This is a genomic window from Anaerovibrio slackiae (assembly GCF_009695585.1).
Taxonomy (GTDB): domain Bacteria; phylum Bacillota; class Negativicutes; order Selenomonadales; family Selenomonadaceae; genus Anaerovibrio; species Anaerovibrio slackiae.
On sequence record NZ_VUNR01000008.1, the window covers coordinates 1 to 57,671 of the forward strand.

Annotated in this window: 52 protein-coding genes and 1 tRNA gene; 43 read left to right on the top strand and 10 right to left on the bottom strand. The window is 50.9% G+C overall.

Translation table 11 applies throughout. The annotated features are described in order from the left end of the window. Window positions 1-135: 135 nt before the first annotated feature. On the bottom strand, window positions 136-1,074 hold the full coding sequence (locus FYJ84_RS05535; RefSeq protein WP_154406604.1) for a sugar-binding transcriptional regulator: 939 nt from the start codon (window positions 1,072-1,074) through the stop codon (window positions 136-138). Between the two features lie 300 nt (window positions 1,075-1,374). Next, window positions 1,375-2,277, bottom strand: coding sequence for a YitT family protein (locus tag FYJ84_RS05540; protein ID WP_154406605.1), 903 nt, complete (start codon window positions 2,275-2,277; stop codon window positions 1,375-1,377). Window positions 2,278-2,490: 213 nt separating this feature from the next. Between FYJ84_RS05540 and FYJ84_RS05545 the strand changes: the two genes are divergently transcribed. The 5 genes from FYJ84_RS05545 to FYJ84_RS05565 all read left to right on the top strand — a co-directional run bounded on the left by FYJ84_RS05545 (window position 2,491) and on the right by FYJ84_RS05565 (window position 9,446). After that, entirely contained in the window at window positions 2,491-3,723 is a 1,233-nt protein-coding gene (locus FYJ84_RS05545) for a dicarboxylate/amino acid:cation symporter (RefSeq protein WP_154406606.1), read from the top strand. Between the two features lie 194 nt (window positions 3,724-3,917). Then, window positions 3,918-5,069, top strand: coding sequence for a DNA polymerase IV (gene dinB, locus FYJ84_RS05550; RefSeq protein WP_154406607.1), 1,152 nt, complete (start codon window positions 3,918-3,920; stop codon window positions 5,067-5,069). Window positions 5,070-5,173: 104 nt separating this feature from the next. Then, entirely contained in the window at window positions 5,174-6,520 is a 1,347-nt protein-coding gene (trkA, locus tag FYJ84_RS05555; RefSeq protein ID WP_277009148.1) for a Trk system potassium transporter TrkA, read from the top strand. Between the two features lie 9 nt (window positions 6,521-6,529). Next, window positions 6,530-7,990 (top strand): TrkH family potassium uptake protein, encoded by a 1,461-nt coding sequence (locus FYJ84_RS05560; RefSeq protein WP_154406608.1) that lies wholly within the window; start codon window positions 6,530-6,532, stop codon window positions 7,988-7,990. A 10-nt stretch (window positions 7,991-8,000) separates the two neighbouring features. Beyond that, the gene (locus tag FYJ84_RS05565) at window positions 8,001-9,446 is read left to right on the top strand and encodes a TrkH family potassium uptake protein (protein WP_154406609.1); all 1,446 of its coding nucleotides are present in this window, start codon (window positions 8,001-8,003) and stop codon (window positions 9,444-9,446) included. Window positions 9,447-9,552: 106 nt separating this feature from the next. Here FYJ84_RS05565 and FYJ84_RS05570 read toward each other — a convergent pair whose 3' ends face one another. Beyond that, complete coding sequence (locus FYJ84_RS05570) at window positions 9,553-10,200, bottom strand: D-sedoheptulose-7-phosphate isomerase (protein ID WP_154406610.1); 648 nt, start codon at window positions 10,198-10,200, stop codon at window positions 9,553-9,555. Window positions 10,201-10,368: 168 nt separating this feature from the next. Here FYJ84_RS05570 and FYJ84_RS05575 point away from each other — a divergent pair, with 168 nt between their 5' ends. Beyond that, window positions 10,369-10,647, top strand: a complete 279-nt coding sequence (locus tag FYJ84_RS05575) for a hypothetical protein (RefSeq protein ID WP_154406611.1) — start codon at window positions 10,369-10,371, stop codon at window positions 10,645-10,647. A gap of 6 nt (window positions 10,648-10,653) precedes the next feature. Further along, window positions 10,654-11,346 (top strand): hypothetical protein, encoded by a 693-nt coding sequence (locus tag FYJ84_RS05580; RefSeq protein ID WP_154406612.1) that lies wholly within the window; start codon window positions 10,654-10,656, stop codon window positions 11,344-11,346. Window positions 11,347-11,408: 62 nt separating this feature from the next. Here the strand turns inward: FYJ84_RS05580 and FYJ84_RS05585 are convergent, their stop codons facing one another. Then, window positions 11,409-11,561, bottom strand: a complete 153-nt coding sequence (locus FYJ84_RS05585; RefSeq protein ID WP_154406613.1) for an aminoglycoside phosphotransferase — start codon at window positions 11,559-11,561, stop codon at window positions 11,409-11,411. Between the two features lie 261 nt (window positions 11,562-11,822). Here FYJ84_RS05585 and FYJ84_RS05590 point away from each other — a divergent pair, with 261 nt between their 5' ends. The 13 genes from FYJ84_RS05590 (at window position 11,823) to FYJ84_RS05650 (ending at window position 24,736) form a co-directional block, all read left to right on the top strand. Continuing rightward, complete coding sequence (locus tag FYJ84_RS05590) at window positions 11,823-12,104, top strand: nucleotidyltransferase family protein (protein WP_154406684.1); 282 nt, start codon at window positions 11,823-11,825, stop codon at window positions 12,102-12,104. Beyond that, window positions 12,076-12,498, top strand: a complete 423-nt coding sequence (locus FYJ84_RS05595; protein WP_154406614.1) for an HI0074 family nucleotidyltransferase substrate-binding subunit — start codon at window positions 12,076-12,078, stop codon at window positions 12,496-12,498. Before FYJ84_RS05590 ends, FYJ84_RS05595 begins: the two co-directional genes overlap by 29 nt. 12 nt (window positions 12,499-12,510) lie before the next feature. Continuing rightward, window positions 12,511-12,771 carry a hypothetical protein gene (locus FYJ84_RS05600; RefSeq protein ID WP_154406615.1) on the top strand — a complete coding sequence of 87 codons (261 nt, stop codon included), beginning with the start codon at window positions 12,511-12,513 and terminating at the stop codon, window positions 12,769-12,771. Between the two features lie 346 nt (window positions 12,772-13,117). Beyond that, window positions 13,118-13,768 carry a DUF3793 family protein gene (locus FYJ84_RS05605; RefSeq protein WP_154406616.1) on the top strand — a complete coding sequence of 217 codons (651 nt, stop codon included), beginning with the start codon at window positions 13,118-13,120 and terminating at the stop codon, window positions 13,766-13,768. Between the two features lie 80 nt (window positions 13,769-13,848). After that, window positions 13,849-14,301, top strand: coding sequence for a flavodoxin (locus tag FYJ84_RS05610; protein ID WP_154406617.1), 453 nt, complete (start codon window positions 13,849-13,851; stop codon window positions 14,299-14,301). A 248-nt stretch (window positions 14,302-14,549) separates the two neighbouring features. Continuing rightward, the gene (locus FYJ84_RS05615; protein ID WP_154406618.1) at window positions 14,550-17,408 is read left to right on the top strand and encodes an ATP-binding protein; all 2,859 of its coding nucleotides are present in this window, start codon (window positions 14,550-14,552) and stop codon (window positions 17,406-17,408) included. Window positions 17,409-17,762: 354 nt separating this feature from the next. Continuing rightward, window positions 17,763-18,518, top strand: coding sequence for a Fe-S cluster assembly ATPase SufC (sufC, locus tag FYJ84_RS05620; RefSeq protein ID WP_154406619.1), 756 nt, complete (start codon window positions 17,763-17,765; stop codon window positions 18,516-18,518). 11 nt (window positions 18,519-18,529) lie between these two features. Beyond that, window positions 18,530-19,939: a Fe-S cluster assembly protein SufB gene (gene sufB / locus FYJ84_RS05625; protein WP_154406620.1), complete on the top strand. Its 1,410-nt coding sequence runs from the start codon at window positions 18,530-18,532 to the stop codon at window positions 19,937-19,939. Between the two features lie 20 nt (window positions 19,940-19,959). Then, on the top strand, window positions 19,960-20,799 hold the full coding sequence (locus tag FYJ84_RS05630) for a SufB/SufD family protein (protein WP_154406621.1): 840 nt from the start codon (window positions 19,960-19,962) through the stop codon (window positions 20,797-20,799). Continuing rightward, window positions 20,792-22,045, top strand: a complete 1,254-nt coding sequence (locus tag FYJ84_RS05635) for a cysteine desulfurase (RefSeq protein WP_154406622.1) — start codon at window positions 20,792-20,794, stop codon at window positions 22,043-22,045. Before FYJ84_RS05630 ends, FYJ84_RS05635 begins: the two co-directional genes overlap by 8 nt. After that, window positions 22,035-22,529, top strand: coding sequence for a Fe-S cluster assembly sulfur transfer protein SufU (gene sufU, locus FYJ84_RS05640; protein ID WP_154406623.1), 495 nt, complete (start codon window positions 22,035-22,037; stop codon window positions 22,527-22,529). Before FYJ84_RS05635 ends, sufU begins: the two co-directional genes overlap by 11 nt. 979 nt (window positions 22,530-23,508) lie before the next feature. After that, window positions 23,509-23,808, top strand: a complete 300-nt coding sequence (locus tag FYJ84_RS05645) for a hypothetical protein (protein ID WP_154406624.1) — start codon at window positions 23,509-23,511, stop codon at window positions 23,806-23,808. A 484-nt stretch (window positions 23,809-24,292) separates the two neighbouring features. Next, window positions 24,293-24,736, top strand: a complete 444-nt coding sequence (locus FYJ84_RS05650; protein WP_205764113.1) for a PaaI family thioesterase — start codon at window positions 24,293-24,295, stop codon at window positions 24,734-24,736. 131 nt (window positions 24,737-24,867) lie between these two features. On the opposite strand, the gene FYJ84_RS05655 is transcribed toward FYJ84_RS05650, so the two are convergent. Then, a complete protein-coding gene (locus tag FYJ84_RS05655) occupies window positions 24,868-25,773 on the bottom strand; it encodes a PRC-barrel domain-containing protein (RefSeq protein ID WP_154406626.1) in 906 nt (301 codons plus the stop codon). Between the two features lie 25 nt (window positions 25,774-25,798). After that, window positions 25,799-26,833, bottom strand: a complete 1,035-nt coding sequence (locus FYJ84_RS05660) for a tetratricopeptide repeat protein (RefSeq protein ID WP_154406627.1) — start codon at window positions 26,831-26,833, stop codon at window positions 25,799-25,801. Between the two features lie 308 nt (window positions 26,834-27,141). Here FYJ84_RS05660 and FYJ84_RS05665 point away from each other — a divergent pair, with 308 nt between their 5' ends. From FYJ84_RS05665 to ilvA, 15 genes are all read left to right on the top strand, one after another. Then, a complete protein-coding gene (locus FYJ84_RS05665) occupies window positions 27,142-27,414 on the top strand; it encodes an HPr family phosphocarrier protein (RefSeq protein ID WP_154406628.1) in 273 nt (90 codons plus the stop codon). Between the two features lie 38 nt (window positions 27,415-27,452). After that, entirely contained in the window at window positions 27,453-29,165 is a 1,713-nt protein-coding gene (gene ptsP / locus FYJ84_RS05670; protein WP_154406629.1) for a phosphoenolpyruvate--protein phosphotransferase, read from the top strand. A gap of 235 nt (window positions 29,166-29,400) precedes the next feature. Further along, complete coding sequence (locus tag FYJ84_RS05675; RefSeq protein ID WP_154406630.1) at window positions 29,401-30,066, top strand: uracil-DNA glycosylase; 666 nt, start codon at window positions 29,401-29,403, stop codon at window positions 30,064-30,066. Window positions 30,067-30,419: 353 nt separating this feature from the next. Further along, window positions 30,420-30,495, top strand: a tRNA-Gln gene (locus FYJ84_RS05680). A gap of 339 nt (window positions 30,496-30,834) precedes the next feature. Next, on the top strand, window positions 30,835-31,119 hold the full coding sequence (rpsF, locus tag FYJ84_RS05685; protein ID WP_235320480.1) for a 30S ribosomal protein S6: 285 nt from the start codon (window positions 30,835-30,837) through the stop codon (window positions 31,117-31,119). Window positions 31,120-31,195: 76 nt separating this feature from the next. Next, complete coding sequence (gene rpsR / locus FYJ84_RS05690; RefSeq protein WP_154406631.1) at window positions 31,196-31,429, top strand: 30S ribosomal protein S18; 234 nt, start codon at window positions 31,196-31,198, stop codon at window positions 31,427-31,429. Between the two features lie 72 nt (window positions 31,430-31,501). Beyond that, window positions 31,502-32,860, top strand: a complete 1,359-nt coding sequence (locus FYJ84_RS05695; RefSeq protein WP_154406632.1) for a ClC family H(+)/Cl(-) exchange transporter — start codon at window positions 31,502-31,504, stop codon at window positions 32,858-32,860. Window positions 32,861-33,046: 186 nt separating this feature from the next. Next, window positions 33,047-33,814: a DeoR/GlpR family DNA-binding transcription regulator gene (locus FYJ84_RS05700; protein ID WP_154406633.1), complete on the top strand. Its 768-nt coding sequence runs from the start codon at window positions 33,047-33,049 to the stop codon at window positions 33,812-33,814. Continuing rightward, window positions 33,811-35,856 carry an LTA synthase family protein gene (locus tag FYJ84_RS05705; RefSeq protein WP_154406634.1) on the top strand — a complete coding sequence of 682 codons (2,046 nt, stop codon included), beginning with the start codon at window positions 33,811-33,813 and terminating at the stop codon, window positions 35,854-35,856. The genes FYJ84_RS05700 and FYJ84_RS05705 overlap by 4 nt, the downstream gene beginning before the upstream one ends. A gap of 5 nt (window positions 35,857-35,861) precedes the next feature. Next, window positions 35,862-36,782 carry a radical SAM protein gene (locus FYJ84_RS05710; protein WP_154406635.1) on the top strand — a complete coding sequence of 307 codons (921 nt, stop codon included), beginning with the start codon at window positions 35,862-35,864 and terminating at the stop codon, window positions 36,780-36,782. A gap of 116 nt (window positions 36,783-36,898) precedes the next feature. Continuing rightward, window positions 36,899-37,915 carry a PocR ligand-binding domain-containing protein gene (locus FYJ84_RS05715; protein ID WP_405739361.1) on the top strand — a complete coding sequence of 339 codons (1,017 nt, stop codon included), beginning with the start codon at window positions 36,899-36,901 and terminating at the stop codon, window positions 37,913-37,915. Between the two features lie 80 nt (window positions 37,916-37,995). Further along, window positions 37,996-38,976 (top strand): asparaginase, encoded by a 981-nt coding sequence (locus FYJ84_RS05720; RefSeq protein ID WP_235901366.1) that lies wholly within the window; start codon window positions 37,996-37,998, stop codon window positions 38,974-38,976. A 32-nt stretch (window positions 38,977-39,008) separates the two neighbouring features. Further along, window positions 39,009-40,700 carry a DUF262 domain-containing protein gene (locus FYJ84_RS05725; RefSeq protein ID WP_154406637.1) on the top strand — a complete coding sequence of 564 codons (1,692 nt, stop codon included), beginning with the start codon at window positions 39,009-39,011 and terminating at the stop codon, window positions 40,698-40,700. A gap of 15 nt (window positions 40,701-40,715) precedes the next feature. Continuing rightward, window positions 40,716-42,917: a DUF262 domain-containing protein gene (locus FYJ84_RS05730; protein WP_154406638.1), complete on the top strand. Its 2,202-nt coding sequence runs from the start codon at window positions 40,716-40,718 to the stop codon at window positions 42,915-42,917. Window positions 42,918-43,034: 117 nt separating this feature from the next. Next, a complete protein-coding gene (gene ilvA / locus FYJ84_RS05735; protein WP_154406639.1) occupies window positions 43,035-44,306 on the top strand; it encodes a threonine ammonia-lyase in 1,272 nt (423 codons plus the stop codon). Window positions 44,307-45,445: 1,139 nt separating this feature from the next. Here the strand turns inward: ilvA and FYJ84_RS05740 are convergent. Next, the gene (locus FYJ84_RS05740; protein ID WP_154406640.1) at window positions 45,446-45,628 is read right to left on the bottom strand and encodes a hypothetical protein; all 183 of its coding nucleotides are present in this window, start codon (window positions 45,626-45,628) and stop codon (window positions 45,446-45,448) included. 192 nt (window positions 45,629-45,820) lie between these two features. Between FYJ84_RS05740 and FYJ84_RS05745 the strand changes: the two genes are divergently transcribed. From FYJ84_RS05745 to FYJ84_RS05775, 7 genes are all read left to right on the top strand, one after another. Continuing rightward, the gene (locus tag FYJ84_RS05745; protein ID WP_154406641.1) at window positions 45,821-46,807 is read left to right on the top strand and encodes an AraC family transcriptional regulator; all 987 of its coding nucleotides are present in this window, start codon (window positions 45,821-45,823) and stop codon (window positions 46,805-46,807) included. A 311-nt stretch (window positions 46,808-47,118) separates the two neighbouring features. Then, entirely contained in the window at window positions 47,119-47,919 is an 801-nt protein-coding gene (locus tag FYJ84_RS05750; protein WP_154406642.1) for a C40 family peptidase, read from the top strand. Between the two features lie 294 nt (window positions 47,920-48,213). Then, window positions 48,214-50,499, top strand: a complete 2,286-nt coding sequence (locus FYJ84_RS05755) for an anaerobic ribonucleoside triphosphate reductase (protein WP_154406643.1) — start codon at window positions 48,214-48,216, stop codon at window positions 50,497-50,499. 49 nt (window positions 50,500-50,548) lie between these two features. Next, window positions 50,549-50,833: an anaerobic ribonucleoside-triphosphate reductase gene (gene nrdD, locus FYJ84_RS05760; RefSeq protein WP_154406687.1), complete on the top strand. Its 285-nt coding sequence runs from the start codon at window positions 50,549-50,551 to the stop codon at window positions 50,831-50,833. Beyond that, window positions 50,820-51,401 (top strand): anaerobic ribonucleoside-triphosphate reductase activating protein, encoded by a 582-nt coding sequence (nrdG, locus tag FYJ84_RS05765; RefSeq protein ID WP_154406644.1) that lies wholly within the window; start codon window positions 50,820-50,822, stop codon window positions 51,399-51,401. The genes nrdD and nrdG overlap by 14 nt, the downstream gene beginning before the upstream one ends. A gap of 239 nt (window positions 51,402-51,640) precedes the next feature. Beyond that, a complete protein-coding gene (locus tag FYJ84_RS05770) occupies window positions 51,641-51,877 on the top strand; it encodes a hypothetical protein (protein WP_154406645.1) in 237 nt (78 codons plus the stop codon). A gap of 61 nt (window positions 51,878-51,938) precedes the next feature. Next, window positions 51,939-53,168 (top strand): MFS transporter, encoded by a 1,230-nt coding sequence (locus FYJ84_RS05775; protein ID WP_154406646.1) that lies wholly within the window; start codon window positions 51,939-51,941, stop codon window positions 53,166-53,168. Between the two features lie 398 nt (window positions 53,169-53,566). On the opposite strand, the gene panD is transcribed toward FYJ84_RS05775, so the two are convergent. Together panD and panC are read right to left on the bottom strand one after the other, a co-directional pair. Continuing rightward, window positions 53,567-53,950 carry an aspartate 1-decarboxylase gene (gene panD / locus FYJ84_RS05780; protein WP_154406647.1) on the bottom strand — a complete coding sequence of 128 codons (384 nt, stop codon included), beginning with the start codon at window positions 53,948-53,950 and terminating at the stop codon, window positions 53,567-53,569. 105 nt (window positions 53,951-54,055) lie between these two features. After that, window positions 54,056-54,901: a pantoate--beta-alanine ligase gene (panC, locus tag FYJ84_RS05785; RefSeq protein ID WP_154406648.1), complete on the bottom strand. Its 846-nt coding sequence runs from the start codon at window positions 54,899-54,901 to the stop codon at window positions 54,056-54,058. Window positions 54,902-55,171: 270 nt separating this feature from the next. On the opposite strand from panC, the gene FYJ84_RS05790 reads away from it, so the two are divergent. After that, a complete protein-coding gene (locus FYJ84_RS05790) occupies window positions 55,172-56,260 on the top strand; it encodes a mechanosensitive ion channel family protein (RefSeq protein WP_235901367.1) in 1,089 nt (362 codons plus the stop codon). A gap of 123 nt (window positions 56,261-56,383) precedes the next feature. Here the strand turns inward: FYJ84_RS05790 and FYJ84_RS05795 are convergent, their stop codons facing one another. Then, entirely contained in the window at window positions 56,384-57,610 is a 1,227-nt protein-coding gene (locus FYJ84_RS05795) for a dicarboxylate/amino acid:cation symporter (protein ID WP_154406649.1), read from the bottom strand. Between the last annotated feature and the right edge of the window lie 61 nt (window positions 57,611-57,671).

The window sequence follows — 57,671 nt, forward strand, 5'->3', positions numbered from 1 at the left end:
CCGTAGGAACTACGGAAATTAACGCCCACGGAGAGTGTGTAAGACCTTTTGCTAAGGCAGAAGGCTGTTCTCGTAGAAGTGGGAATCTCCCTCCTCAAACGCTAAGCGTTAGGAGGGAGTAGTTCAAATGCTTTTTTAGTCCTCCAAAAGTGCCTTGCCGGTGAACTGGTCGGTAATCAGCACATTGGCATAGCGTCCCTTGAGGGCTGCCCTGATGGCGTTGATTTTGGCCTCGCCGCCTGAAATCATGATGCTGAATTCCTTGTCCCGCAGCTCGCTGAGGGTAATGCCCACGGTGCGGTCATCCAGGTCACGGTTGCAAATGCGCCCCTCCACGTCAAAGAACCTTGAGCAGATATCACCTACGGAGCTTTTCTGGATTTTCTCCTGCTCCTCGATGCCCGTATAGCCCAGGCGGAAGAACAGGGCATTTGGCCTGACCGTCCCTACGCTGAAGATGGCGATATTGGCATGGCGCCCCAGCTCCAGCACCCTCTTGATATAGCGGTCCTTGTCTACCAGCTCCTTGGTTTCCTTGGTATCAAAGATAACCGGCAGCGGCATGTACTGTGCCACCGTATCAAAGTTGGCAGCAAAGCTCTCCAGGATTTCCCGGGCATAGTTGTTCCACTCGGAATGGCTGACGCCGCCCTCCAGCTGGACCACCTGTGAGCCCTTTATCGCCTTTGGCACCAGTGCCTGCGACATGTTGTACAGGGTGGTTCCCCAGCCGACACCGATGATGTCCCCGTCCTTGATGATGGAGTCCAGGTACCGGGCGGCGGTGATGCCAATGTATTTCTTGATTTCTTCCTCGTCATTGATGGTGGAGGACGCGATTTTTACGTCTTTCAGGTGCAGCTTGTCCTTCAGACGCTGCTCCATATGGCTCATATCCTCTACCGGATCCACAATCTGGATATTCACATAGCCCTTGTCCTTGGCATACTGCAAAAGCCTTGAGATGGAAGGCCTGGATACGCCTAGCTCCTGAGCAATTTTCTGCTGGCTATAATCAGAACGGTAATACAGCTTGGCTACGTTGATGGCCAGCTTGTCCTTATCGCGATACATGTCTTTTCCCCCTAGGTGATGGTTTACTATTCCAAATTCCACTAGTTATTATGAACATTATTCGAGCAAAAATCAAGGATTTTGCACAAAAAGTTGATGTTTTTGCGAAAAAATTTTCATTTCGGTGTGATGAATTTGAAAAATCGTCAAAAAATAATGTAAATACATTTTATCATAGTCTTGAATTTGTGTAAATATCGTGTTAAATAAATGTCCAACTCATGCACAATAAATATAAAAAAGAGATGCCGTACCAAACAAGGCACAATGGCATCTCTTTTGGATTTTTGCGTCAGGCTGTCAATGGATGGATTTCTTCTTGAAGCGTCCGCCTACAATGTCATGCACCGGATTGATGGTAACGAAGGCGGTTTCGTCCTTTTCCAGGGCGATATCCTTCAGCTTGCCCACCTCAAGACGGGTAACAACGCAGTAGAGCACCTTTTTGGCATCGCCGGTGTAGGCACCCTGGCCGTGGAGGAAGGTAACGCCGCGCCCCAGCCTGTGCATGAGGGCATCGGCAATCTCCTCGTTTTCATCGGAGACAATCATGACGGCATAGGACTCGTCCAGGCCCTTTATTACGACGTCAATCATCTTGGAGATGACGAAGTATGCTACCAGGGAGTACATGGCCTTGTCCCAGCCGAAGACGAAGCCTGCCGCCCCCAGGATAAAGAGGTTGAAGAACATGACAACCTCGCCGACGGAGAAGGTGGTTTTCTTGTCAATGATGATGGCGACGATTTCCGTGCCGTCCAGGGAACCGCCGTGGCGGATGATCAGCCCCACGCCGGCGCCGGTGATGATGCCGCCGAAGATAGCCGCCAGAAAGTAATCGCCGGTGATGCTGGGGATGGGCTCAAAGTAAACCGAGAGCACGGAGATGGCTACGATAGATACCACGGTAGAAATGGCAAAGGACTTGCCTATCTGCTTGTAGCCCATGTAGAGGAAGGGCAGGTTCAGCAGGATCATGAACACGCCGAAGGGAGCTCCGGTGAGATGGCTTGCCATGATGGAGATACCTACCACGCCGCCATCGATGATGTTGTTGGGCACCAGGAAAATTTCCAGTCCCGTGGTGTAAATCAGGGAGCCCAAAAGGAGCAGAAAGTATTTTTTTATCCAGTCCTTGGCTTTTTTCCGCTTTCTGAGGATGGGCCTGAAGGTTTTTGCTGTTTCCTGTTTAAGATCTGTCATAGAATACCACCTTTGTCGTTTTCTTTCCTATTTATTATATAAGAAATGAGCTTTTTTTGTCCAGCTTATGGGAAAAGTATACAATAACCCTGCATAAATGGTATAATATATATGCAGTTAATATTTTTGCGGGGCAGCTAGGGGAGCCCTGCCGGCAGGCGGCGTATTTTGGAGCGTGCAGCCTGCTGCAGTGTTTTAGAAGGGGGACTTATTATGTCAAAGAAATCCGAGGGCTCAGGGCTTGGCAGCCTCGGCAAGTGGATTATTATCGCCACTGTGCTGGGTGCCGTTGTAGGCCTGGTAATGGGCAAGGAGGCTCATGCGCTGGCACCGATAGGTGACCTGTTCATGACGCTCATCAAGATGGTTGTCGTGCCGATGGTGTTCTTTTCACTGGTGGGGGGCGCGGCTTCCCTGGGCAACTCCAAGAGTGCCGGTAAAATCGGTGCGGTAACGTTTATTTACTACGGTGTGACTACTGCCGTGGCTGTAGGGCTGGGGCTGATTGCCAGCGAGCTGGCAAAGCCTGGCGTGGGCATCAACATGTCGGCTATTTCCGGGGCGGCAATTGATGTGGACATGTCCCAGAGCGGTTCCATCCCTGGCTTCTGGGAGACGGTTATCGGCTTCGTGCCGGTTAATCCTTTTGCGGCACTGGTGGAGGGCAATATTTTGCAGACCATTGTATTTGGCCTGTTTGTGGGTTTTGCCCTGTCCATGCTGGAGGATGAGAAAAAGAATTTTATGATGAAGATTTTCAACTACTTTACGGAAATCTTCATCAAGATTATGACCGGCATCATGTATGTGGCTCCTGTGGGTGTATTTGCCTTGATGGCTGACGCTACAGGTACCTTCGGCTATGATGTGCTGGTAAAAATCATGCAGCTGGTAGGCCTGTATGTGGTGGTGCTTGCCATCGTCACCTATGGCATGATTGGCGGCTCCGTGGCTCTTTTCTCCAAGAAAATCGGCTATGTTCAGTTCTTTAAGAGCATGTGGAAATGCCAGGTGTTTGCTTTCTCAACGGCTTCTTCCATGGCAACCCTGCCACTGAACATGAATACTTGTGAGAAGGAATTCGGGCTGAACAAGGGTACGGTTTCCTTTGCCCTGCCGCTGGGCGCCACCATCAACATGAACGGCAATGCGGCGTATTATGCTATGGCGGCATGCTTTATTGCCCAGATGTATGGCATTGAGCTGAGCTTTGGCCAGTATATTGCCATTATAATTACCTCCACTCTGGGTGCTGTAGGTCAGGCTGGTGTGCCGGGGCCTACCCTGCTGGTAGTTGCCGTGCTGGTATCTGCCGGTATTCCGATTGATGCCTTGCCAATCCTCTTTGGTGTTGACCGTATCTTTGATATGCTGCGTACCGCAGTAAATATCACCGGCGATGCGGCGTGCGCCACCATTGTGGACAGGTTCCGCGAAGAAACCTGAGTGGCACAGGGCGTTGTAAAAAATATCAAACAAGTCGTATAGAGATGCAATCCCCCGGGCGGCAGGCTGAAAGGCTAAATTCCGTCCGGGGGATTTTTTGCTTGCTTTTTCGTATGTATGTTGTATAATGTATAGAAAGGGCGATTGTAGGTTTGTTTTTGTATGCTTTGGCAATGAGAAAGGGGGCTGCCAGGATGGCAAAGCGGCTGGTGATGCATGTGGATATGGATGCCTTTTATGCTTCGGTGGAGCAGCTGGATCACGAGGAATACCGGGGCAAGCCAGTGATTGTGGCAGGGCTGGGCAAGCGCAGCGTGGTGTCCACCTGCTCCTACGAGGCCAGGAAGTTCGGCGTCCGCTCTGCCATGACTACGGCAAGGGCGATGCAGCTCTGTCCCCAGGGGATTTTTGTGGAAGGGAATTTCCGGCGGTACAGCGAGGTGTCCAGGGAGATTTTCAAGATATTTGACAGGTATTCCCCGGTGGTGGAGCCCCTGTCCATCGATGAGGCGTTCCTTGACCTGACCGGCATGGAGCGGCTGATGGAGAGCCCACGCCAGTATGCCATGAAGCTGAAGGAGGAAATCCGGGCAAGGACGGGGATTGTGGCATCTGCCGGTATTGCGCCCAACAAGTTTCTGGCCAAGCTGGCATCGGATTTGGAGAAGCCGGACGGGCTGACGATTATTGAGGAGGACAGGGTGCAGGAGGTGCTTGCTCCCCTGCCGGTCAGCAGAATCTGGGGCGTTGGCAAGAAATCAAATCAGGTGCTGGCGGATATGGGGATTATGCGCATCGGGCAGCTTTTGCAGGCTGATTACAGGCAGCTGGAGAGGCGGCTGGGGCCCAGCATGGCAAAGCATCTCTACGCCTTGTCCCGGGGGCAGGATGACAGGCCGGTGGCTCCCAGAGAGCCTGCCAAGTCCATTGGCAATGAGATTACATTTCCCGAGGATATTCAAGGGCAGGAGGCGGCGGAGCAGGTGCTGCTGGAGCTTTCGGTCAAGGTTGGGTGGCGGCTGAGGCAGGCGGGGGTCCGGGCCAAGACCGTGCATATCAAGGTGCGAAAGCATGACTTTACGACCTTTACCAGGCAGAAGCAGCTGGCGGAGATGTCCGGCTTTGACAATGATATCTATCGGGCGGCACGGGAGCTCTTTCGGGAGCTGGGGATTTTTTATGGCATCCGCCTCATGGGGGTGTCCGCCTCCGGCTTTGATGCCCACGAGGAAATGTCCCTTTTTGCCGCGGACAATGCAAAGCAGGAAAGGCTCTATGATGCCATTGACAGCATCAACAAGCGTTTTGGCAGCCTTGGAATTACAAGAGCAAACTTGCTGAGGTAAATATCATAAAGCTGGAAATATTATTTGAAAAATTGTAATATATATGGAGAAGCGTAGAAGCATACAGGTGTGGTGACAGGGCACTGATTTTGAGGTGAAATGTTGTGCGTGTAGTAATAGTAGGAGCAGGCAAGCTGGGATACAGCATTGCAGAGCTTTTATCCCAGGAAGAATATGATATTGTCGTCATAGACAAGGAGGAGAAGCAGCTTTCAAATATCAAGGAGAACCTTGATGTGCTGACCATAGCTGCCAACGGCTCCAGCCCCATCACTATGGATGACCCTGATGTGCAGGGGGCAGATATGCTGATTGCTGTGACAGGCAGCGACGAGGTGAACATGGTCTGCTGCATACTGGCCAAGAAGCACGGTATCGTCCATACTGTTGCCCGTATCCGGGATATGCAGTTCATGTCCGAGGCGAAGGAATATCTCAAGGCGAACTTTGACATCGACCTGATGCTGAACCCTGAGTACATCACTGCCATGGAGATAAACCGCATCCTCATGGTGCCGGCAGCCCTCAACGTGGAGGATTTTGCCGAGGGCAGGGTGCGCCTTTTTGAGACCAAGGTGCGCCGCAAATCCCCTCTGGCGAATATTCCCCTGAAGGATCTGGACATACCCAAGTCCATCCTGGCTGCCATGATTTTCCGTGATCACCGCATGATTGTGCCTCACGGCGATGACTGCCTGATGGCTCATGACAACGTGTACTTCGTAGGTGAAAAGGGGGCTATAGAGAGCTTCAGCAAGAACCTGGTCCGGAGCGATGCCAGGAAGGTGAGCCGGGCGGTGATTATCGGTGCCGGCCGTGCCGGGCGGTTTACAGCACTGGAGCTGGATAAGCAGGATGTGCAGGTGAAGATTTTTGACACCAATCGTGAGAGATGCCGCCTGATAGCGGCGAAGCTTTCCGGCCACAGCATGGCCATCAATGCTGATGGCACCAACCTGGAGCTGCTGCAGGCCGAGGGGGTGGCGGATGCGGATGTGATGATCTGCCTGACCGGTGATGACAAGCTGAACCTGCTGCTGGCACTTATGGGCAGGCACATGGGGGTGCAGAAGACCATTGTCAAGGTAGACCGCTATGATTATATCGAGCTGATGGAAAAGGTAGGTGTAGATATCGTTCTTTCATCCCGCTTTTTGGCTGCCAGCGAAGTGCTTGCCTTCGTGCGCCGGGGTGGTATAGTGTCCGTCTCCCTGCTGGAGGGTGCCAAGGCGGAGGCTATAGAGGTAGTTGTGCAGGCAGGTGCCAGGGTGGCAGGCAAGAAGCTGATGGATGCGGCACTGCCCCGGGAGTGCCTGGTCTGCGGCTATGTGCGGGGCAGCGAGGCTTTTGTGCCTAATGGCCATACAGTGCTGGAGCCTGGTGACAGGGCGATTATTATCGTAAAGGTCAAGCACTCCAAGAATGTGCTGAAATATTTTCAAAAGGATTGACGGCTGACAATGAATAGATTAGTTCTTTTGCTGATGGGCAGGGTAATCCTCATGTGCAGCGGCTTGCAGCTCATTCCCTTCGGCTACAGCCTCTATCATGGCTATGAGCAGTCGGCAGGCGCCTTTGCCGCCTCGGTGCTGATTGCCCTGCTGGCAGGGATATGGCTCATCGGCATGGCAGAGAGAGGGTACAAGGAAAGCCTCAGCGTGCTGGACGGGGCGGCATTCCTGGCTGTCTGCTGGTGGGTCATGTCCATATTCGGGGGACTGCCCTATTATATTGACGGGGACCTGGGCATTGCCAATGCCTTTTTTGACAGCATTTCCTGCTTTACCACTACAGGCGTCATGGATTTGCCCTACGAGGCGGATGATGCCATTATCCTCTGGCGCAGCCTGTCCCAGTGGCTGGGAGGCTATATGGTGCTTCTGCTTCTCAGTACGGTGCTGCCGGGCACCAGCGGCTGCTTTGGTACGGCGTTTATCCTGTCCGGCAACATGCGCACCGGGGCTATTACCCTGAGGCGTATCAACAGGACGTCTGTCAAGCTGCTGAAAATTTATTCTGCTGTGACTTTGGGGGGCATCCTGCTCTACTGGTTCTGCGGGCTGTCCATGTACGATGCGGTAAATATGTCCCTGGTGACGATTTCTACCGGCGGCTGCTATACCCCGGATGCAAAGATTACGGTCAGCGGCTGGGTAGCGGTTACTGCTATTCTCGGTGTCATAGCGGCAGGCTGCAATATCCTGCTCTATTGGCAGGCGGTGGATCACAAGGAAATCCGCGCCTTTCATCAGACCTGGAAAAACAGCGAGACCAGGATTTTTGCCGGGCTGGTGCTGTGCTTTACGGCGATTATTGCCACGCATCTCTACCTGAAGGGGTATTATGATGCGGGGGATGCCATCAGCAACGCCCTGTTTCATGTGGTGTCTTTCGGCTGTACCAACGGCATCATGGCAGAGGGCATGTATCACTGGGATGATGTGGACAAGTTCTTCCTTATGTGCATGGCGCTGATTGGCGGCTGCATTGGTTCCATTTCCGGCGGCTTCAAGATTTTCCGCTTGCAGGTGCTTTTGAAAAGCTCCCTGGCGGAGCTGAAAAGAACCCTGCACCCTCACATGGTGGTGCATATCCAGGTGGACGGCAAGGCAGTGCCTCAGAAGATTATTGAGCGCATACTGGGCTATTTCTTCATGTTCTTCGTCACCATCCTGGTGTCCCTGCTGGTGATTTCCCTGTCAGGGCTGAATATGCAGCAGACCATGGATGTGGCTATTGCCTGCATTACCAGCTCCGGTCCCATGATGATGTTCCATCTGGATGCCGGTGAGGTCAGGAACCTGCCTGACTGGGTGAAGCTGTATTGCAGTATGTTGATGGTCATAGGCAAGGTAAACGTGTTTACCTTCCTGCTGATTGTGCATGGAGCCTGGAACGGGCTTCAGGAAAGGCAGTGGTAGGTGAAATGCGATGAATTTGAAGGTTATTGCGTATGTACTGAGCCGCCTGCAGTTCTTTGTTACCTTTTCCATGGGGGTTCCCTTCGTGATGGCGCTTTTATGGGGTGAGGACTGCGCTATGGACTTTGCCGGGACAATTTTGGTGAGTCTTGGTGTGAGTGTTTATTTTTACAACAATGGCAGGCTGGAGCATGAAAATCTTACCCTGCGGGAGGGAATTGCCATTACCGGCATCGCCTGGTTTTTGATACCAGTGGTGTCGGCATTGCCTTTTCTGGCATCTCATCAGCTCAATCTGGTGGACAGCCTATTTGAGAGCTTTTCGGGGCTGACCTGTACCGGTGGTTCCGTGATAAGTGACCTGGATGTGGTGCCCAGGAGCCTTATTCTGTGGCGGGGAGTGACCCACTGGGTTGGGGGCTTGGGCATTGTGGTGCTTTTTATTGCATTGTTTCCCCAGCCGGGCAGCGGTGCGGCGCGGATGTTCAACGCGGAGGGAGCAGGTCCCTCTGAGAGCCGGGTGGTGCCCCGGATAAAGGAAACTGCCAACGCCCTGCTCATTATGTATGTGGCGTTTTCATTGGTGCTGCTGACCTTGCTGCTGCTGTGCGGCCTGAGCCTCTTTGATGCGGTAAATCTTGCCATGTCTGCTGTGGCTACAGGTGGTTTTGCTACCACCAACGGCAGTGCCGGGGACTTCAACAGCCTGCCGGTGGAAATTGTGCTGATTATTTTTATGCTGATTGGCGGTGGCAATTTCGGGCTGTATTTTATGGGCTGGAAAAAGGGTTACCGCCACATCCTGAAGGACACGGAGTTCCGTGTATATATCTTGATGTTCCTGATTGTTACCCCTTTGGTGATGCTTAACCTGACCAATATCATGGGGCTGGATGGTGGTACAGCCCTGCGCCATGCGGCTTTTCAGATGGCGTCTATCATGACCTCTACGGGGCTGGCAACCTGCAACTTTGACCAGTGGCCGGCATTTTCCCAGTTCTGCATCATCATCGCCATGCTGACAGGAGGCTGTGCAGGCTCCACGGCAGGGGGCATGAAGCTGTCCCGGGTGATTATCCTCTGGAAGATGGTGGGGACGATTATCCAGGAAAAGCTGCACCCCAACAGCATTGCCAGGGTGCGGCTGGAGGACCAGAGCCAGTCCTCTACGGTGGTGTTCCGGGTGGCACGGTTTTTCTTTCTGTATGTGATGATTGCCTTGATTGCGGCATGCTTTTTCAACTTTGACGGGCTGCCGGTGGTGGACTCCGTCATGCTGGGGCTGTCCTGCATGGGCAACATGGGGGTAGCCTTTGGCGCGGCTTATACCTTTTATGATCTGCCGGATATGACAAAGGTTGTCTGCTGCCTGTGCATGGTCATCGGCAGGCTGGAGATTTTTACTTTCCTTGCCATGCTGCAGCCAGGGTTCTGGAAGCGTGACAGCAACTGGTAAATAACTGGCACAATCGTCAGCAAAAGAGCAGGAAATATCAACAAAAGCATCAAAAAACTCCCTTGCAGGTGGCTAGTCTGCAAGGGAGTTTTTCGATGCTTTTGTTTTATTTCTCAAAAAATTCGTTTTCCACCGCGATGCACAGCAGGTGGTAGATTGGCAGGTGGTATTCCTGAATCTTGTAGGTTTCCAGCTCAGGGGCGGCAATCACGATATCGCAGAGGTTCTGCATGCGGCACTGGCGGTTGCCAATAAGACCGATGGTTTTGATGCCCAGGGTTTTTGCCAGCTGCACGGCATAAATGACGTTGGCGGAGTTGCCGGAGGTGCTGATGCCGATGAGGATATCCTCCGGGCGGCCAAGGCCCAGTACCTGCTGCGCCATAGCCAGGTCAGGCGCCTGGTCGTTGGCAAAGGCGCTGTTCAATGCCACGGCATTCATCAGGGAGATGGCCGGCAGGGCTTCCTGCAGGTTGTCACGCAGGTAGTCAGCCTCGTTGGGGCAGACTGCCTTCATCTTCTCATAGAGCTCATCTGTTATAGGGCGCTTCTTGACAAAGCCCTTCATCAGCTCCCCTACGATATGCTCGGAGTCGGAGGCACTGCCGCCATTGCCGCAGACAATGACCTTGCCGCCGTTTTTGTAGGTGGTGCAGAGAGCCTCCACGGCTTCGGTAATAGACTGGCGGCACACGCTTAGGGCAGGGTAACGCTCAATCAGGTTATCAATTTTTGCAAGGGTGGTGTCCTTCATATATCATCAGTCCTTTCTATTGTCAACGCTAACAATAGTATAATAATGCAAAACGAGAAAAATTGCAATTTATATATGTCTATGATATAATTAAAAAGTCAAAAAGTTAAAGTTTGTAAAAACCAGACTTTGCGAATGTTCAATTTGAGTGGAAATGAGGTTGAGAATATGTCACAGAGAATGACTCTGAATGAGGTAATCAGGGAGTATGGCGTGCCGCAGATAAAGCTGGACATCCATGCCAAAGCAAGCGAGTGCCAGAAGCTGCGTGAGAAGCTGATGGATATTGTGAAGCTCAGCGGAGCCAATGAGCAGGGGTATCTGGATATTGACTGCAAGCTGTACATTGATGTGGATGATATTGACCGCTACCTGTCAGGGGAGCTGGACACCCTGGGTGAGCTGTATGCTTTCCCGGAGGATATCAAGTCTTACAAGGAGGACTAAGAGATTATGAGGATGAAAAAGATAGGTGCTGTGCTGGCAGTGGCAGCCTTCCTGTTTTCGGCGTCTGCCGGTGTGGCTGATGCGGCAAAGGGCGGTGCCAGGATTTCTGCACCGAAGGTTTCCGCGCCAAAGGCGGCTGCCCCGAAGGCTTCCGCGCCTGCCACCAAGAAGGCTGACAAGCCAAATCAGGAATATGCGCCTTCCAAGAAGGCAAGCGATTTGAAGGACAAGGCTCCTGCCGCCAAGGCAAATAACAACGCTGCGGCCAACGCCAATGCAGCTGCTGCCAACACCGGCACCAAATGGGGCAATGCCCTGCGCACTATGGGCCTGCTGGCTGGCGGCATGATGCTGGGCAGCATGCTGGGGCATCTCTTTGGCTTTGGCGGCGGCTTTTTGGCAGATGCCATGGGGCTGTTGTTTAATATTATTTTTGCCGTTATTGCCTTTAAGCTGATTATGATGCTGGTGCGCCGTTTTATGGGAAAAAAGAACGAAACTGCCGGCAATGGCGGCTATGAGCGCTACAACGAGCCTCAGGGCAATCAGTACAATCAGTATGGTGCTATGAACGATGCACCGGTTGTGACTGATATCCGCCGTGATGGTGACGGTCTGGTGAATGTGTCTCCGGTTGGCAGCAGCATGGGGACTGACTATGACCCGAAGGCTACGGCAGACAAGTACCGCCGTATGTGATTTGTCAGGTAGGCAGGGCGTGGTTTTGCTGTGCCTGTCACAGCTGGTGATATTTTAGCGGGTTATTTGCTGGCTGCGGTGATGATTTTTTGCAGCTCCCGCACCTGGTTCAGGTGGGTTTCGTAGTCCAGGTCATTGGCATCGTACTGCATGCGCTTTTTCAGCTCATCAATCCGTGCCTGCAGCCTGCTGCGTACTTCCGGGCTTAGTGCCATGTTTTATCGTCTCCTTTTCAGAAAAATATTTTTCATTGTATAACAAACGCCCCTTGTTTTCAAGGGGCATTTTATCTGCCTTCACTTTTGAAAAATTTTTGTAAACGAATTTCGTCCGTGCAGTATTGAGGCAAGGAGATAATGCTAGCTTGCAAATTTGTGCTGGTAGTGCTGTTGACGATATGAAGGTTTTGTCTCATAATATTTATCATGGAGTAGTATTGTAAGTGACAGGGCTGATATGAAGGATTGCTGGATGTGATGGATGCAGATAAGGTACTGAGAGAGGCGGTGGCACTGTGCCGGGAGCATGGTGCAGGGCGCGTGGTTTTGTTTGGTTCAAGGGCGAAGGGTATGGCACTGCCGGAGAGCGATATAGATATCGCAGTCAGCGGGGTGCAGGATGTAGAGGCACTCCGGGAGGCACTGGAGAAATTGCCTACGCTGTACAAGATTGATTTGGTTTCGCTGGATGATTGTGCCAATGAGCTTTTGCTGGAGGATATTGCAAAATATGGACGAGAAATGCAGGAAAAGATTTGATTCATACAAAAAATCCCTTGCCAGCCTGGCGGAAGCAAGGGCAAGGGATATGAGTGATTCCTTTGTGCTTAGTGGCACTGGTGCCAAGTTTTCTATTACCTTTGATTTGGCTTGGAAGGTCATGAAGGATATTCTGGTGCAGCATTATGCCATCATTGATTTTGTGGCAGGTTCTCCCAGGGATGTTTTGCGTGCTGCTTTCCGGGCGAAGCTGATAGATGACGAGATATGGATGGAGATGCTCAAGGTGTGCAATCAGCTGGCTCATGACTATGACGGGCAGATAGTTGAGAAATACTGTGAGGATATTGTGAAGGTGTATATAGGCAGGCTGGAGGACTTCAGGGATGTGGCGGAAGCCGTACTGGCAGATGCTGCTCAGGATGATTTTTAGGGAGGTGAGGCTATGGTAGTACATGGTGCGGTGATTATTGAGCAGGGGGTGACTTTTGCCATTGTGGTGGTCAAGCAGACAGTTACCCAGTATACGGTGCGGGCAATCAGGTTCCGGCAGTCCATTGCGCCGTTTTTTCCCAATATGCCCATTATTCTCATGTCCCAGGACAGGGAGGGCAATCCCCATTACTATGGCAGGAAAGATATTGTGGATTTTTTGAAGACTGTGCCGCTGGATAAAATTCCCTGGAAGACATACCATATATACTGAATGAGAGGAAATCATGTAAAAAAGACTCCCCGTTATCGAGGGAGTCTTTTAGCGTTAAATAAGCAGGGGATTAGCTATTGCTTCATGGGCGGGAAAAGGGCGGTGACTGATGCAAGGCTGGCAGAACGTTTTTTGTCATGGCTTCAGGGAGGTTACAGGTACTACATAAACATTATCCTCTCGCTGTTTGAATAGTTTTGTTATTTGCTGACAGCTGTATTATAATATTGGTACAGCAGTCCTTTTGTAGTTATGGAAATTATCAGAAAAATATCTTGAAAATCATTCTCAATTGTGTTATATTAATCATGTAAATGATAATTATACTCAATTGAGAGGTGATAAGATGGACAGGAAACAGTTTGACCAGCTACTGGCATTGCACTGTGCGCCCACGTTGGCGGGGCTGAAGGCTGCCAGCATGGTGGCGCTGCCGGGGAGGAGCCTGGCGGAGCTGCAGGGATTTTTTGACCTGTATGAAAAATGCTTTGAGTGCAAGGGGCTGAAGGTGCTGGAGCTTCGCCGCCAGAGGGCTCATGTGCTGCTTTTGATATACCGGCCTGTGGTGCTGCAGCGTCTTCTGAGGCGCAGCAAGGCTCAGGTGTTACTGGCAGAGTGCGGCTATCCTTCCGGGGGCTCTTTGGATGAGCTGCTGCAGCACCTGAAAGAGAGGATGCAGACGTCAGGGGCTGGCGGCAGGTGTACCATAACAGAGGATTGTGCAGGTGCAGATGCTGGTTCTGGCGGCAGGGGCACAGGTGCAGGGGAGCGCTTTCCCCATGAGATAGGGCTGTTCCTTGGCTATCCCCCTCATGATGTGGAAGGGTTTATCCGGTATGGAGGACAGAATTTCCGCCAGTGCGGCTTTTGGAAGGTTTATGATAATGAAAAGGCGGTTATGCACTTGTTTCACTGCTATGCGGCATGTATCAGAAAGATATATGACAGCTTGCAGGAAGGCGCGAGCCTGCAATCCATGATTTGCAGTGCGGCATGACAGAGAGCTTTTGTGATGCTGCGGCATGACAGGCAGATTCTTGTGCTGTAGAGGTATTATAAGCAGATTTTTGTGATTTTATGAGAAGGAGTGGATTTTTTGTGAAGTTGGCAGTTGTATATTGGAGCGGTACCGGCAATACGGAGCTGATGGCGAAGGCCATGGCTGAGGGGGCGAAGGCTGCCGGTGCGGAGGTGGAGCTCCTGACGCCGGATTTTTTCCCTGCCTCAAAGCTGGCGGATTTTGACAGCCTGCTGCTGGGCTGTCCTGCCATGGGCAACGAGGTGCTGGAGGAAGCGGAGTTTGAGCCTATGTTCACTGCATTGGAGAAGAATCTGGCAGGTGTGCCTGTGGGGCTGTTCGGCTCCTATGGCTGGGGCAGCGGCGAATGGATGGAGGACTGGCAGAACAGGTGCAAGGAGCACGGTGCCAAGGTCTTCGGGGACGGGGTAATCGTCAACAATACCCCGGATGATGAGGCACTGGCAGGGTGCAGGAGCTTTGCAGAGGATTTTGTCAGGGCAAATAGCTAGGAGAAGCCTGCCAGGGCAAAAGAGCTAAGAGATGAAACTACCTGACGGATAATATAAAAAAGCAGATATTATTTTCTATCGTTAAGAGGATTTTTCAACCCCTGTGTCGAATATCACAGTATGTGGTGCAAGTATTTTTGGTACTTTGCCATGTGCTGTGATATTTTTTTGAGAAATATTTTTCGGGATACTTTGCGAGATGCTTTGGAAATAAAAACCATAGAAGTTATAGAAGGCGATGAGCGGCTATGAAGAAGAAATGCCGGTGGACATGGGCTGGCAGGCTGGGGTGGATTTTTGGTTTCTGCGGGGCAATCTGGCTGTGGGCGGCGTGGCTGCTGCCCACGGCTGTTTCGCCTGCAACGGTGGCTGTTAGTGGCAGCAGGGTGACAGAGGGCAATTATCAGCAGAAGATCGTCCGGGTGGCGTATTATCAGGAGCCTGACTGGCAGGAGGGGGCCGGCGAGGGGAATGTGAAGCGGGGCTACTGCTATGAGTATTATCAGCGGCTGGCTCCTTATGCCAATTGGCGATATGAGTATGTGTACGGCTCCTTCCCGGAGCTGTATAAGATGTTCCTGCAGGGGGAGATTGATGTTTTTGCAGGGCTGTCCTGGACGGAGGAGCGTACCGGGCAGTTTCTGTATCCGGAGCTGCCCATGGGACAGGCACAGTACATCTTCCTGAAGCGCAGCGGGGACAGCTCCATAACGGAAGATCCTGCGTCCTTTAACGGCAAGCGGCTGGGCACGGTGGCAGGCATCGTGGAGAGCAGCCTGAGGGAGTTTGTGAAGCAGCAGCACCTTCGGACGGAGGTGCTGGCCTATGGCAATACGGGGGCCGCCATTGCCGCCCTGCAGGAGGGGACGGTGGATGCGGTGCTGGGAGAGCCCAGCATCGGGGTTATTGCCAATACCGGCCTGGAGTCCTTTGTCAGTGTCGGCACCAAGGATTTTTATCTCTGCGTGACAGCCGGCAGGGAGGATTTGCTGCAGGACCTGAATTATGCCCAGGAAAGCCTGCATCAGGTAATGCCTGCGCTGACCAAGCAGCTGGGGGACAAGTATTTTCGCCGCTCCAATGTTTCAGCAACCCTGACGGCAGGAGAAAAGAAGTGGGTGGCGGAGCACGATATGCTGCGGGTGGGCATACTGAGCAATTATATGCCTTTTTCCGGCACGGATGAGCACGGCATGGCAACGGGCATCGTCAAGGAAATCCTGCCGGAAATGATGAAGCTGCTGGGGCTGGGGGAGAAAATCCAGGTTACCTACAGGAGCTATAGCAGCATTTCCAACATGGCGGAGGACTTGCATAAAGGGGAGCTGGATGTGATTTTCCCGGTGTTCAGCGACATGTGGGTGGCAGAGCAGTACGGCCTGGCAGGTACGGCGGATGTGGTCAGCATGGGCTCTGATTTTGTCTACGCCGGTGAGTACGCCAAGGCGAAGGAACGGAAAATCGCCGTGGTGCGGGGCAACTACATGCAGCTGGCAGCCAGCCGCTCCATCTATCCCGAGGCGGAGATTTTGTTCTACGATACGATAGAGGGCTGCCTGGATGCGGTGAAATACGGCGGTGCAGGCGGCACGCTGCTGAACGGCATGCGTACCTATCCCCTGCTGCGGCAGGGCAGGTACAAGATGCTGAATGTGTCCCCTACTTCGGAAATAGCTATGCTGGGCTTTGGCGTGGCAGGGGGCTCGGCGGAGCTCCTGAACCTTTTGAACCGGGGCGTGAGCCTGCTGCCGGATGATTATGTCATGGTGAATATCAGGACATATGAGCAGGATATGTATGAGTACACCCTGGCGGATTTCTTTGCGGAGTATCAGTTTCTGGTGATTTTTATCCTGAGCCTGATTGCGGTGCTGGCTGTAGCAGTAGCGGTCATGTATGTCCGGGCAGCCAGGACGGAGAAGAAGACCCACTATGTGCTGCAGAGGGCGCTGGAGCAGGCCGAGGAAGGCAGCCGTGCCAAGACAAATTTCCTCTTTAATATGTCCCATGATATCAGGACGCCTATGAATGCCATCCTGGGCTTTACGGAGCTTTTGAAGAAGAACAAGGACAAGCCGGAGCTGGTTAATGACTATGTGGCGAAAATTCAGTCCTCGGGGGATTTTCTGCTGAGCCTCATCAATAACGTGCTGGAGATGGCTCGGATTGAGAGCGGCCAGGAAACCCTGTCCGAGGAAGTCATCAACGTGCATGAGCTGGTGAAGAATGTCCGGGCGGTCTTTGAGGCAAGCCTCAGGGCAAAGAACCTGATTTTGCAGACTAAAGTGCTGGTGGAGCATCCCGATGCCTATGTTGATACCACCAAGGTACGGCAGATTTTCCTGAACCTTCTCAGCAATGCGGTGAAGTATACGCCGTCCGGGGGCAAGATATGGCTGGAAATCAGGGAGCAGCACTCGGATTGGCAGGGCTACGGCAGGTTCCAGATTGAGGTCAGGGACACGGGCATCGGCATGTCGGAGGAATTTCTGCCCCATATCTTTGACGAGTTTTCCCGTGCCAGGAATACTACGGAGTCCAAGATTATCGGCACCGGCCTGGGCATGCCTATCGTCAAGAAGCTGGTGGACCTGATGGGCGGCTCCATTCAGGTGGAAAGCCAGGCGGGCAGGGGCACGACCTTTAGAATAGTTGTGTATTTCCGGCTGGCAGAGCAGCAGAATAGCGAGCAGGAGGAAAATGCGGCCGGGCAGCTGGCTGACCTTCGGGACAGGCACATCCTGCTGGCGGAGGACAACGACCTGAATGCGGAGATTGCCATAGCCATCCTGACGGAGATGGGCTGCCAGGTGGACAGGGCATGTGACGGGCTGGAGTGCGTGGACATGCTGGCGAAGGCGGCATCGGATTATTATGACCTGGTGCTCATGGATGTGCAGATGCCTAACATGAACGGCTTGCAGGCAACAGGTGCCATACGCAGCATGACTGATGAGGCCAAGGCAAAGATACCGATTGTTGCCATGACTGCCAACGCTTTTGAGGAAGACAGGAAAAAGTGCCTGGAGGCAGGTATGAACGACCATCTGGGCAAGCCCATTGATGTGGCGATTATGCTGCAGGTGATTGCCAGATATGTAAAATAAGCTGCAAATAAAATAAGCTTCATAGGTTTCATAAGCTTTACAAGGACGGCTATTGTTCTTGTGGCGGATTATCCCCTTTGTCAGACAGAAGGCGGCAGAGGGGATTTTTTATTGGGGAGAATGGGTGAGAGGATTTTATTGAGAGAGGCATCAGAGGGGGCTTTAGGTCGGCAACGGGAATAATTCCGATAAATTTCCTCGGGATTATTGACAAGGGTTATTCATACTCTTATAATAGGTAATAGTAATTCTGAGTAATTTAGTAAGAAATAACATTGCGTGATTTATCTTTATTTTTTGTCGTTGGTATTGTGTATTGACTATTGTTAGTTTTGTGTATTAGGAGAGTTTGTTATGAGCAAGAAGTTATTGGAAATCAGGGATTTGCGTGCAGGGGTGGCTGACAGGCAGGACAAGGGTGAAATCCTGCAGGGGTTAGACCTGGAGATTAATGCAGGCGAAATCCATGTTATTCTGGGGCCTAACGGCTCCGGCAAGTCAACGCTGATGAACGTGATTATGGGGCACCCGAAGTATGAGGTGACCGGCGGCAGTATCGGCTTCGAGGGGGAGGATTTGCAGGTGCTGAAGACTTTTGAGCGTGCCCGCAGGGGGATTTTCCTGTCCTTCCAGAACCCGGAGGAAATCCCGGGCATCACGGTGGAGAACATGCTCCGCGCCTCCCGGCAGGCCGTTACCGGCAAGCCGGTGAAAATCATGAAGTTCCGCAAGGAGCTGAAGGCTGCCATGGAGGAGTTGCAGATTGAGCCGGAGTACGCCGGGCGGTATATGAACGTGGGCTTTTCCGGCGGCGAGAAGAAGCGCAACGAGATTTTGCAGCTGCTGCTTCTGAATCCGAAGCTGGCGCTTTTGGATGAAACTGATTCAGGGCTGGACGTGGATGCGGTGCAGATTGTGTCCAGCGGCGTCAGGAAGTTCCACAATGAGGAGAATGCCTGCCTGATTATCACCCACAACACCCGTATTCTGGAACAGCTTTCCGTGGACAGGGTGCATGTGCTTTTGAACGGACGGATTGTGGAGGAAGGCGGTTCTGAGCTGATTGAGAAGATTGACAGGGAAGGCTTCGGCTTTTTGAAGCAGGATTGAGAGGCAGGACTATGGAAAACAGGAAAAAGACCTTTGTGGAGGATATTGAGCGTACCCTCTACGATATCAGGAATGAGGACCGTTCTGCCTACAAGTCCCAGGCAGGGCTGACGGAGGCGGTAGTGCGGGATATTTCCGCCAGGAAGCATGACCCGGAGTGGATGCTGGAACGCCGTTTGGAATCACTGAAGGTGTACAACAGCCTGAGGCTTCCTACCTGGGGGCCGGATTTGTCTGAGCTGAATATTGAGGAGATTGTGACCTATGTGCAGCCGGATGCTAAAATGGCTGGTAGATGGGAGGATGTGCCGGAGGATATCAAGTCCACCTTTGATCGGCTGGGCATTCCAGAGGCGGAGAAGGTGTCCCTGGCAGGCGTAGGTGCCCAGTATGACTCCGAGGTGGTGTATCACAGCATTCAGGACAGCCTTATCCAGCAGGGTGTGGTATATACTGACATGGAAACGGCATTACGGGAGTACGAGCCCATTGTCAAGGAGCATTTTATGCGGCTGGTGCCGCCCAAGGACCACAAGTTTGCGGCGCTCCATGGGGCGGTGTGGTCAGGTGGCTCCTTTGTCTATGTGCCGGAAGGGGTGCATGTGGATATTCCTTTGCAGTCCTATTTCCGCCTGAATGCGGCAGGGGCAGGGCAGTTCGAGCATACGCTGATTATTTTGGAAAAAAATTCCAGCCTGCACTTTATTGAGGGGTGCAGTGCGCCAAAATACAACGTGACCAACCTCCATGCAGGCTGCGTGGAGCTGTTTGTGGGGGAGGGGGCAAGGCTCCGCTACTCCACCATCGAGAACTGGTCCCGGAATATGATGAATTTGAATACCAAGAGGGCCCTGGTGGAGAAGGACGGTATTATTGAGTGGGTGTCCGGTTCCTTTGGCTCCCATGTGTCCATGCTGTATCCATGCAGCATTCTCCACGGGGAGCATGCCCGTTGCGAGTTTACCGGCGTGACCTTTGCTTCCAAGGGGCAGAACCTGGATACCGGTGCCAGCGTGATTCATGCGGCACCGTACACTTCGGCCAATATCAGCACCAGGACCATCTCCAAGGCAGGGGGCAAGGCAACCTACAGAAGTGCTGTGAAGGTGACGCCAAATGCCCACCATGCCAAGTGCTCCGTCAACTGCGAGTCACTGATGCTGGATGATATTTCCCGCTCCGATACCCTGCCGGTAATGGATATTCAGGGGGACGAGGCGGATATCGGCCATGAGGCCACCATCGGCCGCATCAGCGAGGAGGCGGTGTTCTACCTTATGAGCCGCGGCATCAGTGAGGAGGAGGCGCGGGCCATGATTGTCCGGGGCTTTGTGGAGCCTATTGCCAAGGAGCTGCCCCTGGAGTATGCGGTGGAGATGAACAACCTGATTAATATTGAGCTGGAAGGCACAATGGGCTGAGAAAGGCGTGAGGTATGAAGATGGCAGAAAAGATTTATAGTGAAATCCCGATGCGTACCTGGCGCTGGCTGGGTGTCAATGAGGCGAGGGTGGCAGATGCTGTTCTTGCCCAGGATATAGATGATGTGCAGTCCCTGTCCGTGGCTGCTGGTGAGAGCCGGGAGCTGACGGTGGTGTACCGTCAGGAGGGACAGGGCAGGATAGATGTCAAGGTGGCAGAAGGTGGCTCTTTGAAGCTGACAGTGGTGCAGCTGCTGCCTACGGACAAGCGGCATGCGAGCCAGGTGGCGGTGGAGCTGGCCAGGGGTGCCCGGCTGGAAGCTGTGGCGGTGGAAGTCGGGGCAGCCAGGTCTGTCAGCAAGATGGAGGTATTGTTGCAGGGGGATGAGTCCCGTGCCGATGTGCATGTGCTTTACTTTGGTAACGAGGCAAGGCAGCTGGACATGAACTATGTGCTGGTGCAGGAGGGCAGGCAGACGGAGGCTAACCTCAATGTCTACGGTGCCCTTCTTGGGCAGGCGGACAAGATTTTCCGTGGGACTTTGGACTTCCGGCATGGCTCCAAGGGCTCCAAGGGCTACGAGAAGGAGCAGGTGATGGTTCTGTCCGGCAAGGTGCGGAACCGCAGCGTGCCCTTGATGCTGTCCGGCGAGGATGCGGTAGAGGGGCATCATGCTGTTTCCATCGGCAAGATGGATGAGAACAAGCTGTTTTACCTCATGAGCCGGGGGCTGGATATGGCAGAGGCCAGGCGGCTGGTGGTTGAGGCGGCATTTAACCCGGTGCTGGACAGGATTGGTGACGAGGAGCTTTATGGTGAGCTTGATGATTATATAAAGGAGCGGCTGGCTGATGAGTGAGATTAGTGCAGATAATGCAATTAAGAATTATAAAAAGGACTTTCCCCTGCTGCAGCAGAAGATGCATGACAGGCAGATTGTCTACCTGGATAATGGTGCCACCACTCAGAAGCCTGAGTCGGTCATCCATGCCATGTGCAGCTATTATGGCGGCTGCAATGCCAATCCCCACCGGGGAGCTTATGAACTGAGCGTTCGGGCCACGGATATTTATGAGAATGCCAGGGAGCGGGTAAAGAAGTTTATCAATGCAAGGCACAGCCATGAGATTATCTTTACCAAGAATGCTACGGAGTCATTGAACCTGATTGCCTACAGCTACGGCATGAGCAATATCGGTGCCGGTGACGAGGTGGTGATTGCCATTTCCGAGCATCATAGCAACCTGGTGCCCTGGCAGCAGATTTGCCGCCAGAAGGGTGCTGTGCTGAAGTATATCTACCTGGAGGAGGATGGCAATCTTTCCCGGGGGGATATTGAGACGAAAATTACGGACAGGACGAAGCTGGTGGCTGTGGCGCAGGTTTCCAACGTGCTGGGACTGGTGAATCCCGTGAAGGAGATTGCTGCCAGGGCCCATAGTGTTGGCGCGGTGATGGTGGTGGACGGCTCCCAGTCCGTGCCGCACATCAAGGTGGATGTGCAGGATATGGATGCGGATTTCTTCGTCTTTTCCGGTCACAAGATGTTGTCACCGATGGGAATCGGTGTCCTCTACGGCAAGGAAGCTCTTTTGGATGCAATGCCGCCGTTTTTGATGGGTGGTGACATGATTGACTACGTGGAGGAGCAGGAGACGGAGTTTGCGCCGCTGCCGGCCAAGTTTGAGGCAGGAACCCAGAATGTGGGCGGTGCGGCAGGGCTGACTGCGGCCATTGATTATCTGGAAAAGGTGGGCTTTGAGTACGTGGAGTCGGTGGAGCGGGAGCTTATTGACTACGCCCTGCCGAAGCTGAAGGCCATGCCTTATATTGAGCTGTACGGCTGTGATTCCCGGCAGGATAACAAGACCGGCATCATCACTTTCAACGTGAAGGATGTGCATCCTCATGATGTGGCTACTATACTGGATGCCCAGGGAGTGGCAATCAGGGCGGGGCATCACTGCGCCCAGCCTCTGATGAAGTATCTGGGGCAGAATGCCACCTGCCGCGCCAGCTTTTATTTTTACAATACCAAGGAAGATGTGGACCGCTGGCTGGAAGCACTGTCCACGGTAAGGGGGGTGCTGGGCTATGCTGAGTAATAACCATGCGGACAATCACGCAGGGCTGGGTGGCCTGGGCGGTGTCGGAGGTGCTGGCGGCATCGGCGGACTGGACAGCATTTACACGGAGCTGATTGCGGAGCATAGCCGCTCTGTGGAGAACAGGCACAGGCTGCAATTTGCTACTGTTTCCCAGAAGGGCAGGAATCCAAGCTGCGGTGATGAGATCACCCTGGAGCTGCAGGTGGAGGATGGCGTTATCAAGGATGCTGCCTTTACCGGCATCGGCTGTGCCATTTCCCAGGCATCTACCTCTATCATGATTGACCTTATAAAAGGCGAGCCTGTGGAGCAGGCGCGTCATCTGGCGGATTTGTTCCTGAAGATGATTAAGGGGGAAATTACTGATGATGACGAGCTGGAGGAACTGGATGAGGCATTGGCACTGAAGAATATCTCCCGGATGCCGGCACGGGTGAAGTGTGCCGTGCTGTCATGGCGCACTCTCCAAGAAATGATATAAATTTCAGTTTATCGTCGTGAAGGTACGAGACTTCTAGAACATTAACGGATGAATTTTGTGGGTTTGTGCACTCTGTTCAGATTAAAAATGGGCTGAGCGGGACAGCTACCCATAGAAAACACGCTCGCGCTCCTAGTTGTACCTAGCGGATGCTAAGCTCTTGCTGCGCCTGACGGCTTGCAAGTCGCTAAGCACCGAGGTACAACAAAGGTTTTCTATGGGTACTGTCCTCACTCATCCCTTTCTTTGTCTGAACAGATATAAACAAAATGACAGAACCACATACATTATTTGCTACCATAGTGCCCCATACAGCTTTACGAATAAGCCTGAAATAGGGGGGCTGGGAGCTGACGAGACCTGCTACTGCCAACAACTATGCAAGGCAACCTGCTCTTATAAACAGGCTTGTTTACATGTCACTATATTCTTATGCTAAGGTTAGCAGTTTATCCCATGCAACGTATACTGTTGGGCTGAAGAATTGTTTACTTGCACTATATGTTATGCAACGGTTGGCAATTGCAAGTTTCGTCAGTCTCCCGGCTCCCCTTTTTCAGGCTTGCTCGTAAAGTCAGAATTAGTTGCTACAGTTGCATACTAAATTGAATGCAGTTGGATTATTATGTGCATATCTGTTCAGACACAAAGAGGGACAGGTGCGGCATGTACCCAAAGAAAACCTTGAGTGCAGCCTCGCTTCTTAGCGAGTGCGAGCGTAAGCGATGCAGGAGCTTAGAAGCGCGAGGCTGTGCTAAGAGCGAGAGCGAGTTTTCTATGGGTACTGCCGCTACCTGTCCCTTTTAAATGTCTGAACAGAGTCCACGAACTGTCAAACTATTTCATTCAATATATGCTCGTAGTTACAATCCAGCACTACGACAAACTGAAATCTCATGTACAAGGCTATCGTCAAGGCGTATAATACCAGGTAGAAGATTAATGCTATAAAAAGTTGTAAAAAGCGGGGGATATAATCATGTTTGACAAGAATCATTTGACGGGCAACGGGCATTTGTCAGCGGAGGCGGCGGATGCCTTTGAAGTGCGCATGGTGCGTGAAAAGCCGGAGCTGGCAGAGGGCATCAGGAAGCTGCAGGAGCTTCTGGAGCCTGAGGTATATAAAAGGGCGTTCAGCAATATCCAGACCTTCAACAAGCGGGGGGATGCCCTCTTGATTGTCAGCGGCGGTATCATGCAGCGAACCTTTTTGGAGAGGGACTGCATTCCTGCCCTGAAGGAAGCCTTTGGCGTAAAGAGGATACAGATTATCGGCTGAGCTGCACAGGAAATCCATGGCAGGGGACAGACTGCATGAGCTTGCAGGATTTGCATGGGCTGATGGCAGAGCATGTGGGGCATCAAAAAAGGCGTACCGGGCGGCATTTTTAGCACGGTACGCCTGATTTTTTGCACGAGAAAAGGGTGGAAAATCTTCCACCCTGCCCAACGGTTATATGACGTACGCCGCAATCAATAATAAGTGCGGGAAAACGGCGAGGCCATCTCTTTAACCTGAGAATAGTATAGTCTTTTCTTCCTGTATTGTCAAGAAAAATGTATAACAATAATTATTATTTTTTTGGACTTTTTTATTAAAGGAGTCGGATTTTAGTATCATTGTATACATGAGATGCACATAATAGGTCTAAAGTAGCGATTTTGCAAATTTAATTGTCTAATGAATTTTTGTGTAGCCATTTCTGGACAACTGTTGTAGAATGAGTCTGTTAAGTCTATATTGTCATGGGGAGGCGGTCAAGATGGAGGATAATTCCAGCAACGAAATCAATGAGCAGGTTCTGGCTCATCTGCATAATTTTTATCATGAAAATCCTTATGTGCAGCTATTGGGCATCAAGGTGGAGAGCGTGGAGCGGGGGCGTGTAACCCTGTCCATGGAGTCGGAGGAAAAGCTGTCCAACTTTTATCACATAGCTCATGGCGGTGCGCTGATGAGCCTGGCGGATACTGCCATGGGAGCCACCTGCTTGTCTGTGAACAAGAAGGTGGTAACCCAGTCCATGAACAGCTTCTTTCTCAAGGCGGCCAGCGAGGGGGCGCATCTGACAGCAACGGGACATATCCTGCACAATGGCAGGAAAACCCTGGTCTGCGAGACGGAAATCAGGGATGAGGAAGGGACTGTTCTCTGCAAGGCAACGGCGAATTTCTTCGTCATCGGGCAGTGCGTGGCGGAGTTGTAAGCTGTAAGCAGTAAGCTGTATAATGCAGATATGCAGCATAAGGTGCAGGATATATGGAACACAAAAAGGGCGGCAACCCGTGCCGGGTATGCCGCCCTTTGCCTGTCAATATTTAGTGCCCAGAGGCTGACTTACTGTACGTTCATGGAAAGGTCAATGAACTTGTTGGCGATTTTTACCTTCTGCAGAACTTCCTCAGTTACGGTATCGCCCTCGTTTACCAGCACAACACCGGAATCAGTGGTGATCTTGCGGGTAACGGTCTTGCCCAGCAGGAAACGGCGATGGCGCTCCTCAGTTGCCTTGTCAGCCATCTGAATGGAAGGGTCTGCCTTTGGTGCTTCTGCCTTGGCAGGCTCTGCCTTTGGAGCAGGCTTTGCCTCCTGCTTTGGTTCAGCCTTTGGGGCTGGTGCCGGTGCAGGTGCCGCCTTTGGCTCAGCCTTAGGTGCTTCTGCTTTGGCAGGCTCGGCCTTTGGTGCCTCAGCCTTTGGCTCCGCTGCCGGTTTTTCCTCAGCCTTTGGGGCTGCTACGGCCTCAGCAGGAGCCTTGGGTGCTATAAGTTCAGTTTTTTTTTCCAGGTCGGAATCGATGACAGTTACCTGCTTGCCGAAGATGGAAATCTGGTCAGAAGTGATTTCGGACAGGCTGCCATCCCGTGCTTCAATCTCGCACTTCTCGATTTTGCCGTTGTCGCCAACGTAAATCTCAACCACCTTGCCCTGGATAGTACCTGACTTGGTGATGGCCTTGGTGCCGATGATCTTTATATTGGCATCCATCATGGCCTCGTAGTCACCTGCATCCTCCAGCGTCAGGATGTTTTCGCTGTTGGTAACAGTGACGGCATCCTCACCGATGGCAATGACGGAGGAGTATGGCAGCAGCTTTACGCCCCTGTACCAATCCTCGTCCTCGATGGTGATGGCGGCAATAGTGCCGTTCTTGGCATCAATGAGCAGAGTCTTGCTCATACCCAGCTCCCGGCCCTCGGTAATGCTGATTACCGGCAAGCCGATGATTTCAATACTTTTTTTCATGGGAATTCCTCCTGAAATTTTTTATTTAGCGAGACTTTCTGCTATTGTAGATAGACTCGATTTGTGACATATATTTTTTCGGGATATCCTTGAAGGATATGCTGTCCACCCCTGCCCTGTGCAGTACCTTCCGGGTAATCGTCAGGTAGAGGCGCGTGTCCTCAAACTGATTCCTGATGGATTCGTTTTCCTGCAGGGCAGGCAGGTCCATGGCAGACTGGATGCTGTCGATGGCCGCCTGATAGTTGCCCAGCTCCTTGTGTATGTTGGCAATGGAAACAACGATGAAGGGCGCATAGCTGTCCTCCCGGTAGCGGGTAAGGGCTTCCCTGTAGGCTGCCAGTGCCACGGTGTGATTTTTCTGCATGCTGTGCTCAAAGGCAAAGTCCAGCAGCTGGTCCATGGTGGTCATGGTGGTCATGGCAGTCAGTGCAGCAGCCATGTCATCATCAGCTTCCTTATCGGCTTCGGCTTCTTCATCGGCCTCCGCAGGTGTACCATTGGTTTCCTCATCAGCGTCCACAGGAACAGGCTCGTCATGTGCATCCTGCGGTATATCAGGAGGCAGAGCAGGCTCATCCTGTGTCTCATCCGGCAGCATATCAGCAGCTGGAACAGGTTCCTCCTGTGTAGTTGGCGGCAGGTCAGGAGCTGCCGCAGGTTCGGCATTGACTTCCGGCTGTATGTCGGCAGCCAGGAAATGCTCTGCCCTAGCTTCCTTTGCTTCCTGCTCTGGCACTAGCATTTGCGCCTGATCCTGTTCCTGAGGCATCACCGGAAGCACAGCCGGTCCAGCCGGGCGCAGTTTTCTGTGCAGCCAGTATTTATTATAGCAGGTTGTGCCGAAGGCTGCAAAGGTAATCATCGCCCCGGCAGTATAGTAATATGATTTTGTCAGGAACGGTGTTACCGAGATGATGACAAAGTTGATTACTATGGCACAAAGCCCGCATAAAACCAAAGAGGATAAGGGCAGCTCGCAACCGAAATGCCTTGCCAGCCTGTGAATGGACACAATCAGCAGGGACATTACGCTTGCGGCAATAATGAAAAACATCACAATATAATCACCACGATTTTACAATTTTCCTGTCCATTATACCATGAATGAGGAGAAATTTTTATTTTTTCAATTATTTTTTTGATTTGTATTGTTTTAGGCTTGCAAATCTTGCACAATCCCTGTACAATAATACAGCGAGACTTTATTTCGTTGATAAATTGCGACGATGTACACAAATTTTGAGATTTTTCGAGTTTTTTTCTCTGAAAAGCAGGGAATTTTGTATTAATGTCGAATTAAATAATCAACGAAAGTATAATATTATTATATTTAGTATATCACAATCTAAGAAATGAGGGGTAAAAATGCGCGAAGAAAATTTCACTATCATTAATGCTCAGGGTTTGCATGCTCGTCCGGCAGGACAGATTGCCAAGGAGGCAAGAGCCTTTAAGTCCAAGATTACTCTGTCTGTGGCTGCTACCGGCAAGAACTCTGATGCCAAGAGCCTGATGGGCATCATGACCCTGCAGGCCAAGAAGGGCACTGTACTGACTGTTACTGCAGACGGCCCAGATGAGGATGCAGCTATTGAGAAGTTTGGTGGCATGATTACGTCCGGTTTTGGTGAGGACTAATTGAAGCAAGTATCAAATTTCGGGAGGACGGATTAATTATGCCAGAAAAATTGCAAGGAATGGGAGCAATTCCAGGCGTTGCCATTGGTAAGATCATGAAGGCCGGTCAGGCACTGGATGGCCATTTGGCAGCGTACAAGCCGGGAACGGTGGAGGAAGAACTGGAAAAGCTGAATGCAGCTGTTGCTGAGGTTGCAGATGTTCTGGAAAAGAGCGTGGAGCAGATGAGGGCTGCCGGTCATGACGAGCAGGCCAACATAATGGAAGCTCACATGTTCTTGGCACAGGACCCTATGCTTACTGACGGCATGACTGCCAAGATTGAGGAGATGGGCAATGCCCCGGCTGCTGTATTGGCATCCGCTGCTGAGTCTGCGGCAATTTTCCAGTCCATGGATGACGAATACCTGCGCGAGCGTGCAGCCGATGTGCTGGATGTGAGCAAGCGCATCGCCCGCAAGATTTTGGGTATCAAGGAGCCTGAGGTGGGCGAGGATATGGTTGTGCTTTGCGGCTATGAGGTAGAGCCATCCGTAATTGCCGGTGTGCCTGATGACAAGATTGCCGGCGTTATTATGGGGCAGGGCAGTACCACCTGCCATGCAGTTATCATTGCCAAGTCCAGGGCGATTCCTACAGTTGTAGGCATCGAGCATCAGACGGATGAGATTCCGGAGGGTGCCAAGGTGGTTCTGGACGGGCACAAGGGCTTGATTATTATTGACCCTGATCCGGCTACCCTGCTGGAGTACATGGAGAAGCTGAAGCAGCAGAAAGAGGCTGAGGCCCGCTATGCTGCCCTGAGGGATCTGCCTGCTGTTACCAAGGATGGCGTGGAGGTTCAGTTGGCTGCCAACATCGGCAGCCCGAATGATGCCGCCAACGCTGCCAAGTACGGCAACAGGGGGGTAGGCCTGTTCCGCTCCGAGTTTGTGTTTATGGGCAGGGAGGATATCCCTTCCGAGGAAATGCAGTTCGAGAGCTACAAGAAGGCTATTGAGGCGTGCAACGGCGAGCTGTGCGTTATCCGTACCATGGATATCGGCGGTGATAAGCCGCTGCCTTACCTGAACATTCCTCATGAGGATAATCCGTTCCTGGGTTATCGTGCTATCCGCATCAGCCTGAACCGCCGTGATTTGTTCATGCCGCAGCTGAAGGCTATCCTTCGTGCCGGTGTGTATGGCAAGGCTGCCATTATGGCACCGATGGTGGTAAGCGTTGATGAGATCCTGCGCCTGAGGGCTTTCGTAAGGGAGGCAATGCAGGAGCTGGAGGATGAGGGCAAGGAATACTCCAAGAGCGTGCAGCTTGGTATCATGGTTGAGACACCTGCGGCAGCAGTGATGACACCGACCTTTGCCAAGTATGTGGATTTCTTCAGCATCGGTACTAATGATTTGGTTCAGTATACCTTGTCTGTAGACCGTGTAAATCCGAATGTGCATTATCTCTACAATCACTTCCATCCGGCTGTGCTGCAGCTGATTCATCGTACTATCAAGGCCGCTAACGACCATGATATCTGGGCCGGCATGTGCGGTGAGATGGCAAGCGACCCGTATGCCGCTGTTATCCTGATGGCTATGGGCATCAACGAGCTGAGCATGAGTGCACCGTCTATTCCGCGCGTCAAGGAAATGATCAGGTCTGTGACCTTTGAGGAGGCCAAGGGGCACCTTGCCAAGGTTATGGAGATGGAGACTGGTGAGCAGGTGCTCAAGTATCTCCAGGAGGCTATGGAACGCTGATAGGTGTTGATAGGTGTGGATAAATGACAGGTTATGCACAGTATATAGCCACGATGTGGATAAAATTGTGGATAAGTTCCAAAATTTTGTGTATAGCTGATGTTTAATGAGAGGCAGCTGCCTGGTTTGCCAGGTGGCTGCTTTTTGTGTGCGCGGCTTTATTTTTTGACTGGTACATAGTAGAATAATAACTGTGTCAATGATTTTTTGTTTGTGTTTGGTGGGAGATGGCAGCATGCGGATATTCAAGAATGATTGGGAACAGTACCTGACGGAGGAAATGCAGAAGCCTTATTATCGGGAACTGAGGCAGTTTTTGATTAATCAGTACAGGACGGTGCAGGTATTTCCAGGCATGTACGACATTTTTAATGCCTTGCATTATACCAGCTATGCTGATACTAAGGTATTGATACTGGGGCAGGACCCATATCATGAGCCGGGGCAGGCTCATGGACTGAGCTTTTCAGTGCTGCCCAATGTACCGCCGCCGCCGTCCTTGATAAATATCTTTAAGGAGCTGGAAACGGATTTGGGCTGCCATACGCCGGATACTGGCTGTCTGGAACCATGGGCAAGGCAGGGAGTGCTGCTTTTGAATACGGTGCTGACTGTGCAGGCTCATAGGGCGAACTCCCATCGGGACAAGGGGTGGGAGATTTTTACGGACAAGATTATCTCGCTTTTGAATGAGCGGGAGAAGCCTGTGGCATTTGTGCTGTGGGGGGCACCGGCCAGGCGGAAGAAGGCTATGATTACCAATTCGCGGCACCTGGTGGTGGAGTCGGCACATCCGAGTCCTTTATCAGCTTTTCGGGGATTCTTTGGCAGCAGGCCGTTTTCCAGGGTTAACCGCTTTTTGGAGTCTGTGGGGGAGACACCGATCAATTGGCAATTGTAAATTTAAATTTCAGTTTGTCGTAGTGCCGGTTTGTTACTTCGTGCACATACTGACTAAAATGGTTTGATAGTTCGTGGACTCTGTTCAGGCATTTAAAAGGGACAGGTAGCGGCAGTATCTGTCCTTCTTTTTGTCTGAACAGATATGCACGTAGCTATCAACTATACTCTGCTGTACGATGTCATGGTAATCAATCTGACTTTACGAAAAAGCTGAAAAGGGGGAGCGTGGAGGCTGACGAGACCTGCTACTGCCGGCCGCTGTACAAAATGGAATTTAAAAAAAATATTTGACAAGGAGATGAATTTGTCGTATAATACTTTTTGTTCACGACACAACAGTATATGATTTATAGGGGTATCGCCAAGTTGGTAAGGCACTGGATTCTGAATCCAGCATGCGTTGGTTCGAGTCCAGCTACCCCTGCCATTGAAATTTGAGCACACCTGAGGCATTAGGTGTGCTTTTTGTTTTATGCAATAGCATATTTTAATAAAGGGCAACGGGAATGTTGCAGTATTTGTAGCATTCCGGGATGGTCATGATTTTGGTGACCGAACGGTTTTTCAGGGGGACGGAAGCTCGCAGCAAAAATCCCGATGGCTCCGGGCTGGCTGCAGGAAAAAATAAAAAAATTGCTTGCACAAAATCTCAATCCATGATATACTCATTCAGTCAAAAGGACAGGATAGTTGCAAATAACATTTGTAAACTTTCTCTGCTCTCTCGTGAAGGAGGGGGCCAAAGACCAAAGAGGGAGGTGATTTCGTGAGAAAGTACGAAGTCATATTCATTGTTAAACCAATGGAGGAAGAAGCAACCAACGCTGTAGTTGAGAAGTTCACCAAGTTGATTGCTGACAATGGCGGTACAGTTGACAGCGAGGATCGCTGGGGCAAGAAGCGTCTTGCTTATGAGATTAAGGACTGCACCGAGGGCTACTATGTACTGCTGAACGTAACAGCAGAGCCTGCATGTGTGGCTGAGGCTGATCGTGTAATGAAGATTACCGATGAGCTCCTGAAGCACATGATTGTTAAAGCAGAGGACTAATTCATGGCTGTCCATGAAGGGTGACGTTCCGTGAGCAGCACGGGATGATATTCCATATTGAAGGAGGGAATATACTTTGATCAAGCGTGATAGAAGCAGAAGACCTCGTAAAAAGGTTTGCAGTTTCTGCGTAGATAAGGTTGAGCAGATTGATTACAAGGATGTAGCTAAGCTGCGTCGTTACATTACCGAGCGTGGCAAGATTTTGCCTCGCCGCATTTCCGGCAACTGTGCCAAGCATCAGCGTCAGGTAACCGTTGCTATCAAGCGTGCACGCAACATTGCACTCTTGCCTTTCACTGCTGAATAAGTGATAATGAGGGGTCTCCGCAAGGGGACTCCTTTTTGTGTTGTGAAGATAAATAAATGTGGGCAGGAATTTATGAGCAGGAATGTAAAGAGACGTTTTCGCCTGAGATTGATACTGGAGGGCTGTGGCACGGGGCTTGCCGCAGGATTGTCCGTGGGTGTTTTCCGCTATCTTTTGGGAGCCTCCGAGGATTTCAGGCAGATTGTATATGAAAATATCAGGCTGGCCGCCGGGGAGGGCAGGTGGCTTTTTCCTCTTTTATATGTGGCTGCCTTTGTGGCTATAGCCTGGCTGCTGGCCAAAATCGTGGCTCGGGAGCCTATGTGCACCGGCAGCGGCATCCCCCAGGTGAAGGGAATCCTGATGGGGAGGATGTCCATGGGCTGGGCCTCTGTCATGGTGGCGAAGATTGCAGGGGGCGTGCTGGCTATCGGTGCCGGCATGTCCCTGGGGCGGGAAGGCCCCAGCGTGCAGATTGGCGCCTGTGCCGGGCAGGGCATAGGACGCCTCAGCCAAAGCTCTGACAGGGGGCTGGAGGCGAGAACCCTGCTGGTGGCAGGAGCCGGTGCCGGCCTGGCAGCTGCCTTCAATGCGCCTTTTGCCGGGGTGATTTTCGGGCTGGAGGAGCTGCAGCGCACCTTTTCAGCTGCCGGGCTTCTGGTGTCCATTACGGCAGCGGTGACGGCTGCGGCGGTGACGGAGCTGTTTTTTGGCAGCAGTCCTGTATTTTCCCTGGGATATCTTCTGCCTATGCCCCTTGATATGCTGGGCTGGCTGGCAGTCCAGGGGCTTTTTGTGGGAGCTTTGGGCAGGATGTTTAACCCTTCCCTGCTTTGGGCACAGGATTTTTATGAGAGGCTGGGGCTGAAGGGGATGTGCAAGCCGCTGCTGCCCCTGCTGCTGGCGGCATGCCTTGGCTTTGTGCTGCCGGAGATTCTGGGAGGCGGCAACCGGCTGGTGGATGCCCTGGCGGTGGAGAGCTATAGCCTGGCATTTCTCTGCCTGCTTTTTGCCGGGAAGTTTTTGTTTACCATGCTGTGCTTCGGCTCCGGGGTGCCGGGAGGGATTTTTCTGCCCATGCTGGTGCTGGGGGCGCTGGGCGGTGCAATTTTCGGACATTTGCTGGCAGCTGCCGGGCTTTTTCCTGCCATGTACCTGCCGGATATGATTGTCTTCGGCATGGCGGCTTATTTTGCCGTGGTGGTCAAGTCCCCGGTGACAGGCAGCGTGCTGATTATGGAGATGACAGGCTCATTCCAGCACATGCTGGCGCTTCTGATAGTATCTCTGTCTGCCTATGCCGTTTCCGATCTGACCGGCGGCAGGCCTGTGTATGGTGAGCTTTTGGGCAGGCTGCTGCGCAGAAATAAGGGCAGGGAAAAGAAAATTTTATCAAGAGTTGACAAAATAAAGAAAAGTGTAATAAAATAGGACAGTATTCCCATATAAACAATAGATAAAAATATTACTTGATAAAAAGCAATATTCCGTGTAAAATAATAGGAAATTGGAATTATTGGGCATTGTTGAATAAAAATTGAACAATCGTGATAGGTACTATGTGCACATGTGCACAAATTGAAAATATAGGTTTAGAGAAATTGGGAGTGTGATATCATGTTTTTGGAAGAACGTCAGGAAAGCATTATGAACATGCTGAATGCCGAAGGAAAGGTGCGCGTAAAGGAGCTCAGCGAGAAGTTTGGTGTGACGGAGGACTGTATCCGCAAGGATCTGGGGTCCCTGGAGAAGCAGGGCCGCCTGAAGCGTACCTATGGCGGTGCCGTGGTACTGCGCGAGAATAACCATGTGATTGAAATCAGCAAGCGCAAGACCACTGATGTGGATGCCAAGAGGCGCATTGCCCATGCTGCGGTGAAGCTCATTCATGACAGGGATATGGTATTTCTGGATATTTCCACCAGCAATCTTGCCATTGCGGAGCTTTTGGCCAAGGACCAGCGTGAGCTGACCATCGTGACCAATATGATTGACATCCTGCTGATTCTTGCCAATCATCCGAAAATCCGCGTGGTCTTTGCCGGCGGCAAGATAAACAAGAGCCGTGACGGCTTCTGGGGCGGCATGACCATGGACTTTATCTCCAGGCTGAAGCCTGATATTGCTTTTGTGGGCGCTATCGGTGTAGATGCTATGGAGAACAGCGTGTCCACCTACGATATTGAGGACGGCATCAACAAGGCGCAGATTATCCGCGTCAGCAAGCGTGCCTATGTGGTGGCAGAGGCCAGGAAGCTCAGCACGGACGGCAACTACAACTATGCGACTCTTGATACCCTGTCCGGGCTTATCACGGATTCTATGCCGTCTGAGAAGGTTTGCGAGGCTCTGGCACGGCATGGTGTAGAGCTTATTGTGCCATGATAAGGTATATATGCAGGGGACTGAAGGTATTTTGCTTTTATCTTTCAGTCCTTTCTCTTTGCAGGCTGGTGTTCTGTCTGTGGCTGCAGGAGTATTGGGGAGCCGGTACGGGAGCCGGGGAGCTGGTCACCGCCCTGTGGCTGGGTACCAGGCTCAGTATTCAGACGGCTGGGGTGCTGGTGCTTTTGACCATGGTGCCTGCCGGTATAGTGACGGCATTTTCCCGGCGGCTGGGGCAGGGAGCGGAACGGCTTCTCAGCTGGCTGGTGCTGTCTGTTACCTCTATTCTCTTTGTGGCAAGCTTTCCCTATTACCGGCAGTTTCACAGCCGGTTTCATCAGCTCTTGTTTAACGCGGGCAACGATGATATGTATGCCCTGCTGGTGTCCCTGGTGCAGGAGTTCAACCTGCCTCTCAGGTTGGCAGGGGCGCTGCTCCTTGGCTACGGCCTGTGGCGGCTTATGTATGTGATGCTCGGCAGCTTCAGCGCAAGCGAGGCTGATGGCAGGACTCGCAGGGTGATGGGGGTTTCCTACAGGGAAGCGGCTGCGCCCGGTTCTTTTGGTGGCTTTTTGCGCTTTCGGCATGGGAGCTGGTGCAGGGGCGTTATCCTGGCAGCGGTGCTCTATGTGCTGGGGCGGCTGGTGATTTTTGGCGGCAGCTGGGGCTGGGAAACGGCCCTGGAATGGGAAAATGTAGGCGTTACCAACGATGCCTTTATGAATGAGGCAATTCTCGATGATTATCAGGCTATCTATCGCGGTTATCGTATGAATAACCGCCTGTTGGCGTGCAACGGATTAAATTTTACGGCAGAGCAGATTAAAAATCTGGCGGCAGCAAGGGCGGGACTGCCGCCTGACAGCGACAACCTGGATGATTACCTGAGGCGCAGTGCCGGTGGTGCAGCTATTGCAAAGCCCAAGCAGATTTTCTTGCTGGTGTCCGAGAGCTATGCCAACTGGCCTCTTTTGGACAAGTATGCGGATTTGCATATTGCAGAGGGCATGCGGCGGCTGATTGCGGAGCCTGATACGGATTACTGCCCTGCTATGCTGCCTAACGGTGCCAGCACCATTTCGGCACTGACCGGGGTGGTGACGGGGCTGGCGGATGCCAACCTTTATCTGACCACCATGCCTGAGTCCTTCGGGGCACCTTATATTACGGCCTTGGCACCTCAGATGGAGCGGCTGGGCTATGAGACGGCCTTCTGGTATGCAGGGCCTGCCACCTGGGAGCGCATCGGGGCCTTTACCAGGGCCCAGGGCTTCCAGCATTTTTATGGCAGGGGGGATATGCCTGAGTCGGCGGAGGGCAGTGTCTGGGGCTGCGATGATGAGTACCTGTATGACCAGGTGCTGAAGGAGGTTTCCCCCGACAGGGAGAGCTTCAACGTGATTATGAATGCCTCCAATCATTCCCCTTATAGCGTGGATGTGGCAGGCAAGGGCTTTGATGAGGAGGCGGTGCGCCGCGTTCTGCCCAAGGAGGTTCAGGGGGATGAATGGCTCCTGCGGGAGCTGGGGCATTACTGGTATGCTGACCGGGAAATGGCCAGGCTGGTGGCTGCCCTGAAGGAGCATTACCCGGAGTGCCTGATAATGATTGTGGGAGACCATGCGGACAGGTACAACATCGATAAGACCCCTTCCATGTACGAGCGGTATGCAGTGCCGTTTATCGTAACGGGCAAGGGAGTGCATAAAGGCATCCTGCTGCCTGACAGCGCCGGCAGCCAGATTGATATTGGCCCGACGCTGATTGAGCTGATTGCCCCGAAGGGATTTGAGTATTATGCTGTGGGGGCGAGCCTTTCCAGGGACAACCGCCAGGGTGTCAATTACGGTTTCTGGATTACCCGTGACTTTATAGGCGAGGCGGACAGGGTGCCTCTGGAGCCTGTGCAGATTGAGGGCAGCCAGGGGCGGGGCTTTGACCAGGCGGCGTTGCAGCGGTATATTGACACCGTGCGCAGCGTGTCCTGGTGGCGGCCCAAGTACGGGCCGGTGCTGGATGAGCGTTTGCTGGAAGGGCGGTGAGGCGTATGCTGCTGGCTAAAGAGGCAAGGGACAGCCTGCTGGCAAACTGCCAGCTGTGCCCGAGGCAGTGCGGTGCAAACAGGCTGCTGGGCAAGGGTGCCTGCGGCGGCGGTGACAGGGCGGTAGTGGCCAAGGTGAGCCTTCACCCGTGGGAGGAGCCTGTGCTGACAGGGGAAAAGGGTGCCGGTACGGTGTTCTTTTCCGGCTGCAGCCTGCGCTGCGTCTTTTGCCAGAATTATGAAATCAGCCATCAGGAAAAGGGGGTGGCGGTGTCTGATGAGGAGCTGGGCAGGCTTTTCCTCAGGCAGCAGGCGGCAGGGGCGGCGGTGCTGGATCTGGTGACGCCAACCCATTATGCGCCCCAGATAATCAACGGCATTTATTTTGCCCGGCAGGAGGGGCTTTCCTTGCCTGTGGCGTACAATTCAAGCGGCTATGAAGCAATCACCGCCCTGGAGATGCTGAAGGATAGCGTGGATGTTTTCCTGCCGGACTTGAAGTATTATGACAGCAGTTTGTCCGGGCAGTATTCCGGGGCACCTGATTACTTTGCCGTAGCCTCCGGGGCTATCGAGAAGATGGTGGAGCTGGCAGGGCCGCCAGTGCTGAATGATGCCGGTATCATGACCGGCGGCGTGCTGGTGCGGCACATGGTGCTGCCGGGAGCCAGGAAGGACAGCATGAAGCTTCTGGACTGGCTGTGGTCAGAGTTTGGGGATGATATTTATCTCAGCCTGATGAGCCAGTATACCCCCATGTATCGGGCAAAGGAGTTCCCCAAGCTTACGCGGCGGCTGACTACCTTCGAGTATGAGTCGGTGACGGATTATGCGGCAGGGCTGGGCTTTACCAGATGCTTTGTGCAGGAGCGGTCATCGGCAGATGCTGCCTATGTGCCGGACTGGGATGATGCCGGTGTGTTTTAAACGAATTTAAGAAATTAAATTTGGGATTGTTTTGAGCTCCAATTGCTAGTATAATGTATGTAGCAGACTATAGGGGTATCTTTGATATTTCAGGAATGATTAGGGAGAGGTGTGTTATTGTGGCAGAAGATGTTCGCGTAGAAGATGTATTTGATATGGATTTCTTGCAGAAGTTCCAGGATAACTTTGCGAGAGCGGTAGGTATGACTGCCGTTACTGTGGATGCGGATGGCAAGCCGATTACCCGTCCTACGGATTGGTCTGAGTTTTGCATGAAGTACACCCGTGGCACTGCGGAGGGTTGCCGCCGCTGCGAGCAGTGCGACAAAAATGGCGGTGAGACTGCTGCCCGTACCGGGCGTCCTACCCTGTATGAGTGCCATGCAGGCCTGTATGATTTCGGTGCGCCGATTATTGTAGATGGCAAGCAGATTGGTTCCATCCTGGGCGGCCAGATTCTGACGGCACCGCCTAATGAGGACAAGTTCCGTGCCTATGCCAAGGAGATTGGCGCAGACCCGGAGAAGTATGTGGAGGCAGTGCGCAAGATTCAGATTATGCCAAGGGAGCGCCTGGAGTATGCCGCAGAGGTGCTGTTCATGATGGCAAGCTCCTTCTCCCGGATGGGGCATTATCAGTATCAGCTGAGGAAGATGGCTGAGTCCATCAATGAGACTGCTATGCATGTTTCCGCAGCGATGGAGGAGCTGGCGGCTTCTGCCAACGATGTAAATGAGAATCAGAAGGGCTTGAATAAGGAGATTGAGAATGTAAGCGCAATTTCCAGCAAGATCAACGAGTTCACCAGCCTCATCAGGGATATTGCGAAGCAGACACGCCTCCTGGGCCTGAATGCTTCTATTGAGGCTGCCCGTGCAGGTACTGCCGGTGCAGGCTTTGCCGTAGTTTCCGAGGAAATCGGCAAGCTGGCTGACAGCTCCCGTGAGACTGTTGACAAGATTCAGGAGTTCACCGACCAGATTGGCGAGTCCGTAAACGAGACTGTTTCCAAGGGCGAGGCAACCTCTGAGATTGTAGGCCAGCAGACCTCCGCTATTGCCGAGGTAGCACAGGAGCTGACCAGGCTGTCTGAGACTGCCGGCAAGCTGGTGGAGCTGGCTAACCACAAATAAGATATTTTTTCAAAAGGCTGTCTTTTCAGGCGGCCTTTTTTTGTCGGAAGGTATTGTATTGCATGGAAAAGGGGATTTGCATGGAAAAGAAACCTGGCATGAAAAAGAGGATTTGCTTTATTGCAACAGGCGGGACTATTGCCTGCTCGGACAGCGGCAATGGGCTGATGCCCTCCCTGGGGGCGGAGGGGCTGGCAGCTGCCGTGCCGGAAGCAGGGGAGCTTTGCAGCATTGATTTTGTGCAGCTGATGCAGCTGGACAGCAGCAATCTCACCCCTGCCCACTGGCAGGAGATTGCCGGGGCGGTGGCAGAAAGGCATGATGCCTATGACGGCTTTGTTATCAGCCATGGCACGGATACCATGGCATATACGGCAGCGGCCCTTTATTATATGCTGGAGAATGTCAAGGTGCCGGTGGTGCTGACGGGCTCCCAGCTGCCTATGGAGCACCCGGAGACAGATGCCAAAAGGAATCTTCTGACGGCATTTCATGCTGCTGCCAGCGGCAGGGCCGGGGTGTTTCTTGCCTTTGACGGCCATGTGCTTTTCGGGGACAGTGCCAAGAAGCTGTACTCCAAGGAGTTCCACGCTTTCCACAGCATCAACAGGCCGGAGGCAGGGGTGATGGATTTTGCCGCAGGCAAAATGGTGTGGCACCAGCAGGACTGCCCTTCTTCCGGCAGTTTCCGACTGCACCGTCAGCTGGATGACAGGGTGATGGTGCTGAAGCTGCTGCCTGGCACCAGCCCGGAGCTGCTCAAGCTGGCAGTTGATGCAGGCTACAGGGGGATTATCCTGGAGTCCTTTGGTTCTGGCGGTGTGCCTACGGACGAGTCGCCTCATAGCTTTCTGCCGATGATTGATTATGCCATTCAAAAGGGAGTGGTGCTGGTCTGCACTACCCAGTGCATTTACGACGGGGTGCATCTTGAGACCTACGAGGTAGGCGTCAGGGCCATGCAGCATGGCGTTATTTCCGGCGGCACTGCTACAGTGGAGGCCCTGGCGGTGAAGCTGATGCTGGCACTGGGGGAAGGCAGGGATTTGACAGATTTTTAATTTGTTAATCAATTTGGGAAAGGATGACGTATATGGAGAAGGATATAGTATTGGAATCCAGGCTGGTGGGAACGATAAAAGGAGATTTTTTTGTTCCCTCTTATCAAAGAGGGTATCGCTGGGGCAAGACAGAGGTTGTTCGGTTATTGGATGATATTTATTCCTGCGATGGAGATAGTTATTATCTTCAGCCAGTAGTAGTAAGAAAAAATGGTAACAAATATGAATTGATTGATGGGCAGCAAAGATTGACTACTATTTATCTTATTTATCGTTACATGAATAATGTAAGTGGTGATTTACGTTATGCACCTAAGTTTTCTTTGGAATATGCTACAAGAAAAAAATCAGCAAGTTTCCTTCAGTCTGTGGATATGGCTAGAAAAGAAGAAAATATTGATTTTTGGTTTATATGCAATGCCTATGAAAGTATAGAACAGTGGTTTAAAGACAAGGATGAGCAGATTTTTGGTAACATTGACAAATGTTTTAACGAAAAAGTGCAAATTATTTGGTATGAAGTTAATGATAGCGATGATGAAGCCATATCGTTATTTGCCCGGTTGAATATAGGCAAAATTCCCCTGACTAGTGCGGAATTGGTTAAGGCTATGTTTTTGAGCAGGGATACCCGGCTGGGAATTGACGAGAATGTGAGGCAGGAAATAGCTCTCCAGTGGGATAACATAGAAAGGGACTTGCATAAGGATAATTTTTGGTATTTCCTTACTAATCAGAGTATTGCCAGCTATCAAACAAGAATTGATTTAGTACTTGATTTGGTAGCTGGCAAAAAGAAAAGCAATGGAGAAACATATTATACATTTTTTTATTTTGATAACATGCGTCAGGAAATTTCTATTAAAGAGATATGGCGCAAAATTCATAAGACCTTTTTAGTGCTAACAGATTGGTTTGAAAATCATAATTTATATCACAAAATAGGCTATCTTATTGCTGCTCAAGAATTAACTTTGATGGAAATATACAACATGTCCCTGAATAAGACGAAGCCTAAATTCATTGATGACCTTGATAGTCGTATAAAATACAGCATGAAAGATATTCATTCAGGATTGACCTATGATGATCCGGCTGACAAGAAGAAAATAAGGAAGTTGCTGTTTTTATTCAATGTGGAGTCAGTACATAGTTTTGAAGAAAATACTCAATGGTTTCCGTTTGATAAATTTAAGGTTATTGATAATGGCAAGGTGGCATGGAGCTTGGAACATATTCATGCCCAGCAATCCGATAGATTAAGGGACAAAAAGGCATGGAAAGAATGGCTGAATACGCATATTGAATCTATAAAAGTTGTAGCCGGTAATGAGAAAAATCTAATAGCTAAAATGGAAGCGGCACTCCATAAATCAGATTTGCGGGGTGAGGACTTTGATAAAATACAGCAGGAAGCTATAGATGTGCTGTCTGAAAAAGGAAATATAGGCGACATTCATTCTGTTTCTAATTTGGCACTGCTGAAAGCAAGTGACAATGCCGCACTGAGTAATTCTGTCTTTGATGTGAAGCGTAATGAAATCATAAAAATGGACAGTGAAGGTAAATACATTCCATTTTGTACTAGAATGGTTTTTCTAAAATATTATACGTCATCTGCTGACAATCAACTGCATTTCTGGGGCCAGTCGGATCGGGAAGCGTATCTCGCTGCCATTAACAGGGTATTGAATAAATATTTGCCGGAGAAAATAGTTGAGTAGAGCGAGGAAAAATATATGGAAGCAAAACTTCATTCATTTTTTGATATTTTTGATACTGGCGTGGAAGATGCTCAGGGCAATATACAGGTAAACAAGATTGTTATTCCTGTTATTCAGCGGGATTATGCTCAGGGAAGAACTTCTCCGGAAATTGCAAGGGTGAGAAAGCGTTTTCTTGATTCTTTGTATAGGGCTGTTACAGAAGAACCGGTAACATTGGATTTTGTATATGGTGATATTGATGTGAACGGTGTTATGACGCCTTTGGATGGTCAGCAACGGCTAACTACTTTGTTTTTACTTTATTGGTATGCAGCCCGGAAGTCAGCTATAACGGAGTGTGAGTTTTTAAACAAATTTAGTTACGAAACCAGGTGTACTGCCAGGGACTTCTGCCTGGAATTAGTAAATTTTGTGCCATCTTTTGATGGTGAGCTTTCAAAAGAAATCAAAGATCAGGCATGGTTTCCGCTTGACTGGCTCAAAGACCCTACCGTTAGTGCGATGCTGGTAATGCTGGATGCTATTGCTGAGAAATTTGCTGAGGTTTGTGACCTTTGGGAAAAGCTCCAAAATAATGCCATCACATTCTATTTTTTGCCTATCAGGGCTATGGGAATGACTGATGAACTTTATATAAAGATGAATTCCCGTGGCAAGCCTCTGACTGCGTTTGAGCATTTCAAGGCAGAACTTGAACGTGAACTTCGAAAAGTGGATGATGTGGCAGCCAAGCGAATAATGGGCAAGATAGACAGGGAATGGACTGATTTGCTTTGGGGGTATCGTAATGGGCATACAGGTACTGTGGCTGATAATATAGTAGATGATGAATTTTTGCGGTATTTCAAATTTGTTTGTGATATTATTGGCTATAGGGGCGGTGAATCGTTGCAGGGGAAAAGCAGAGATGAATTTGATTTGCTCAAAAGATATTTTTTCGCAGAGAGTGAGTTTGTAAGAGAGAATATAGATACATTAGAGATATTTTTTGATTGCTGGTGCGATATTCCGGGATATGATACGCCGACAGAATTTCTAAAATCATTTATTGCCGAAGGTGATGAACATGAACCAGGTAAGATAATTGCAGGTGATAAAAAGGATATATTTGAGGATTGCCTGCATAGAGATACAGGTTTAGTTTTAGGTAACAAAGTGCGTTTATATGCAATTATTGTTTATTTGCAAAATTATGATAGGGTGACAAGGCAAGAATTTGTTCGCAGAATACGCATAATAGACAATTTGGTGCGAAATTCAAATGATGAAGTAGTTGACAGAAGTGACCGTAATCGTATGCCGGCAATTTTGGCGCAGGTGGATACGATTATGCTTTATGGCAGGATTGACATCTTTAGAAAGACTAAGTTAAAAAAGATTAAGCGAAAAAAGGGTACGTTTAATTGGCATCAGTTGCTAGAGGAACAGAAAAAAATAAAGTTTGTGCATGAGCACCCTGAGCAAGCAGAGATTTTGTTTGAACTAGAAGACCATTATCTGCTTAGGGGGCAGATTGGTATTATCGGGCTTGAGCATTTAGACTATGCAGGCAGATTTTTTTCGTTGTTTTCTAATTGGAGCAAGGAAAAAATGGATAAAATAGATTGCGCCATGATGAGCCTAGGCGATTATGGGCAAAAGGAGTACTCTGGGAGGTATCAATATGCATCATATGATAAGGAGGAAGTGTGGCGAAAACTTTTTCATAGAAGTGGTAATTCTGATTTTGCTAAAACAAAGAATGTTTTGTTGAATTTACTGGCAAAAAGTGAAAGTTTTGATGATAATGTGTTGCAGAAAATAATTGATGATTTTATAGCAGAGTGTGAGGAGAAGCATGAATATCCTTGGCGGTATTATTATGTAAAGTATGATGTATACCGGGCGGGAAAAGATGGCAAGCTATATAATGATGCCACGGAAGAGCAACCATATCTTTTTTTGGTTATGCAAACCAAACTACGGTGTTCAAAAAATTCATATATGCCATATTTAAAGGCAGCTGATGATGAACATCTATCCGAAGAGTATTGCGGACAGATACTTATTTATGGTAATAGGTACATTATGTGCGAAAATGGTGGTTATCTGTTGTGTGATTTTAAAACTGATCAATTAATACGAAAAATATCTGTCAAGCAAAATGAAAAAGGAATTGATACAGAAGATAGAGTGGTCAGACTAAAGAAATACATCCGCAGGGCAGGTTTATGATTGCAAATTATCTTTGTGTAGTTTGACATAAGCCTGCCTGAGTGCTATTCTATTAGGAACACAGCATTTTTAGGAGAGTTCATAATAGATATTGAGATACAAGGAGGCCAATTATTTATGGCAGAGGAAGCAAAGGAAGCAAAGACAGCAGGAAAAGCGGAGCCTACTATTGAGGAGGTTCTTGAGCATACATCTATTGCGGATGTGTATCATGCCGCAAAGCAGCTGGATGGTGTGGTGAGGAAGACAAGGCTGATTGAGAGCCCTTATTTTTCGGATTTGTGTGGCAACAGCGTGTATCTGAAGCCGGAGAATTTGCAGAATACAGGCTCTTTCAAGCTGCGGGGGGCGTATAATAAGATTAGCCAGCTTTCTTATGAGGAAAGGAAAAAGGGCGTTATCACCGCTTCTGCCGGCAATCATGCCCAGGGCGTGGCTTTTGCAGCACAGCAGCTGGGTTGCAAGGCGATTATCTGCATGCCTGCTACCACGCCTATCCTGAAGGTTGAGGCAACCCGCGCTTATGGTGCCGAGGTGGTTCTTTACGGTGACAGCTTCGATGATGCCTATGCCAAGTCCATGGATTTGCAGAAGAAAAAGGGCTATGTGTACATTCATCCTTTTAATGACCAGAAGGTACTGGCAGGCCAGGGAACTACTGCCCTGGAGATTATTGACGAGCTGAAGGATGTGGATGCTATTCTGGTGCCGATTGGCGGTGGCGGCTTCGCCAGCGGTGTGGCTCTTGCCACCAAGGCGGTTAATCCTCATGTGAAGGTTATCGGCGTGGAGCCTGAGGGGGCAGCCTGCATGGAGACTTCCTTTATGCAGGGCAGCGTAGCAACCCTGCCGATGGTGGATACCGTGGCAGATGGCTGTGCGGTGAAAACACCTGGTGATCTGACTTATGCCTTCTGCAAAAAGTACCTTGACCAGATTATTACGGTTTCCGAGATGGAAATCATGTCTGCCTTGCTGTCTTTGATTGAGAAGCACAAGTTGATTGCGGAGGGGGCCGGTGCCCTGAGCCTGGCGGCACTTAATAAGCTGCCGTTCAAGGGCAAGAAGGTGGCTGCTATCATCAGCGGCGGCAATATCGATATTTCCACTATCTCTGCCCTGATTGACAAGGCTTTGATTGCCCGTGGCAGGGTGTTCTGCTTCTCGGTGCAGCTGCCTGACAAGCCGGGACAGCTCCTGACTGTTTCCCAGATTTTGGCAGATGAAAATGCCAATGTTATCAAGCTGGACCACAACCAGTCCAAGGTTACTGACAGCTTCAAGAAGGTGGCGCTGGATGTTACTGTGGAAACCCACGGCCATGAGCACGTACAGCGCATCATCAGGGCATTGGAAAATGCTGGCTTTGTGATTGATAAGATTTATTAAATTTCAGTTTATCGTAGTGCTGGTTTGTTACTTCGTGCATATACTGAATGAAATAGTTTGATAGTTCGTGGACTCTGTTCAGACATTTAAAAGGGACAGGTAGCGGCAGTACCCATAGAAAACTCGCTCTCGCTCTTAGCACAGCCTCGCGCTTCTAAGCTCCTGCATCGCTTACGCTCGCACTCGCTAAGAAGCGAGGCTGCACTCAAGGTTTTCTTTGGGTACATGCCTCACCTGTCCCTCTTTGTGTCTGAACAGATACAACAGAATAATACAACTGCCACCAATTAGTATGAAGCTTTAGCAACTAATCCTACTTTACGAGCAAGCCTGAAAAGGGGGAGCCGGGAGGCTGACGAAACTTGCAATTGCCAACCGTTGCATAACGTATAGTGCAAGTAAACAATTCTTCAGCCCAACTGTATAAGTTGCATGGGATAAACTGCTAACCTTAGCATAAGAATATAGTGACATGTAAACAAGCCTGTTTATAAGAGCAGGTTGCCTTGCATAGCTGTTGGCAGTAGCAGGTCTCGTCAGCTCCCAGCCCCCCTATTTCAGGCTTATTCGTAAAGCTGTATGTAGCACTATGGTAACATATAACAATTGGCTTTTTATCATTTTGTTGTATCTGTTCAGACAAAGAAAGATGGGGCGGCAGGGCATTATGGCTGAATTATGTAGAGGGCGCGAGGGAGCGGATTGCTTTTTCGGATATGAGCCACCATCTTTTCCGCAGGAAAAGCGGCTCCGCTTGTCTGCGTAACTATGATAGATGGTGTTTTGGCCAGCCGTAATTTTGCTTGCGCAGCAAGCAAAATAGGCGTTAGTTGGAGACGGAGGCTGAGGTACGAAGCGGACCGTTTGTGGCGAATGGAGAAAAAGTATGTCCGTCCCGGGAGCCCGTGCCACAAAATTTTCAACCATTATTGTAATCACCTGCCGCCCCAGCCAATTTTTATTCTGAACAGAGTCCACGAAATATCAAACTACGTCATCAGTATATGCACGAAGTAACGATCAAGCACTACGAAAAACTGAAATAAAAAATAACAACTCCGCGGTGTGGATGCGGAGCTGTTATTTTAAGGGATTATAGGATGTTTAAGTAACGACAAGCGTTAAAGGGGATAACAAAATTACAAGATGCTAATTACAGCACACATGGCAACCATAGCAGCAAATACGCCTACGCGCATGCCCATGATGCCAAAGGAAAAATCAGTGCTGAAGGCTTCCAGCTTAGGGAGCACATTCAGGCTGAATGCCTCGGAGCCGGTAACACCAGCAGCTGCCACAGCAGGGTTTAACATGGTTTTCATGATAATAGCCTCCTTTCCATCACTTGGAATTGTATAGCTCAACTGTAAATCTCCTTGAATACTTGGGAGGTTTTCCAGCTGATGCCTTGCTTTCTTTTGATGATTTAAGTATACTGTAAAAAATGGAAAATATCTAATGCACAAACGACAGGAAATGTTCTAAAAGCGACAAAAATCAAGAAATTGTGAATTTTGTATACAAGGCCACAGGATGCTTTTGATGAGGATGGCAGGAATGCCAAGTGTGTATGTATTTTCTGCTTGAAGGAGGCGGCTGGCATGATTCAGCAGATGACGGCTATGCGGATAGCTGCTGACAAGGAAAAGGAGCAGCGGCATGAGACACCGCTTTTTCCCTGCAGCGTGTATGTTACTGACTGGCAGAGGGGCAGCATCGAGGGGTGCCCCTGGCACTGGCACAAGGATTTGGAGCTGATGTATCTGGCGGCAGGCAGCGTGCAGGTGGAGTGCAGCGGACAGCAGACTGTCCTGAAGGAAGGGGACGGACTGTTTTTCAACAGCAAAGTGCTGCACCGTTACCAGGTGGTGGGGGATGAGCCCTGCCATGTATGCTACCTGATTTTTAACCCGGATTTCGTTACCGGCGGGGCAGGCACTATCTATCATCAGAAATATATTCAGCCGCTGGTGTCGGATGCCAGCTATCCCTGCCAGTTTCTGTACGGCACAAGGCAGAAGGACGAGGGGATTATCGGCAGGATAAGGGCGGCATTTGAGGCGGCGCGCCGGGGGGAGGCAGGCTATGAATACGATGTCAGGTACAATGTCAGCAAGGCGCTTTTGCAGCTCTTGCTGGATTATCAGCCCCTGGCGCTGGCATCGAAGCATCTGACACCCCGGATGGAAAGGCTGCAGGAAATGCTGGATTTTCTGCACTGGCATTTCAGCGAGGATATTTCCCTGGGGCAGCTGGCGGAAAGTGCCGGTGTCAGCAGCCGGGAGGCACAGCGGTGCTTCAGGGATATACTGCACATGTCACCCATGGAGTATTTGCATCAGTACCGGATGCAGGTGGCGGAGGAGCTTTTGCTGGGAACAGCTGACTCCGTGCTGGATGTGGGCATCAGCTGCGGCTTCCCCAATCCCAGCCATTTCATCAAGTCCTTCCGGAAATACCGGGGCTGCACTCCCCGGGTGTTCCGCCAGCGGAATGCATGAGAGTCCTGTCGGTTTCTCAGAACAGACTATATGAAGGGAAATTTGTCAAGAGAACAGAGAGAGTTTATCCACATTTTGTTCAAAATGTGGATAAAATTGTGGATAACCTGTTAGTGTCTGTGCATAATCCAGGAAGTTATGCACAGATACATGGCAGGCAATGGGAAATACAGCAACGTATATGCACAGGCAGGACGCAACAGGCTGCAGGATATGCACAGGGATAATTTTAATGATTTTTCCCTGAAAATCGTATATAATATACCTGCATATATTAGGCAGAAAAAGTTATGTAACTGGCGGAGGGCTTTATGAGGGAATGGCGTGTTTGGCGAAAGAGGATTGTTTCAGCAGCTGTGCTGGGGTGCGCAGGGCTTCTGCTGACTGTGAATACGGCACTGGCATTTACAAATCTGCAAAAAAATTCCAGGGGGCCGGAGGTGCTGCAGGTGCAGAAATGCCTCAAGGCGCTGGGGTACAGCATCCCGGAGCTGGACGGTGTCTTCGGCAACAGCACCTACCGGGCGGTGATGGCTTTTCAGCGTTCCAACAAGATCAAGATTACGGGGGTTGTGGATAAAAAAACCTACAACGCCCTGCAGGTGGCAAGGCGGAATTTTGAGCTGAATGGCGGACTGGAAAGGGAAACTGCCGGGTCAGGTCGCGCAGATGATGGGGACAGCTGGCAGGATATGAAGGGCTCTGCCGTGAATGTGCCTGAGAGCCAGCCTTTTTTGCTCCGGGACAACGTGCCCAATGTCATCAGGACGGCAAAAAAATACATTGGGGTTCCCTACAAGTTTGGCGGTGATACCCCCAAGGCCTTTGACTGCTCCGGCTATTTGCAGTACGTTTTTGCCAGGCACGGCATGAATCTGCCCCGGACGGCGGATTTGCAGTTCAAGCTGGGGCGCAGCGTGCCAGCCAGCAGGCTGGAGGCAGGTGACCTGGTATTTTTCAGCACCTACGAGCCGGGAGCTTCCCACTGCGGCATTTATCTGGGCAACGGTGAGTTTATCCACGCCTCATCCAGCAAGGGGGTCCGTGTGGACAAGCTGAATGATGACTACTGGAAGGCAAAATACTATGGCGGCAAGCACATAGTGAAGTGAGATTATCCACAGCTCTTGTGGATAGAAAACTCACTTATCCACAAAAATTTATATTGGTGCAGGCTTATGCAGCTTGTTTGGTAAATTTAGCTGTCAGCAGCTAGGGATTATTGCAGCCCTAGCTGTTTTATTGTGTATATAGCGGTATAAATATGTGTAGATATGCATAAAGCCTGTGAATATGCTGTGGATAGCAATTACTATATGTTGTGCTCGAATTTGACATAGGACACTATATATTGTAAAATCTAGGTTGTAAACAAGATATATTAATTAAACGGAGAGAGTCGGAGTATGCAAAATATACGAAAACGCAATGGAGATATTGTCCCATTTGTCAGAAAAAAGATAGAAGACGCCATTCACAAGGCAAATCTGGAGTCCATCGACGAAACCTTTGATGGGCCGATTCTGAATATGCTTACGGATGATGTGGTAGCTGCCATCAGCAGCCAGGAGATTCCGGCAGTGGAGTTTATCCAGGATACTGTGGAGCAGGTGCTGATTAAGCATAATTACGCCAGCACTGCCAAGGCGTTCATTCTTTACCGGGCGGAGCACACCAAGATGCGCCAGGCTCAGGGGGATCTGATGGACATCTATGATGAGCTGACCTTCAAGAAGGCTGCCGATGCGGACATCAAGCGTGAGAATGCCAATATTGATGCGGATACTGCCATGGGCACCATGCTGAAATATGGCTCCGAGGGTTCCAAGTATTATATTGACAACTATATTTTGCCGAAGGATATTGCAGCAGCCCATGCTGACGGCGATATCCACATCCACGACAAGGATTTTTACATGCTGACGGAGACCTGCTGCCAGATTAACCTCCTGAAGCTGTTCAAGGGCGGTTTTTCTACTGGACATGGCTTCCTCCGGGAGCCAAATGATATCCGCTCTTATGCGGCTTTGGCGTGCATTGCCATTCAGGCCAATCAGAACGAGATGCACGGCGGCCAGGCGGTGCCGAATTTTGATTATTCCATGGCTCCGGGAGTGGCAAAGACCTTCCGCAAGCAGTATTTTGAGTATCTGGCTTCCTTCATGCGTGCTGTGTTCATGATGAAGATGGAGGATTCCCGCCTGCTGGCAAGGGAGGTCCGCCGCAGCATTCCTTTGGAGCTTACTATGTCCAACCTTGACGAGTACCGTCAGAGGCTGGTGGATTTCCTGCCTCATCATCAGGCAAGCCACAACTTTGAGTGGATTTCCCCGAATCAGACGGAGCGTGCCCACAAGTTTGCGGTGGAGTCGGCACTGGATGCTACGGACAGGGCTACCTTCCAGGCCATGGAGGCACTGATTCACAACTTGAACACCATGAATTCCCGTGCCGGTGCCCAGGTGCCATTCAGTTCCATAAACTACGGCACGGATACCTCCCCGGAGGCGCGGATGGTGATGCGCAACTTGCTGAAGGCTACCGAGGCAGGCCTCGGCAATGGTGAGACGCCGATTTTCCCTGTACAGATTTTCAAGGTCAAGGAAGGTGTCAACTACAATCCAGGGGATCCGAACTACGATTTGTTCCAGCAGGCCATGAAGACCTCCGCCAAGAGGCTGTTCCCGAATTTCAGCTTTTTGGATGCACCGTTTAACCTGGAGTATTACAAGCCTGGGGATTATAACTCCGAGGTGGCATATATGGGCTGCCGTACCCGGGTTATGGGCAACGTGCACGACCCTGAGAAAGCTGTTACCTGTGGCAGGGGCAACCTGAGCTTTACCAGCATCAACCTGCCGCGCCTGGCTATCAAGGCAGGCCATGACGTCCAGAAGTTCTATCAGGAGCTGGATGAGCTGATTGAGCTGGTATTCCGCCAGCTGCTGCACCGCTTCAAGATACAGTGCAGCAAGAAGGGGCGCAATTATCCGTTCCTCATGGGACAGGGCGTGTGGATTGATTCTGACAACATCGGCCCTGATGACAGCGTGGCAGAGGTGCTGAAGCATGGTACTTTGTCCATGGGCTTTATCGGCCTGGCTGAGTGCCTGACTGCCCTCACCGGCAAGCATCATGGCCAGTCTGCCGAGGCACAGAAGCTGGGGCTGGAGATTGTCAGCTACATGAGAAAGCGCATGGATGAGAAGTCGGAGCAGACCGGCCTGAACTTTACCCTGCTGGCAACCCCTGCCGAGGGGCTCAGCGGCCGTTTTGTCCGCATTGACAAAAAGGTATATGGCGAGATTCCGGGGGTTACGGACAAGGATTATTATACCAACAGCTTCCATGTGCCGGTGGGCTACGGCATTTCGGCAGCAGAAAAGGTCAAGCTGGAAGGACCGTATCACGCCATGACCAATGCAGGCCACATCAGCTATGTGGAGCTGGATGGAGACCCGTCCAAGAATATTAGGGCATTTGAAGCAGTGATCCGTTGCATGCACGATAACGGCATCGGCTATGGCTCCGTGAATCATCCGGTGGACAGGGATCCTGTCTGCGGCTACAATGGCATTATTGATACAGTATGCCCTCGCTGCGGCCGTACCGAGGCGGCACACAGGATGCGCAAGGTAGTGCCCCGTATCAGGATTAAGCAGCCTGTCCGCTGCAGCCTGGGAGATGAATAAGAAAATAGATTGCCTGCGGGTGATTTTTATGATGAAAGGAATGTTTAGCATGGTTGTGAATGGCATTAATGTAACTATCAGCGGTATTAACGATATGTCTGAGCAGGAAGTTGTGGCTTATATTGATATGCTGCAGGATGAAAATCAGGATGAGCTGTCCCAGCTGACGATTTCCCCTGCCGAAAATGGCGAGGTTAATCTGGATTATGTGCTGCAGCCAGCCAGGTTCGAGCGCATCCGCCGCATCACCGGCTATCTGGTAGGCACTATTGACCGCTGGAATAATGCCAAGCGGGCAGAGGAGCATGATCGCGTAAAGCATGGACTCAACTAAGCCGATTAAGGAAAACGGGGCGGCCGGGGAGCCTGGCTCCATCAGGCAGCTAAGCGTGCCAGGAGGCAGGCTGCGGATTGCCGGGACGGTGAATGACTCCATCGTTGATGGGGAGGGATACCGCTATTCGATTTTTACCCAGGGCTGCCCTCATGAATGTCCCGGCTGCCACAACCCTCAGACACATGATTTTCAGGGGGGCCGGGAGGTGGAGCCTGACAAAATCCTCCGGGCTGTACTGGCAAACCCGTTGCTGGAAGGGGTGACCTTCAGCGGAGGTGAGCCCTTCTGCCAGGCGGCGGTGCTGTCAGGCCTGGCGGCGCAGCTCCATGAGAACGGGCTGAATATCTGGTGCTACAGCGGCTACACCTATGAGCAGCTGACCAGCTGCCGCCAGCAGGCGGTGCGGCACCTTTTGCAGCAGGTGGATGTGCTGGTGGATGGGCCTTATGTGGAGGCGCAGCGGGATTTAACACTGAGCTTCCGGGGCAGCAGCAACCAGCGGCTGATTGATGTGCCGGCGTCCCTGAAGTGCGGCAGCGTGGTGCTTTATCAGCTGGAGGAATAATGTGCATGATATGTGCAATAGGATGATGCTGTGTGCTGTATGGTGTTTTTGGGTATTGTAAGCTGGCAGTGATAATTATTTGATTTTTATAAGAATTTCCATTAAAAGACCGTGTGAAGACAAGATTGTCGGACATGGTCTTTTTTGTGTTTATTTATAAAGCCTGTTTGTCTTGCGGGGGGGACACTCATGGTATAATGGTCGTGGAATGCTCTTTTTGCAGAGAAAGGATGGAGAAAATGAAGAGTAAAAAAAGTTTGACTGCAGCTGTTTTGCTGGGGCTGGGAGTATTGCTCACAGGAGCACAGGCTCCTCAGGTAGAGGCTGCCGCTGTGCAGCTGCCTGTTGTTGAAGTTGTTTATGAAAACATGGACGAAAGCACTATTAACGAGGTAAAGTATCTTTTGCCTGAATTGAAAAATGTTCAATTTCAACTTGCAATTTACGGTTATAATTTTTTGCTAAAAGTGGTATAATAACCCACATGAGTTTGTTGCAATGATCAGTAAACTTATATTTCTTGGGAAAGGTGATGTTATGCAGAAAAAGCATTTGTATTTTATTGCAGCGATACATCTCTGCAATGATATCAGCAGTGGTGCTATGCCGGCAGTGCTGCCGTTTTTTGTGCTGAATTATGGCATGGATTATACATCTATGGCGGGGCTGATGTTTGCAGGCTCTTTTTTGTCTTCGGTAATTCAGCCATTGTTCGGGTATTTTGCGGATAAGACCAGCAAGCTGTGGTTTATGGCGCTGGGAGTGTTTCTGACGGGTGTCAGCCTGGCGGTGACGGGCTTTGTGCAGGATTATTGGTGTATTTTCGCTGCTATAACCATGATGGGGATTGGTTCCTCTATATTTCATCCTGAGGCTGCCAGTATGGTGAACCATATTGCCGGGCGGCAGAAGGGCTCGGCAATGAGCATTTTTTCTGTAGGCGGTAATGGGGGCTTTGGCCTGGGGCCTCTTTTGGCTGTCTTCCTGATTACTATCTTCGGCATGGAGGGGCTGGCGTTTTTTGGCATTATCGGTGTAGTCATGGGGGCGGCAGCCTTTTTCCTGGTGCCGATGATTAAGGCATCTGCTGACAGGAAAATTGCCATGGCGGCACAGGCAGCCATGGCAGATACAGTAACTGGTGATGCTGATAGCTCCGGAAAGGATGACGATGGCAAAAATCAGTCGGGCAAATATAGCAGCAACGGAACTAATGACTGGGGAGCTTTTGGCAAGCTGACAGCTTTGATTACTTTCCGTGCCATGGTGTTTACCAGCCTCAGCAGCTTTCTGCCTTTGTATTGTATTCAGATTTTGGGGGCTTCCCAGCCGGTGGGAACGGCAACTCTTTCCATACTATCCTTGTCCGGCATCCTGACCACCCTGATAGGCGGTTATTTTGCTGACCGCTGGGGGTATATTGCCGTGCTGCGCTGGGGAACCAGCCTGCTTGTGCCTCTGCTGGTTATCTGCTTCTTCGGGGGCAGCATTTACTGGGTATATGCTATGCTGCTGCCGATGAGCCTTGCTCTGTACAGCACATATTCGCCTTTTGTGGTGCTGGGGCAGACTTATCTGGCGAAGAATATTGGCTTTGCCTCCGGGGTTACTCTGGGGCTGTCCTTTAGCGTAGGCGGCGTTACGGCTCCGTTCCTGGGACGGTATGCGGATATTTTCGGGCTGGAATCAGTCATGGTGCTGATAGTGGTGGCGGCTGTGCTTTGTGCTGCGGCATCCTTCATGCTGCCACAGCCGAAAAAAGCATGATTTTATACAGAGGCTGTCAGTAACATGTCTCGTCAGCCTCTCCGCCTCCCTTTTTCAGGCTTGCTCGTAAAGCCGGATTGATTATCTTGGTAGCGTACAGCAGAGTATAGTTGATAACTACGTGCATATCTGTTCAGACACAAGAAAGGACAGGTGCGGCATGTATCCAAAGAAAACCTTGAGTGCAGCCTCGCTTCTTAGCGAGTGCGAGCGCAAGCGACGCAGGAGCTTAGAAGCGCGAGGCTGTGCTAAGAGCGAGAGCGAGTTTTCTATGGGTACTGCCGCTACCTGTCCATTTTTAATGTCTGAACAGAGTGCACAAACTAACAAACTAACAAACTAACAAATTATGTCAGTATAGCACGAAGTAACGATTAAGCACTACGACAAACTGAAATTTACTCCGTCTGTCCGTGGTACTCAATGGAGCGTATTTCCTTGACGGCATTTTTTTCATCAACCATGACTACAGTCGGCTTGTAAGCAGCAGCTTCCTTTTCATCGAAGAAAGCGTATGCCATGATGATGACGATATCCTCAGGCTGTACCATGCGGGCAGCGGAGCCGTTGAGGCAGATGACGCCGGAGTTGCGCGGGCCAGGGATGACGTAGGTTTCCAGGCGGGCACCGTTATTGTTGTTCACCACCTGCACCCGCTCATTTGGCAGGATGTGGGCGGCCTCCATGAGAGCCTCGTCGATGGTGATGCTGCCCATGTATTTCAGATTGGCTTCGGTAACAGTGGCGCAGTGGATTTTTGATTTCAGCAGATTCAGTATCATTTTCTGTTCCTTTCTCACTTACAACAATTCAATAATTTCCAACTCAATAGTTCCAACTCGATAACATTTAACTCATTAACTTTTCAAAAGTCTTTTGGGTATTTTTCAGCCCAGTATGATATTATCAATCAGACGGGTTTTGCCAATCTTGACAGCAATGGCAAGGAGGCTTTCTCCGTTGACGGTTTCGATTTCCTTCAGCTCATCAAAGCTGTACAGTTCCACATAGTCAATGACAGCCATAGGCTCAGTGGCAATTTCCTCACGGACAACCTTTTTCAGTGCCTCCACGGATTTCTCGCCAGCTTCATAAGCCGCCTCTGCCTTTTTCAGGCTGCGGGAAAGCACCAGGGCAGCAGTCTTTTCCTCCGGGGAGAGGTAGGCGTTGCGGGAGCTTCTGGCCAGGCCGGATTCCTCCCGGACAATCGGCACCATGTTGATGTTGACCTGGATATTCAAATCCTTGACAAAGCGGCGGATAACCAGCACCTGCTGGGCATCCTTCTGGCCGAAGAAAGCTTCCTGGGCACGGCTCAGGTTCATGAGCTTGGTTACGACGGTGGCTACACCCCGGAAATGCCCAGGACGCTGGCCGCCGCACAGCTTGCCGGTGAAGGCAGACTCCACATTTACATAGGTGCCGTAGCCATCAGGGTACATTTCCTTTGGCTCAGGATGGAAAACTGCGTCTACGCCCACGGACTCCAGCTTCTGGCAGTCCTCCTCAAAGCGGCGGGGATATGCATCATAATCCTCGTTAGGGCCGAACTGGACAGGATTTACGAAAACAGAGGCGATGACTACATCACACTTTTCCCTGGCAGTACGCATCAGGGTGAGATGTCCCTCGTGCAGTGCGCCCATGGTAGGCACCAGCCCGATCACCTTGCCTGCCTGCTGGGCAGCCTTGGCAAATTCGGTAATTTCGGCAACAGTACGCAAAATTTTCATCTTTATCGTCTCCTTGCACACAACAAAACAGAAAAATAAAATAGCAACGCAACCTAGAAAAACAAAAACGTCTTCGGGTTCCCCAAAGACGCACAGGTATCACAATATGACAGTTATGCCGTCCGGTGCAGCTCGCTGGGGATGCCGCCCGCAAAATATAAAGGATATTAACTGCCACGCGATAGCATATCATAACTTTTCAAAAAATACAATACAAAACTGAAAAAAATAGTGTATAATATAGCAGTCTTCATAGAGGAGGTATGAAATATGGGCGAGTCCTTTAACATTTACGAATTTCTTAACATGATGAAAAACATCACGCCGGAGGAGCTGATGGATATGCTGCTGCTGCCCTTCTGCATCCTGCTGACTGCCCTGTGCATCGGGCAGTTTATTAACAGCCTGGTGGAGAACAGGCTGGCAAAGCATTTTGCCGACAGGGAGGAGATTTCACTCAAGTATATCCTGCTGAAGGCGGCACGTGGGCTGCCCCGGGCATGGATTGTGGGCTCCACCCTGTACTGGCTGATTAATTCCACCAGCCTCAAGTGGGCGGCAGTGGATTTGTTTTCCTATATATTGTCAGCATGGCTGAGCTTTACCCTGTTTCAGGTGCTGGCCAGGGCGGCAACTGGTTTTATTGAGTTTTATGCCCAGCGGAATGAGAACATTCCACAGACCAGTCTGCTGCCTAATATCGTCAATGTAGTTATCTATGCACTGGGCATACTGCTGATCCTCAGCGCTATGGGGATTTCGGTAGCCCCCCTCCTGACAGCCATGGGTATCGGCGGTATGGCCATCGCCCTGGGCTTGCAGGAAACCCTTGCCAATATCTGTGCTGGTATTTATCTCCTGATGTCCAAGCAGCTGAGCATTGATGATTATGTGCGGCTCAGTACCGGGGAAGAAGGCCGTGTAGCGGATATAACATGGCGGTTTACGACCATTATTGCCACTTCCGGCAATGCCATCGTGGTGCCGAACCAGAAGATTTCCAGCGCGATTATTACCAACTATTGCATGCCGGAGCCTGACATGACCATCAAGGTTCCCTGTGGTGTTGCCTATGACAGTGACTTGGACTTTGTGGAAAAGGTCACTGTGGAGGTGGCGGAGCAGGTGACGAAGGAGGTTGATGCCACCGTGACCAAGAAACCGGCAGTGTACTTCCACACCTTCAATGACAGCAGCATAGACTTCAATGTAGTGCTGCACTGCAGCCAGTTTGCCGACCAGTTCAGGCTGAAGCATGAGTTTATCAAGGCCCTGACCAGGCGTTATCGTCAGGAAGGGATAGAGATTCCGTTCCCGATTAGGACTGTCTACAACCACCGGGTAGAAAAACAGCAATAAATTTTCCCACAAAAAATATCGTATGGTGCGTTTCGGTGCATCATACGATATTTTTCTGTCAGCAGCAAAAGGCAGCTGGCGCCTTTTGCTGCCGGGGTATGATTTTTGCTTATGATGAGCTCATCAGCTCTCCAGGTGCAGGGTTTTCTTCATGGCAACGCTGCATGCCAGGTCACCCAGCACGTTGCAGCAGGTGGCGCCCATGTCAATCATGGTGTTGACGCTGATATATACCGCCAGGATACCGGCTGGCAGGCCGGCAATGGCGGACAGTGCCGCAAAGCTGGCGATGGCGGCGCCCGGCACGCCCGGGGTACCGATGGACAGCAGGGTGTTGCTGAGCATCACTACCACCATCAGCCCCAGGTTCACATCCACGCCGCAGGCGTTGGCAAAGAACACAATCATAAAGGACATGACGATGGATACCGCATCCATATTGATGGTGGCCCCCAGAGGCAGGGACAGGGAGGAAATCTCGTTGGGTACTCCCATCTTGTCCGCGCAGCTCTTGGCGATAGGCAGGGTGGCGGAGCTGGAGCAGGTGCCGAAGGCGTTGAGTGCTGCCGGCATGACAGCTCCGAAAAACTCCCGCAGCCCCATCTTGCCCACCAGCCGTACAATGCCGCCATATACGATAAGGATGTAGAGCAGCAGGGTGGTGTACAGGGCAATCATGACACCGGCAAGGGAAATAATGGTATCGGTGCCGTTTGCCACCACCACGTTGGCAATAGTGCAGAAGACGCCGATAGGGGTAAAGTAGATTACCACCCCCACCACCTTCAGGCAGATGGCGTTGACGGCCTCACAGAGCCGGACGAAGGGCTGGGCCTGCTCCTTGAGGGAGAGGCAGGCGATGCCCACGGCAACTGCGAAGACCAGGATTTGCAGCATGTTGCCCTCGGCAAAGCTGGCAATAGGGTTGGCCGGGATAAGGTTTTTGACCGTATCCAGCAGGCTGGTGAATTTCATTGCCTGCACTTCTGTTTCAGCCATGGTAATGGAAATGCCCTGGCCAACCCCCAGCATCATAGGCAGGAAAAGTCCCAGGAGGCTGGCCAGCAGGGTGGTGGTGCAAAAATACAGCAGGGACTGGAAGCCAACCCTGCCTGTGGCAGAAATGCTGCCAATGCCCTGAATGCCCGTAATCAGGGAGCAGAAGACCAAAGGATAAATCATCATCCTGAGGGCGTTCATATACAGGGAGCTGACTAAATCTACTGCCGGCAGCAGGAACTCAAACCGTCCCGGCACCAGCAGCCCGAAGACAATGCCCAGCAGCAGGCCAAGGAAGATGGCAAAGGTTAGGCCGGCACTGCCTTTTTTGGATAAACCGCTAGTTGACATACATACACCTCATTCATAAAAATAGCTAAATGGATAAAATATTTCATACTCCATTTTAATA

What these genes read in the sequence shown, in the direction of transcription:
- FYJ84_RS05775 (WP_154406646.1), top strand. Translation starts at nt 51,939, where the DNA reads ATGCAGAAAAAGCATTTGTATTTTATTGCAGCGATACATCTCTGCAAT.
- sufC (WP_154406619.1), top strand. Translation starts at nt 17,763, where the DNA reads ATGAGCAAGAAGTTATTGGAAATCAGGGATTTGCGTGCAGGGGTGGCT.
- FYJ84_RS05575 (WP_154406611.1), top strand. Translation starts at nt 10,369, where the DNA reads ATGTCACAGAGAATGACTCTGAATGAGGTAATCAGGGAGTATGGCGTG.
- FYJ84_RS05695 (WP_154406632.1), top strand. Translation starts at nt 31,502, where the DNA reads ATGAGCAGGAATGTAAAGAGACGTTTTCGCCTGAGATTGATACTGGAG.
- FYJ84_RS05700 (WP_154406633.1), top strand. Translation starts at nt 33,047, where the DNA reads ATGTTTTTGGAAGAACGTCAGGAAAGCATTATGAACATGCTGAATGCC.
- FYJ84_RS05630 (WP_154406621.1), top strand. Translation starts at nt 19,960, where the DNA reads ATGGCAGAAAAGATTTATAGTGAAATCCCGATGCGTACCTGGCGCTGG.
- FYJ84_RS05795 (WP_154406649.1), bottom strand. Translation starts at nt 57,610, where the DNA reads ATGTCAACTAGCGGTTTATCCAAAAAAGGCAGTGCCGGCCTAACCTTT.
- FYJ84_RS05740 (WP_154406640.1), bottom strand. Translation starts at nt 45,628, where the DNA reads ATGAAAACCATGTTAAACCCTGCTGTGGCAGCTGCTGGTGTTACCGGC.
- FYJ84_RS05570 (WP_154406610.1), bottom strand. Translation starts at nt 10,200, where the DNA reads ATGAAGGACACCACCCTTGCAAAAATTGATAACCTGATTGAGCGTTAC.
- FYJ84_RS05655 (WP_154406626.1), bottom strand. Translation starts at nt 25,773, where the DNA reads ATGAAAAAAAGTATTGAAATCATCGGCTTGCCGGTAATCAGCATTACC.
- FYJ84_RS05560 (WP_154406608.1), top strand. Translation starts at nt 6,530, where the DNA reads ATGAATAGATTAGTTCTTTTGCTGATGGGCAGGGTAATCCTCATGTGC.
- FYJ84_RS05590 (WP_154406684.1), top strand. Translation starts at nt 11,823, where the DNA reads ATGGATGCAGATAAGGTACTGAGAGAGGCGGTGGCACTGTGCCGGGAG.
- FYJ84_RS05540 (WP_154406605.1), bottom strand. Translation starts at nt 2,277, where the DNA reads ATGACAGATCTTAAACAGGAAACAGCAAAAACCTTCAGGCCCATCCTC.
- FYJ84_RS05665 (WP_154406628.1), top strand. Translation starts at nt 27,142, where the DNA reads ATGCGCGAAGAAAATTTCACTATCATTAATGCTCAGGGTTTGCATGCT.
- FYJ84_RS05535 (WP_154406604.1), bottom strand. Translation starts at nt 1,074, where the DNA reads ATGTATCGCGATAAGGACAAGCTGGCCATCAACGTAGCCAAGCTGTAT.
- FYJ84_RS05705 (WP_154406634.1), top strand. Translation starts at nt 33,811, where the DNA reads ATGATAAGGTATATATGCAGGGGACTGAAGGTATTTTGCTTTTATCTT.
- sufB (WP_154406620.1), top strand. Translation starts at nt 18,530, where the DNA reads ATGGAAAACAGGAAAAAGACCTTTGTGGAGGATATTGAGCGTACCCTC.
- FYJ84_RS05615 (WP_154406618.1), top strand. Translation starts at nt 14,550, where the DNA reads ATGAAGAAGAAATGCCGGTGGACATGGGCTGGCAGGCTGGGGTGGATT.
- FYJ84_RS05675 (WP_154406630.1), top strand. Translation starts at nt 29,401, where the DNA reads ATGCGGATATTCAAGAATGATTGGGAACAGTACCTGACGGAGGAAATG.
- ptsP (WP_154406629.1), top strand. Translation starts at nt 27,453, where the DNA reads ATGCCAGAAAAATTGCAAGGAATGGGAGCAATTCCAGGCGTTGCCATT.
- FYJ84_RS05770 (WP_154406645.1), top strand. Translation starts at nt 51,641, where the DNA reads ATGAAGAGTAAAAAAAGTTTGACTGCAGCTGTTTTGCTGGGGCTGGGA.
- FYJ84_RS05580 (WP_154406612.1), top strand. Translation starts at nt 10,654, where the DNA reads ATGAGGATGAAAAAGATAGGTGCTGTGCTGGCAGTGGCAGCCTTCCTG.
- dinB (WP_154406607.1), top strand. Translation starts at nt 3,918, where the DNA reads ATGGCAAAGCGGCTGGTGATGCATGTGGATATGGATGCCTTTTATGCT.
- FYJ84_RS05725 (WP_154406637.1), top strand. Translation starts at nt 39,009, where the DNA reads ATGGAGAAGGATATAGTATTGGAATCCAGGCTGGTGGGAACGATAAAA.
- FYJ84_RS05595 (WP_154406614.1), top strand. Translation starts at nt 12,076, where the DNA reads ATGGACGAGAAATGCAGGAAAAGATTTGATTCATACAAAAAATCCCTT.
- FYJ84_RS05635 (WP_154406622.1), top strand. Translation starts at nt 20,792, where the DNA reads ATGAGTGAGATTAGTGCAGATAATGCAATTAAGAATTATAAAAAGGAC.
- FYJ84_RS05710 (WP_154406635.1), top strand. Translation starts at nt 35,862, where the DNA reads ATGCTGCTGGCTAAAGAGGCAAGGGACAGCCTGCTGGCAAACTGCCAG.
- panC (WP_154406648.1), bottom strand. Translation starts at nt 54,901, where the DNA reads ATGAAAATTTTGCGTACTGTTGCCGAAATTACCGAATTTGCCAAGGCT.
- FYJ84_RS05605 (WP_154406616.1), top strand. Translation starts at nt 13,118, where the DNA reads ATGGACAGGAAACAGTTTGACCAGCTACTGGCATTGCACTGTGCGCCC.
- FYJ84_RS05565 (WP_154406609.1), top strand. Translation starts at nt 8,001, where the DNA reads ATGAATTTGAAGGTTATTGCGTATGTACTGAGCCGCCTGCAGTTCTTT.
- sufU (WP_154406623.1), top strand. Translation starts at nt 22,035, where the DNA reads ATGCTGAGTAATAACCATGCGGACAATCACGCAGGGCTGGGTGGCCTG.
- FYJ84_RS05750 (WP_154406642.1), top strand. Translation starts at nt 47,119, where the DNA reads ATGAGGGAATGGCGTGTTTGGCGAAAGAGGATTGTTTCAGCAGCTGTG.
- FYJ84_RS05600 (WP_154406615.1), top strand. Translation starts at nt 12,511, where the DNA reads ATGGTAGTACATGGTGCGGTGATTATTGAGCAGGGGGTGACTTTTGCC.
- nrdG (WP_154406644.1), top strand. Translation starts at nt 50,820, where the DNA reads ATGGACTCAACTAAGCCGATTAAGGAAAACGGGGCGGCCGGGGAGCCT.
- FYJ84_RS05755 (WP_154406643.1), top strand. Translation starts at nt 48,214, where the DNA reads ATGCAAAATATACGAAAACGCAATGGAGATATTGTCCCATTTGTCAGA.
- FYJ84_RS05545 (WP_154406606.1), top strand. Translation starts at nt 2,491, where the DNA reads ATGTCAAAGAAATCCGAGGGCTCAGGGCTTGGCAGCCTCGGCAAGTGG.
- FYJ84_RS05650 (WP_205764113.1), top strand. Translation starts at nt 24,293, where the DNA reads ATGGAGGATAATTCCAGCAACGAAATCAATGAGCAGGTTCTGGCTCAT.
- ilvA (WP_154406639.1), top strand. Translation starts at nt 43,035, where the DNA reads ATGGCAGAGGAAGCAAAGGAAGCAAAGACAGCAGGAAAAGCGGAGCCT.
- FYJ84_RS05610 (WP_154406617.1), top strand. Translation starts at nt 13,849, where the DNA reads ATGAGAAGGAGTGGATTTTTTGTGAAGTTGGCAGTTGTATATTGGAGC.
- panD (WP_154406647.1), bottom strand. Translation starts at nt 53,950, where the DNA reads ATGATACTGAATCTGCTGAAATCAAAAATCCACTGCGCCACTGTTACC.
- nrdD (WP_154406687.1), top strand. Translation starts at nt 50,549, where the DNA reads ATGGTTGTGAATGGCATTAATGTAACTATCAGCGGTATTAACGATATG.
- FYJ84_RS05720 (WP_235901366.1), top strand. Translation starts at nt 37,996, where the DNA reads ATGGAAAAGAAACCTGGCATGAAAAAGAGGATTTGCTTTATTGCAACA.
- FYJ84_RS05790 (WP_235901367.1), top strand. Translation starts at nt 55,172, where the DNA reads ATGGGCGAGTCCTTTAACATTTACGAATTTCTTAACATGATGAAAAAC.
- FYJ84_RS05730 (WP_154406638.1), top strand. Translation starts at nt 40,716, where the DNA reads ATGGAAGCAAAACTTCATTCATTTTTTGATATTTTTGATACTGGCGTG.
- FYJ84_RS05585 (WP_154406613.1), bottom strand. Translation starts at nt 11,561, where the DNA reads ATGGCACTAAGCCCGGAAGTACGCAGCAGGCTGCAGGCACGGATTGAT.
- FYJ84_RS05645 (WP_154406624.1), top strand. Translation starts at nt 23,509, where the DNA reads ATGTTTGACAAGAATCATTTGACGGGCAACGGGCATTTGTCAGCGGAG.